The organism is Sphingopyxis bauzanensis, from assembly GCF_002205675.1.
In the GTDB taxonomy this organism is placed as follows: Bacteria; Pseudomonadota; Alphaproteobacteria; order Sphingomonadales; family Sphingomonadaceae; genus Sphingopyxis; species Sphingopyxis bauzanensis.
The window spans coordinates 504,819-562,101 of record NZ_NISK01000003.1 but is presented as its reverse complement, the minus strand read 5'-3'; the positions used below and the strand labels follow the sequence as shown (position 1 = coordinate 562,101).

General features: G+C 61.9%; 50 protein-coding genes and 2 tRNA genes (2 of these 52 only partly in view). 26 read left to right on the top strand and 26 right to left on the bottom strand.

Annotated elements, in window-relative coordinates:
* A protein-coding gene (locus CDQ92_RS14085; RefSeq protein WP_088441981.1) for an alkaline phosphatase D family protein crosses the window boundary here: on the top strand, positions 1-774 show its 3' portion. 792 nt of this gene lie to the left of the window's left edge; only the last 774 of its 1,566 coding nucleotides appear in the window; its start codon lies off the left edge, out of view; it ends in the stop codon at positions 772-774.
* Here CDQ92_RS14085 and CDQ92_RS14080 read toward each other — a convergent pair.
* Complete coding sequence (locus CDQ92_RS14080) at positions 771-1,568, bottom strand: DUF1206 domain-containing protein (protein WP_158213853.1); 798 nt, start codon at positions 1,566-1,568, stop codon at positions 771-773. The genes CDQ92_RS14085 and CDQ92_RS14080 overlap by 4 nt on opposite strands.
* A gap of 64 nt (positions 1,569-1,632) precedes the next feature.
* Complete coding sequence (gene mutL / locus CDQ92_RS14075) at positions 1,633-3,465, bottom strand: DNA mismatch repair endonuclease MutL (RefSeq protein WP_088441979.1); 1,833 nt, start codon at positions 3,463-3,465, stop codon at positions 1,633-1,635.
* Between the two features lie 195 nt (positions 3,466-3,660).
* On the opposite strand from mutL, the gene CDQ92_RS14070 reads away from it, so the two are divergent.
* The 6 genes from CDQ92_RS14070 to CDQ92_RS14045 all read left to right on the top strand — a co-directional run bounded on the left by CDQ92_RS14070 (position 3,661) and on the right by CDQ92_RS14045 (position 9,359).
* Entirely contained in the window at positions 3,661-4,707 is a 1,047-nt protein-coding gene (locus tag CDQ92_RS14070; protein WP_088441978.1) for a rod shape-determining protein, read from the top strand.
* Positions 4,708-4,724: 17 nt separating this feature from the next.
* Positions 4,725-5,630 (top strand): rod shape-determining protein MreC, encoded by a 906-nt coding sequence (gene mreC / locus CDQ92_RS14065; protein WP_088441977.1) that lies wholly within the window; start codon positions 4,725-4,727, stop codon positions 5,628-5,630.
* A complete protein-coding gene (locus tag CDQ92_RS14060; protein ID WP_088441976.1) occupies positions 5,627-6,151 on the top strand; it encodes a rod shape-determining protein MreD in 525 nt (174 codons plus the stop codon). Before mreC ends, CDQ92_RS14060 begins: the two co-directional genes overlap by 4 nt.
* Positions 6,152-6,157: 6 nt before the next feature.
* Positions 6,158-8,068, top strand: a complete 1,911-nt coding sequence (mrdA, locus tag CDQ92_RS14055; protein ID WP_088441975.1) for a penicillin-binding protein 2 — start codon at positions 6,158-6,160, stop codon at positions 8,066-8,068.
* Positions 8,065-9,171, top strand: coding sequence for a rod shape-determining protein RodA (gene rodA / locus CDQ92_RS14050; RefSeq protein WP_088441974.1), 1,107 nt, complete (start codon positions 8,065-8,067; stop codon positions 9,169-9,171). The genes mrdA and rodA overlap by 4 nt, the downstream gene beginning before the upstream one ends.
* A 112-nt stretch (positions 9,172-9,283) precedes the next feature.
* Positions 9,284-9,359, top strand: a tRNA-Lys gene (locus tag CDQ92_RS14045).
* Between the two features lie 221 nt (positions 9,360-9,580).
* Here the strand turns inward: CDQ92_RS14045 and CDQ92_RS14040 are convergent.
* Complete coding sequence (locus tag CDQ92_RS14040) at positions 9,581-9,958, bottom strand: hypothetical protein (RefSeq protein ID WP_188682351.1); 378 nt, start codon at positions 9,956-9,958, stop codon at positions 9,581-9,583.
* A gap of 114 nt (positions 9,959-10,072) precedes the next feature.
* On the opposite strand from CDQ92_RS14040, the gene CDQ92_RS14035 reads away from it, so the two are divergent.
* The 3 genes from CDQ92_RS14035 to CDQ92_RS14025 all read left to right on the top strand — a co-directional run bounded on the left by CDQ92_RS14035 (position 10,073) and on the right by CDQ92_RS14025 (position 10,911).
* Positions 10,073-10,148: transfer RNA gene (locus tag CDQ92_RS14035), tRNA-Thr, on the top strand.
* A gap of 167 nt (positions 10,149-10,315) precedes the next feature.
* Complete coding sequence (locus CDQ92_RS21980) at positions 10,316-10,495, top strand: Arm DNA-binding domain-containing protein (protein ID WP_373289637.1); 180 nt, start codon at positions 10,316-10,318, stop codon at positions 10,493-10,495.
* Between the two features lie 80 nt (positions 10,496-10,575).
* A complete protein-coding gene (locus tag CDQ92_RS14025) occupies positions 10,576-10,911 on the top strand; it encodes a winged helix-turn-helix transcriptional regulator (protein WP_188682349.1) in 336 nt (111 codons plus the stop codon).
* A 78-nt stretch (positions 10,912-10,989) separates the two neighbouring features.
* On the opposite strand, the gene CDQ92_RS14020 is transcribed toward CDQ92_RS14025, so the two are convergent.
* Positions 10,990-11,325 (bottom strand): hypothetical protein, encoded by a 336-nt coding sequence (locus CDQ92_RS14020; RefSeq protein ID WP_088441972.1) that lies wholly within the window; start codon positions 11,323-11,325, stop codon positions 10,990-10,992.
* A 535-nt stretch (positions 11,326-11,860) separates the two neighbouring features.
* Here CDQ92_RS14020 and CDQ92_RS14015 point away from each other — a divergent pair.
* From CDQ92_RS14015 to CDQ92_RS13990, 6 genes are all read left to right on the top strand, one after another.
* The gene (locus CDQ92_RS14015; RefSeq protein ID WP_088441971.1) at positions 11,861-15,217 is read left to right on the top strand and encodes a DEAD/DEAH box helicase; all 3,357 of its coding nucleotides are present in this window, start codon (positions 11,861-11,863) and stop codon (positions 15,215-15,217) included.
* A 715-nt stretch (positions 15,218-15,932) separates the two neighbouring features.
* The gene (locus CDQ92_RS14010) at positions 15,933-16,790 is read left to right on the top strand and encodes an enoyl-CoA hydratase/isomerase family protein (protein ID WP_229667330.1); all 858 of its coding nucleotides are present in this window, start codon (positions 15,933-15,935) and stop codon (positions 16,788-16,790) included.
* Positions 16,787-18,076, top strand: coding sequence for a spinster family MFS transporter (locus CDQ92_RS14005; RefSeq protein WP_158213852.1), 1,290 nt, complete (start codon positions 16,787-16,789; stop codon positions 18,074-18,076). The genes CDQ92_RS14010 and CDQ92_RS14005 overlap by 4 nt, the downstream gene beginning before the upstream one ends.
* Positions 18,077-18,207: 131 nt before the next feature.
* Entirely contained in the window at positions 18,208-19,224 is a 1,017-nt protein-coding gene (locus tag CDQ92_RS14000; protein WP_158213851.1) for a phosphotransferase family protein, read from the top strand.
* Between the two features lie 5 nt (positions 19,225-19,229).
* Positions 19,230-20,537, top strand: coding sequence for an acyl-CoA dehydrogenase family protein (locus tag CDQ92_RS13995; RefSeq protein WP_088441968.1), 1,308 nt, complete (start codon positions 19,230-19,232; stop codon positions 20,535-20,537).
* Positions 20,538-20,589: 52 nt separating this feature from the next.
* Positions 20,590-21,498 carry a LysR substrate-binding domain-containing protein gene (locus CDQ92_RS13990; protein ID WP_088441967.1) on the top strand — a complete coding sequence of 303 codons (909 nt, stop codon included), beginning with the start codon at positions 20,590-20,592 and terminating at the stop codon, positions 21,496-21,498.
* Between the two features lie 6 nt (positions 21,499-21,504).
* Here CDQ92_RS13990 and CDQ92_RS13985 read toward each other — a convergent pair whose 3' ends face one another.
* Positions 21,505-22,434, bottom strand: coding sequence for an SMP-30/gluconolactonase/LRE family protein (locus CDQ92_RS13985; protein WP_088441966.1), 930 nt, complete (start codon positions 22,432-22,434; stop codon positions 21,505-21,507).
* Between the two features lies 1 nt (position 22,435).
* Entirely contained in the window at positions 22,436-24,043 is a 1,608-nt protein-coding gene (locus CDQ92_RS13980) for an AMP-binding protein (RefSeq protein WP_088441965.1), read from the bottom strand.
* Between the two features lie 242 nt (positions 24,044-24,285).
* Here CDQ92_RS13980 and CDQ92_RS13975 point away from each other — a divergent pair, with 242 nt between their 5' ends.
* Both CDQ92_RS13975 and CDQ92_RS13970 read left to right on the top strand, forming a co-directional pair.
* Complete coding sequence (locus CDQ92_RS13975) at positions 24,286-26,625, top strand: TonB-dependent receptor (protein WP_158213850.1); 2,340 nt, start codon at positions 24,286-24,288, stop codon at positions 26,623-26,625.
* Positions 26,622-27,056 (top strand): PaaI family thioesterase, encoded by a 435-nt coding sequence (locus tag CDQ92_RS13970; RefSeq protein ID WP_088441963.1) that lies wholly within the window; start codon positions 26,622-26,624, stop codon positions 27,054-27,056. Before CDQ92_RS13975 ends, CDQ92_RS13970 begins: the two co-directional genes overlap by 4 nt.
* A 63-nt stretch (positions 27,057-27,119) precedes the next feature.
* On the opposite strand, the gene CDQ92_RS13965 is transcribed toward CDQ92_RS13970, so the two are convergent.
* The 9 genes from CDQ92_RS13965 to CDQ92_RS13925 form a co-directional block, all read right to left on the bottom strand.
* Positions 27,120-29,513, bottom strand: coding sequence for a TonB-dependent receptor (locus CDQ92_RS13965; RefSeq protein WP_158213849.1), 2,394 nt, complete (start codon positions 29,511-29,513; stop codon positions 27,120-27,122).
* A 25-nt stretch (positions 29,514-29,538) separates the two neighbouring features.
* Positions 29,539-30,528, bottom strand: coding sequence for a DUF2855 family protein (locus CDQ92_RS13960; protein ID WP_158213848.1), 990 nt, complete (start codon positions 30,526-30,528; stop codon positions 29,539-29,541).
* Positions 30,529-30,762: 234 nt separating this feature from the next.
* The gene (locus tag CDQ92_RS13955; protein WP_088441960.1) at positions 30,763-32,271 is read right to left on the bottom strand and encodes an alkaline phosphatase D family protein; all 1,509 of its coding nucleotides are present in this window, start codon (positions 32,269-32,271) and stop codon (positions 30,763-30,765) included.
* Positions 32,271-34,565 carry a TonB-dependent receptor plug domain-containing protein gene (locus CDQ92_RS13950; protein WP_158213847.1) on the bottom strand — a complete coding sequence of 765 codons (2,295 nt, stop codon included), beginning with the start codon at positions 34,563-34,565 and terminating at the stop codon, positions 32,271-32,273. Before CDQ92_RS13950 ends, CDQ92_RS13955 begins: the two co-directional genes overlap by 1 nt.
* Before the next feature lie 341 nt (positions 34,566-34,906).
* Positions 34,907-35,335, bottom strand: coding sequence for a hypothetical protein (locus tag CDQ92_RS13945; RefSeq protein ID WP_201792063.1), 429 nt, complete (start codon positions 35,333-35,335; stop codon positions 34,907-34,909).
* Positions 35,336-35,597: 262 nt separating this feature from the next.
* Positions 35,598-37,541 (bottom strand): AAA family ATPase, encoded by a 1,944-nt coding sequence (locus CDQ92_RS13940; protein ID WP_088441958.1) that lies wholly within the window; start codon positions 37,539-37,541, stop codon positions 35,598-35,600.
* Positions 37,528-38,049, bottom strand: a complete 522-nt coding sequence (locus CDQ92_RS13935; protein ID WP_088441957.1) for an ABC-three component system middle component 5 — start codon at positions 38,047-38,049, stop codon at positions 37,528-37,530. The genes CDQ92_RS13940 and CDQ92_RS13935 overlap by 14 nt, the downstream gene beginning before the upstream one ends.
* Positions 38,046-38,627 carry an ABC-three component system protein gene (locus CDQ92_RS13930; RefSeq protein ID WP_088441956.1) on the bottom strand — a complete coding sequence of 194 codons (582 nt, stop codon included), beginning with the start codon at positions 38,625-38,627 and terminating at the stop codon, positions 38,046-38,048. The genes CDQ92_RS13935 and CDQ92_RS13930 overlap by 4 nt, the downstream gene beginning before the upstream one ends.
* Positions 38,628-38,982: 355 nt before the next feature.
* Complete coding sequence (locus tag CDQ92_RS13925; protein ID WP_088441955.1) at positions 38,983-41,079, bottom strand: hypothetical protein; 2,097 nt, start codon at positions 41,077-41,079, stop codon at positions 38,983-38,985.
* Positions 41,080-41,271: 192 nt separating this feature from the next.
* On the opposite strand from CDQ92_RS13925, the gene CDQ92_RS13920 reads away from it, so the two are divergent.
* The gene (locus CDQ92_RS13920) at positions 41,272-43,293 is read left to right on the top strand and encodes an ATP-binding protein (protein ID WP_088441954.1); all 2,022 of its coding nucleotides are present in this window, start codon (positions 41,272-41,274) and stop codon (positions 43,291-43,293) included.
* 202 nt (positions 43,294-43,495) lie between these two features.
* On the opposite strand, the gene CDQ92_RS13915 is transcribed toward CDQ92_RS13920, so the two are convergent.
* Both CDQ92_RS13915 and traA read right to left on the bottom strand, forming a co-directional pair.
* Entirely contained in the window at positions 43,496-44,218 is a 723-nt protein-coding gene (locus tag CDQ92_RS13915; RefSeq protein ID WP_088441953.1) for a DUF6118 family protein, read from the bottom strand.
* A gap of 9 nt (positions 44,219-44,227) precedes the next feature.
* Complete coding sequence (gene traA / locus CDQ92_RS13910; RefSeq protein ID WP_088441952.1) at positions 44,228-47,140, bottom strand: Ti-type conjugative transfer relaxase TraA; 2,913 nt, start codon at positions 47,138-47,140, stop codon at positions 44,228-44,230.
* Positions 47,141-47,312: 172 nt separating this feature from the next.
* On the opposite strand from traA, the gene CDQ92_RS13905 reads away from it, so the two are divergent.
* A complete protein-coding gene (locus CDQ92_RS13905; protein WP_088441951.1) occupies positions 47,313-47,636 on the top strand; it encodes a conjugal transfer protein TraD in 324 nt (107 codons plus the stop codon).
* A 16-nt stretch (positions 47,637-47,652) separates the two neighbouring features.
* Complete coding sequence (locus tag CDQ92_RS13900; protein WP_088441950.1) at positions 47,653-47,871, top strand: conjugal transfer protein TraD; 219 nt, start codon at positions 47,653-47,655, stop codon at positions 47,869-47,871.
* Here CDQ92_RS13900 and CDQ92_RS13895 read toward each other — a convergent pair.
* From CDQ92_RS13895 to CDQ92_RS13880, 4 genes are read right to left on the bottom strand one after another with little or no spacing between them, the layout of a single operon-like run.
* On the bottom strand, positions 47,864-48,304 hold the full coding sequence (locus CDQ92_RS13895; protein ID WP_088441949.1) for a Ros/MucR family transcriptional regulator: 441 nt from the start codon (positions 48,302-48,304) through the stop codon (positions 47,864-47,866). The genes CDQ92_RS13900 and CDQ92_RS13895 overlap by 8 nt on opposite strands.
* A 28-nt stretch (positions 48,305-48,332) precedes the next feature.
* On the bottom strand, positions 48,333-49,253 hold the full coding sequence (locus tag CDQ92_RS13890; protein WP_088441948.1) for a nucleotidyltransferase and HEPN domain-containing protein: 921 nt from the start codon (positions 49,251-49,253) through the stop codon (positions 48,333-48,335).
* Between the two features lie 58 nt (positions 49,254-49,311).
* Positions 49,312-49,563, bottom strand: a complete 252-nt coding sequence (locus CDQ92_RS13885) for a sigma factor-like helix-turn-helix DNA-binding protein (RefSeq protein WP_088441947.1) — start codon at positions 49,561-49,563, stop codon at positions 49,312-49,314.
* Positions 49,560-50,453, bottom strand: coding sequence for an ArdC family protein (locus CDQ92_RS13880; RefSeq protein WP_088441946.1), 894 nt, complete (start codon positions 50,451-50,453; stop codon positions 49,560-49,562). Before CDQ92_RS13880 ends, CDQ92_RS13885 begins: the two co-directional genes overlap by 4 nt.
* A 534-nt stretch (positions 50,454-50,987) precedes the next feature.
* Between CDQ92_RS13880 and CDQ92_RS13875 the strand changes: the two genes are divergently transcribed.
* Positions 50,988-51,209, top strand: a complete 222-nt coding sequence (locus CDQ92_RS13875) for a helix-turn-helix transcriptional regulator (RefSeq protein ID WP_088442260.1) — start codon at positions 50,988-50,990, stop codon at positions 51,207-51,209.
* Between the two features lie 55 nt (positions 51,210-51,264).
* On the opposite strand, the gene CDQ92_RS13870 is transcribed toward CDQ92_RS13875, so the two are convergent.
* The 4 genes from CDQ92_RS13870 to CDQ92_RS13855 form a co-directional block, all read right to left on the bottom strand.
* Complete coding sequence (locus tag CDQ92_RS13870; protein WP_088441945.1) at positions 51,265-51,438, bottom strand: DUF736 family protein; 174 nt, start codon at positions 51,436-51,438, stop codon at positions 51,265-51,267.
* Between the two features lie 224 nt (positions 51,439-51,662).
* Positions 51,663-52,670 carry a tyrosine-type recombinase/integrase gene (locus tag CDQ92_RS13865; protein WP_088439143.1) on the bottom strand — a complete coding sequence of 336 codons (1,008 nt, stop codon included), beginning with the start codon at positions 52,668-52,670 and terminating at the stop codon, positions 51,663-51,665.
* The gene (locus CDQ92_RS13860) at positions 52,667-53,590 is read right to left on the bottom strand and encodes a tyrosine-type recombinase/integrase (protein WP_088439145.1); all 924 of its coding nucleotides are present in this window, start codon (positions 53,588-53,590) and stop codon (positions 52,667-52,669) included. Before CDQ92_RS13860 ends, CDQ92_RS13865 begins: the two co-directional genes overlap by 4 nt.
* Entirely contained in the window at positions 53,584-54,813 is a 1,230-nt protein-coding gene (locus CDQ92_RS13855) for a tyrosine-type recombinase/integrase (protein ID WP_088439147.1), read from the bottom strand. The genes CDQ92_RS13860 and CDQ92_RS13855 overlap by 7 nt, the downstream gene beginning before the upstream one ends.
* Positions 54,814-55,104: 291 nt before the next feature.
* Between CDQ92_RS13855 and CDQ92_RS13850 the strand changes: the two genes are divergently transcribed.
* Entirely contained in the window at positions 55,105-55,272 is a 168-nt protein-coding gene (locus CDQ92_RS13850; RefSeq protein ID WP_088442259.1) for a DUF736 family protein, read from the top strand.
* 55 nt (positions 55,273-55,327) lie between these two features.
* On the opposite strand, the gene CDQ92_RS13845 is transcribed toward CDQ92_RS13850, so the two are convergent.
* Entirely contained in the window at positions 55,328-55,549 is a 222-nt protein-coding gene (locus tag CDQ92_RS13845) for a helix-turn-helix transcriptional regulator (protein ID WP_169714567.1), read from the bottom strand.
* 523 nt (positions 55,550-56,072) lie between these two features.
* Between CDQ92_RS13845 and CDQ92_RS13840 the strand changes: the two genes are divergently transcribed.
* The 3 genes from CDQ92_RS13840 to CDQ92_RS13830 form a co-directional block, all read left to right on the top strand.
* Positions 56,073-56,966, top strand: a complete 894-nt coding sequence (locus CDQ92_RS13840; RefSeq protein ID WP_088441943.1) for an ArdC family protein — start codon at positions 56,073-56,075, stop codon at positions 56,964-56,966.
* On the top strand, positions 56,963-57,217 hold the full coding sequence (locus CDQ92_RS13835; RefSeq protein ID WP_088441942.1) for a sigma factor-like helix-turn-helix DNA-binding protein: 255 nt from the start codon (positions 56,963-56,965) through the stop codon (positions 57,215-57,217). The genes CDQ92_RS13840 and CDQ92_RS13835 overlap by 4 nt, the downstream gene beginning before the upstream one ends.
* A gap of 62 nt (positions 57,218-57,279) precedes the next feature.
* On the top strand, positions 57,280-57,283 hold the 5' portion of the coding sequence (locus CDQ92_RS13830; protein WP_088441941.1) for a HEPN domain-containing protein. Its footprint extends 926 nt past the window's final position; 4 of the gene's 930 nt are visible here — the first part of the coding sequence; it begins with the start codon at positions 57,280-57,282; its stop codon lies off the right edge, out of view.

The following is a 57,283-nucleotide window of genomic DNA, read 5'->3' as shown; positions in this document are numbered from 1 at the left end:
CCGGCCGACGTCTTTATGCTCAAAAAACAGGCGGCGCTGCAGGCGTGGTACGAACATATGCCGGTGCGCAAGGCGTTGCTGCCGCGCGGCGGCATGATCGCGATGAACCGCGAGTTCCGCTATGGCGACCTGATGGCAATACAGTTGCTCGACACCCGTCAATATCGCACCGACCAGCCATGCGGCGACGGGTTCAAGCCCGCCTGCTCAGACGTGTTCGCGAAAGACCGGCAGGTGCTGGGCAAGGCGCAGGAAGAATGGCTGGGCCGCAACCTGGCGCGCGGCGGGGCGATGTGGAACACGCTGGCGCAGCAGGTGACGATGATGTCGCTCGACCGTCGCCGTCGCCCCGACGAAACGCAAAAGATCCTGAACATCGACAGCTGGGCGGGCTATGAAGAGCCACGCCAGCGCATATTGTCGCGCTTTGCAGGGCTGAAAAACTGCATCGTTCTGACCGGTGACGAGCATCAGAACTTCTGCGGCGACCTGGTCCAGCGCGACAAGGTGGTCGGAGCCGAATTCGTCGCGACGTCGATCAGCAGTGGCGGCGACGGCAGCGACAAGCGGAGCGGCACCGACGAGTGGCTGGCGCGCAACCCCGAGCTGAAATTCGCCAATGACCAGCGCGGCTATCTGGTGTGCGAGGTCGGCCGCGAGGCGTGGCAGACGCATTTCATGGTCGTCGACAAGGTCACGACGCCGGTGAACAACCTGTCGAAGCGCGCGACCGCGGTGGTCGAGAACGGGGTTGCCGGGATCAAGATGGCTTAGCTCGCAGCGGCCTTGAGCCGCGCGACGACATCCTCATCGCGGATCCGGCGCCACTTGGCTTCAACAAAGCTGTGGACGCCGAACAGGAACAGGCCGGCGGCGACGAGCAGATACAGCTCGGCATGTTCGGTCAGCGCCGACAGCGCATCGCCGAGCCCTTTGACCTCGCCCGCAGAGTCGAACCAGCCGGCACGGATCAGCGACACGCCGATGACCGCGAACACCACCGCGCGCGCGGCGAGACCGACGCGGCCAACGGGGACGACCCACGCGGGCGCATCGGCGGCGACGCCCTGCATGAACTCGGTCGTCCAAGCCTTCATCGCCTGATGCGCTGCGGCGGCGAGAAAACATAGTCCGATAGCGCCGAGCAGCGTGCCGCCCAGCGGCATGTCGAGCAGCATCCCCGCCGCCGCCTGTTCTTGGTCGCCATCGCTACCCGCAGGATGGCCAGATGCAAGCCGGACCGCAGCCCATGCCAGGATGAAATGCGCAATGCCGCTCGCCGCATAGCCGACGCGGATCGCAATGCCCGTGGCATCGTCGCCCTTGCCTTCGCTATCGAGCGCCGCGCCATAGAGGCGATAGGCGCCATAAAGCGCGAGACCGATCGCCAGCAGCACGAGCAGGTAAGTGCCGCCAGACATGTCCTTCACCGCGCGGAACACGCCTTGCGGGCTGGCGTCCGAAGCGTTGGCGCTGGTCAGCGCAAAAAAGGCGAGCAGGCAGTAAACGACACCCCGCGCGCACCAACCAGCACGGGCAAAGGTTTCGAGGCGGCGCAGTCGGTTCATCGGGGTCGCTCCTGTCGGGATGTCGTCAGGCAACGTCCCGGCGCGAGCGCGGTTCCGTGTTGGACTATTTCCGGCCGAACAATCGCTCGACGTCGTCCATCGCCAGTTTGACCCACGTCGGGCGGCCATGGTTGCACTGGCCGCTGTGCGGCGTGACTTCCATCGTGCGAAGCAGCGCGTTCATTTCCGCGACGCTGAGGGTGCGGCCGGCGCGGACCGAGCCGTGGCAGGCCATGGTGGCTGCGACGAGTTCGAGCTTTTCGTTGAGCCCGAGCGCGGCGTCATAGCCCGCCAGATCGTCGGCGATGTCGGTGACGAGTTCGCGGCAGTCGATCGCGCCGAGCATAGCCGGGGTCGCGCGGACCATCACTGCCGCCGGGCCGAAGCGTTCGAGCTCGACCCCGAGCGCGGCGAGCTGCGCCGCGGCGGCTTCAAGCCGGTCACAGGCGGGTTCGTCGAGCTCGACGACTTCGGGGAGCAACAGGCCTTGGCTTGGCACCGCCTGCCCGCTCATGCCGCGGCGGAGTTGCTCGAGCACGAGGCGTTCATGCGCGGCGTGCTGGTCGACGATCACGAGGCCGTCCTCGGCCTCGGCGACGATGTAGGTGCGCGCGATCTGGCCGCGCGCGATACCTAGCGGATGCGCGTCACCCTGCGGTACTGGCGCGGTCGCAGTTTCGGCGCGGCCCATTGGCAGCGTATCATGGGGCAGCGCATCGCGCGGCGGCGCGAATTCGATCACGCGATCGCGGAGCAGTGCTTGGGTGGCGGAAACGCCATCGCCGCCGAACAGATGCGTCGCCGGGGCGTGCGGATAGGGCAGATGCGCGGCGAACAGCGTCGGCGCGGGCGGCGCCAACGGTTCCTGCTGCCACGCCGCGAGTGCGGCCTCCGCGGGGCGCTGGACGCTGCGAAAGCCATGTTCGTCGAGCGCGCGGCGCAGGCCGCCGACGATCATCCCGCGGATCAGCTGCGGGTCGCGAAAGCGCACCTCGGTCTTGGCCGGATGGACGTTGACGTCGACCTCGCCGCCCGGGACGTCGAGGAACAAAGCGACGACGGGATGACGATCGCGCGCGAGCAGGTCGGCGTATGCGCCGCGCAGCGCCCCGACGAGCAGCCGGTCCTTCACCGGACGGCCGTTGACGAACAGATATTGATGGTCGGCGATGCCGCGATTGTAGGTCGGCAGGCTGATCACCCCGCCGATATGGACGTCACCGCGGTCGAGATCGACGCCAATGCTGTTTGCGGCGAGATCGCGCTGGGTCAGCGCCGCGACGCGGCTCAATTGGTCCTGCTCGCCCTGCACATCGAGCACGCGGCGCCCGTCATGTTCGAGCGTAAAGCCGACATCGGAGCGCGCCATCGCGAGCCGCCTCACGACGTCGAGACACGCGGAATATTCGCTGCGCGCGCTGCGCAGGAATTTGCGGCGGGCAGGAACGCACGCGAACAGAGCCTCAACGACGACGCGGGTGCCGTTGGCGAGCGCTGCCGGCCCTTCGGCGACCACCACGCCATTGTCGACGACCAGCCGCCAGCCCTCACCGCCCGCCACCCGGCTTTCGAGCGTCAGCCGCGCGACGCTGGCGATCGACGGGAGCGCTTCGCCCCGAAAGCCCAACGTGGTGACATCCTCGATCGCGTCGTCGGGCAACTTCGACGTGGCATGGCGTTCGAGCGCCAGTGCCATGTCGGCGGGGGTCATCCCGCAGCCGTCATCCTCGACCTCCAGCCGCGAAATCCCGCCTTCGGCGATTCGCACCGCAATGCGCGTCGCCCCGGCGTCGATGGCGTTTTCTACCAGTTCTTTGAGCGCTGCGGCGGGTCTTTCGACCACTTCACCGGCTGCGATCCGATTTACGAGCGTTTCAGGCAGGCGACGTATTGACATGGGGGCTGTCCTAGCGCAGTCGAGCGCAAATCGCGACCCACCCGCACAGCCTTATCATATTGTCCAGCCAGCCTCCATCGGCCGAGCCGGAATCTCTCCCTGATTGGTCCTGTCGCCGGCCGGGCGCGCAGGTGTAACGACGCGGCGGCGTGGCCCTTCCCCAGGACCAGCGCCGATGACAGGGAAGCAGTATCGATGTCATTCTTTTCTCGTTGGTTCAAATTCAACTCCCAAGACATGGCGATCGACCTCGGCACCGCCAACACGGTGGTCTATGTGCGCGGCAAGGGGATCGTGCTGAACGAGCCTTCGGTCGTTGCGGTCGAGACGATCAACGGGATCAAGCGGGTCAAGGCGGTCGGCGACGACGCGAAGCTGATGATGGGCAAGACCCCCGACAGCATCGAGGCGATCCGCCCGCTGCGTGACGGTGTCATCGCCGACATCGACGTCGCCGAACAGATGATCAAGCACTTCATCACCAAGGTCCACGGCGGCAAGCCCAATGCGTTCCGCAGCCCTGAAATCGTGATCTGCGTTCCGTCGGGTTCGACCAGCGTCGAGCGCCGCGCGATCCGCGACGCCGCGTCGAACGCGGGCGCCAGCGAAGTGTGGCTGATCGAAGAACCGATGGCCGCTGCGATCGGCGCCGACATGCCGGTCACCGAACCGATCGGGTCGATGGTCGTCGATATCGGTGGCGGCACTACCGAAGTCGCAGTGCTGTCGCTCCGCGGCCTCGCCTACACCACCTCGGTCCGCGCGGGCGGTGACAAGATGGATGAAGCGATCGTCTCCTATGTCCGCCGCCACCATAATCTGTTGATCGGCGAAGCGACGGCTGAGCGGATCAAGAAGGATTTTGGCATCGCGCGCATCCCCGCCGACGGCGTCGGGCTGACGATCCATATCAAGGGCCGCGACCTCGTCAACGGCGTGCCCAAGGAAATCTCGATCAACCAGGCGCAGATCGCCGAAGCGCTGTCCGAACCGATCGGTACGATCGTCGAAGGCGTCCGCATCGCGCTGGAAAACACCGCCCCCGAACTGGCCGCCGACATCGTCGATCAGGGCATCGTCCTGACAGGCGGCGGCGCGCTGATCGCCGAGCTCGACGAACTGCTCAAGGAAGCAACGGGCCTGCCCGTGACGGTCGCCGACGATCCGCTGACCTGCGTCGCGATCGGCACCGGCCGCGCGATGGAAGACCCCGCCTTCCGCGGCGTACTCCAGCAAGCTTGAGCGAGCGTATCTGAACTATGGTCCGCCCGGTACATCGACGTCCGGGGCAATCCCGAAAGGCCCAATACAGCCTGTTTGCGGCCTATGTCATCGCGGTGACAGGGGCGGTTGCGGGACTGTTGCTGGCGATCCTGTCGGTCGTTGACCCCGTCGGATTTGCGCAACTGCGTCTGGCAAGTCAGGAAATCACCGCGCCGATCGCGCGCGTGTCGCGATCGGTGATTGGCTCGATCTCGGGCATCGACGATAGTGTCGGCGCTTATGTCCGCGCCGGTTCGCAGAACCGGCGGCTGCGCACCGAACTGGCCGACACGCGCCGCGAGTTGGTCGCCACCAGTACGTTGCAGGAAGAGAACCGCCAGCTAAAGGCGCTGCTCAAGCTGCAGGAAACCGACAAGACCGCGCTCGCCAACGGTTACCTGCTCACCTCGACCTCAACCAGCAGCAAGCGCATCGCGCTGCTCAGTATTGGCCGCAACCTGGGAGTCGCCGCCGGCCAGCCGGTGCGCGGCGCGGACGGGCTGATCGGGCGAGTGCTCAGCAGCGGCCCCTCGGTGTCGCAAGTGCTGCTGCTGACCGACGTGGACAATATCGTGCCAGTGCGCCGCGCGCGCGACGGCCTGCCCGCGCTTGCCTATGGCCGCGGCAACGGCGATCTCGACATCCGCACCCTCAATATTGCCAACAACCCGTTCAAGCCCGGCGACATATTGGTCACATCGGGTTCCGGCGGGCTGTATCCGCCGAACATTCCGGTCGCGATCGTCGTGCGGCGGCAGGATGACGGCGCCCTCGCCCGCCCGCTCGCCGATCCAGGCAAGGTCGATGCGGTGTCGGTGCTGCGTCCTTACACGCCCGACAATATCGAGGCGCAGCGCGCGCCGCCCTCCCCACCCGCCCCGGTGCCGGAACCCGCGCCATGAACAAGACCGCCGCGCCGCGCCTCGGCGAGCCGGCATCGCTGTGGCGGATGCGGATCGTGCCGGTGGCGACGGTGATGCTTGCCTCGGCATTGCCGCTGATGCTGCCACTTGTTGCCAACTCGCCGGTGCTGCCGCCGCTCGGCCTACTGTTCTTTTTGTGCTGGCAATTGCTGCGAACCGAAATGTGGCCGGTGTGGATCGGCCTGCCGCTCGGGCTGTGGGACGATCTGTTCAGCGGCCAGCCGATCGGCACCGCGGTCGGGCTGTGGACGCTCGCCAGCATCGCGATCCATTATTCGTCGCAGCGCATCTATTGGCGCGGTTTCCTGCACGATTGGGTTATCGCGGCCTTGCTGATCGCGAGCATCCAGTCGCTTGCAGCGCTGATCGCGCACCCGGGCGCGGCGACCGGCCGCGTCCTTGGCCTGGTCGTACCGCAAATCGTCATTTCCATTCTGCTTGTGCCATTGTTCATGCGCCTGACCGGCAAGTTTGACAATTTCCGACTGAAACGCCGATAGTCCCCCATGGCACGCGGCAAAAGCCCCCCCATTACTGAAGCCTGGCGCGGTTTCACCTTCACCCGCCGCGCGTTAATCGTCGGCGGCGCCCAAGCCGCGGTGGGCGTCGCGCTCGCGGCGCGCATGGCCTATATTTCGGTGGTCGATAACGATCGCTATGTCCTTGAATCTGAAAGCAATCGTGTCAACCTGACGCTTGTGCCGCCGCGCCGCGGGTGGATCGTCGATCGCAACGGCAAGGCGCTGGCCAACAACCGCGTTTCGCTGCGCATCGACATCATCCCCGACCGATTGCACAATCGCGAAATCGTGCTCGGGCAATTGCGTACCCTGTTGCAGCTCGACGGCGACACGATGGAAAGGATTAACCGTGACCTGAAGGCCGCTTCGGGATTCCAGCCCGTCGCGGTCGCCGAGGACATGAGCGAGGCCGAATATGCCTCGATCCTCGTTCGCCTGCCCGAATTGCCCGGGATCGCGCCGCAGCGCGGCTTTGCGCGTAACTACCCGACCGGGGCCGCGGTCGGCCATCTGATCGGCTATGTCGGCGCTCCCAATGCCGAGGAATATCAAAAGGCCAAGGATCCGCTCTACATCACCCCCGGGTACCGGATCGGCAAAGATGGGCTGGAGAAATATTTCCAGCCGATGCTGAAAGGTAAACCCGGTGCGCGACGCGTCGAGGTCACTGCGCGCGGCCGCGTGGTGCGCGACCTTGAAACCCAGCCCGATGTTCAGGGCAAGACCGTCCATCTGACGATCGATGCCGACCTGCAGGAATATGCCGCGCGCCGCATGGGCCGCGAATCGGGCGCCATCATCGTGATCGACTGCCTGAACGGCGACATCCTGTCGTTCATCTCGATGCCGAGTTTTGACCCCAACAGTTTTTCGGACGGGATCAGCAACAACGAATATAGCTGGCTGCGCGCCGATGATCATCAACCGCTGATCAACAAGGCGACACGCGGCCTCTATCCTCCCGGTTCGACGCTGAAACCGATGGCCGCAATCGCCGCGGTCGAGCATGGCGTAGATCCCAGCGAACGGCATACCTGCATCGGCGGTTACCGATTAGGCAATCGCTTCTTTCGCTGCCTTGGTACCCACGGCAGCATCGACATGCCGACCGCGATCATGAAAAGCTGCAACAGCTATTTCTACTGGCTCGCCCATCGGCTGGGCTATGACGCGATGGCGCCGACTGCGAAACTGCTGGGGCTGGGCGAGGAATTTCAGCTCGCAGGGAGCAACCAGCGCTATGGCACGATCCCCGACAGCGCGTGGAAACAGAGCAGGTACGACCAGAAATGGACCGCGTCGGACTCGCTGAACGCGGTGATCGGTCAGGGTTATGTCAGCGTCAATCCGCTGCAACTGGCTGTCATGTCGGCACGCATCGCATCGGGGCGCCGGCTCTACCCGCGCCTCATCAATCGCGCATTCCAGAACGAACCCCTGCCCTTTTCGCCCGAGGCGCTCGCCGTCGCACGCCAGGGCATGGACCTGGTCGTCAACGGCGCCGGCACCGCGGTGCGCAGCCGCTTGCCGCTCGACGGCATCACCATGGGCGGCAAGACCGGCACCGCGCAGGTGCGCGGCCTCGCCTCTGGCTCGCGCGGGCAGAGCGGGGCGTGGAAGTACCGCGACCATGGGCTGTTCGTCTGCTTCGCCCCCGTCGAGAACCCACGCTATGCGGCGTCGGTGGTGATCGAACATGGCATGGGCGGCTCGCGCGCCGCGGCGCCGATCGCGAAGGACATCTTCACCTTTCTCTACGACCGCGAAAAGGCGATGGAGGCGCTTGAGACGTTCGAGGCGGGCTGGGGCGGCACGATCAAGGAGCGGATGGAGCGCGACTATGCCGCCTGGAAGGCGGGCGCGTCGAGCGACCCCAACCCCGAGCTGCCGGAATGATCGTCGTGCCGCCCGCCATCCAGCGCATTCCGTGGAAACTGATCGCACTGCTGACCGCCATCACCGGCTTTGGCATCCTTGTGCTTTATTCGGCGGCGGGTGGCAGTTTCACGCCGTGGGCGATGCAGCAAACCGTGCGCTTTCTCGTCTTCCTGACCGTAGCGATGGCGATCGGGCGCTTTCCGCTCCGGATTTTCGAGGATTTCTCGTACATCGCTTACATCGGCGTGCTGGTGCTGCTGATCGCGGTCGAGCTGCTGGGCTTTGTCGGTGGCGGCAGCCAGCGCTGGCTGAACCTTGGTTTCATGAATTTGCAGCCATCCGAGCTGATGAAGGTCACTATTGTGGTGGCGCTCGCGCGCTTTTACGCGCAACTGCCGCCTGGCAACACGCGCAGCTGGACGGCGCTCTGGCCCGCGCTGATTATGATCGGCCTGCCCGCGGCGCTGGTCATGCTGCAACCCGATCTTGGCACCGCTCTGTCGATCTGTATCGGCGGCGTCGTGGTGATGTTCGTTGCGGGCCTGCCCTTCTGGTGGTTCGGCGGCACCGCGATCGCCGGGGCTGCGGCGCTCCCGATCTTGTTCTCGTTTCTCCACGACTATCAGCAAAAGCGGGTGCTGATCTTCCTCGACCCCGAAAGCGACCCGCTCGGCGCCGGCTATCATATCAGCCAGTCGAAGATCGCGATCGGCTCGGGCGGCGTCGGCGGCAAGGGCTTCCTCAACGGTTCGCAAAGCCATCTCGACTATCTACCCGAAGGACACACCGACTTCATTTTTGCGACGATGGCCGAAGAATGGGGGCTGATCGGCGGGCTGGCGCTGATCTTCGGCTTCTTCCTACTGCTTCGCTGGGGGACGCGCGTCGCCATCCGCGCGCGCACCCGCTTCGGCCAGCTGACCGCCGCGGGCCTTACGATGACGATCTTTTTCTACATCGCGGTCAATCTGATGATGGTGATGGGGCTGGCGCCCGTCGTTGGCATTCCCCTCCCCCTTTTCTCCTACGGCGGCTCGTCGATGCTCACCATCATGACCTGCGTCGGCATCATCCTGGCGATCGAAAACGACAGCAAAACCGGCACGCGCCGCTTTCATTGAGAAAAATCTTCGGCGCAGGCATTGCCATCCCCGTATCGGCATGATAGCGGGCCGCTCGCTTCGCAGCAAAGAGCCTTGCTCGCCGCCGCAAAGCGCGCCGCAAACCGGCAGTGGACGCATAGCTCAGTTGGTAGAGCAGCTGACTCTTAATCAGCGGGTCCTAGGTTCGAGCCCTAGTGCGTCCACCATTTCTTTCAATAACTTGGATTTGGTTTTTTCGCGAGATCGGCCCCCTAGCGGATGGAGCGATACTGCGTCCGGTCCGACGACAGTGCGGGTTATCCCGCATCGCATCGCGGCGGGAGAATTGCGCGAGCCAGTTGCGGATGCCTGAGCGTCTGCAATCATATTGGCAGCGAGGCCGTGCAACCTTCCAGATCGTTGACGCCTCACCTGAGGTGACATGCGCTCAACGAAACTCACGGCCGATCGGATAGAGAAGATAGCATTCGTCATAATAGGGCGCGTAAAACCACGCCAGTCGGGCGTTGCCGTCCGCAGCGCAGGAGGGGTCGGCCGCCAGCCTCGCCTCGAACTCACGGCGCAAATCGAGATCACCGGCAAGCATGCGATCGGCCAGCGGGGCGATCGTATAGCCTTCGATATATTCGGTGCGCTGCAGCATGCCGGGAAAGAAATTCCACGCGAGCAGTGAGTCGGCGCTTTCGGGATCGAGCATCGCGACCGCGAGCAGGCCGAGCGGCTGGTCGGCGGGCACGCGGACCGACCCTGCGGCAAAAGTCTCACGGCGCTGTTCATCGCGATAGCTGGCGGCGCTGAGCGGCACATGTATCCAGACGACGCCACCGACCCCGCGAAATCGCGGCCTCCGGGACGGAATCAAATTCTGCGCGAGGATGCTTGTCTTCGCCCCGGCACGCTGATAGACGCGCGCCTCGTTGCCGCTTTAGCTCAGTTGGTAGAGCACATCATTCGTAATGATGGGGTCACAGGTTCGAGTCCTGTAAGCGGCACCAGCTCCCGTCGCGATAAATAGCGGAAAACCTTGAAAAATTATCTCTCATCTGCTCTACGCAAGGCGTTGATCGCCTGTAGGCGTCCACGCAAATCCGTGGCTGTTTGACCCTCGTTGGGAGCCAATTTTTCGGCGCTTGACCAGTTCGAGTCCGGAATTGAAGTTGCCATGCTTACGGTCATTCAAATCCAGAATCTCCAGCCCCGTGCAAAGCCCGACAAGGTGTCTGATGCCGAGGGGCTGTTTATCCTCGTCCAGCCGAAAGGATCGCTCCTCTGGCGTCTCAAATACCGGATCGATGGCCGGGAGACGAAGCTAGCGCTTGGGAAATACCGCACGTCAGCCTGAAAGCCGCGCGGGAGAAGCGCGACGAGGCCTGAAAGAAGATCGCCGAGGGCATCGATCCAGACAAGCAGCAGCGCGAGGCGATGGAGCTGTTCGCAACACGTACGGCGCTCCAGCAATTGGCGGAAGAGTGGTGGGATCGTCGCAAATACCGCGCTGGATCCGCCTCGCTGTGGGCCCTTGATTTGCTCATCGACTATCCGGTGATCACGCTGAAACGGCTGGCCGACAAATTGAGCGTATCGCGGCCTCAGGCGCTGGCCGCGATCAACCAGTTGGTTGAAGCGGGTGTGTTGATCGAGCGCACTGGCTATCGCCGCAATCGCGTCTTTGCTGCCGAGGCGGTGTTGGCAATCGTCAATCGGCCGTTCGGCGCTGCGCCGGAACCCTTTAGCGAACAACTACCTCGCCGGGTCTAAGCTTCATCGTTCGGACCCGGCGAAACTCTTATATTTTTTACGGTTCTTAACGCGCTGTCGCGGCAGTGGCGTTGGCTGTCATTCGCCCGGCAAGGTGTTGGTCGACGAATAATCTTTGAACTTGTCCGTGAAGTTCGCGTGATAATCGTCAACCTGCATTTCGGCATTGTCGGCGGCGTCCGCAGCAGAATCTCCACCAGCGCGATTGGCCGCGGTGACTGCTGCTTTAAAGGCGTTTTGTTGGATCTCGCACGCGGATTTGACCGACAGCGAGAACTCACCTTCGCCGACCTTCTCTTCCAGCTGCTTTTTCAGGTGATCTCGAAGGCACTTGGTGAAAGCGGCACGGGTGCTGTCTACGTTACCGGCCGGTGCGGGCGCCATAGCGGCTAAAAGAACTGAAGCGATGAGCATCCTGCGACTCCCCAATTGCAGTTATGTTGTAGCGTTGAATCTAGCTCAGCTCTGTCAAAAAGGGGAGCAGCATTTTGCGGGGTCTGATCGATCTTTTTGCTACCTCGCCAAACGATTGCAACTTTCGGTCAGCCTGCGCGATGATGAAGATAAGCCCGCGTGCATAGTTTGCTCCCAGCCAGCCGACAAATCTCGCTTGATGGGTGTCCGGCTTCAGCGTCCGTTCCCCCTTTGGCGCTGGGCCGGGCACCAATCCTCCTATTTTTCCTCCTTGGCGCCGTCGGCTGTTTCCTACATATTTTGCTTGTGCAAAATCGACGGCATGAGCAGTCGTGAACCATCACCGTGAGACGCGCGCAGGCGATCGAATTTTGGATTGGAACTGTCATGGTCGGCGGATCATTTGTCGTCGGATTTGGCAGAGTCCTTGGCCAACTTTTTTAGCCACGCTTATCGTCCAAACCGGCAAGATCCTGGCTACGCGCAACTGTAGGGCAGGCCTTGCGCGACAGCTCGGCCCGGGTAATGACGCCGCATGGGTATCCGGTTGAGCGATCATTTCGATTCATCGACGCTGCGGCGCGCCAACGATTATGTTGATCGCGGGTTGGTCGTTTTGGTCGAGACTCAGCCGCGTGGCGCAGTTGTAAGCCGAGTCTCGAACGGGCGCGGCCAAGTCTACAATCAGCACATCGCCATGCATGGAGATGCGGTCTTTGGCGCTTGTTCCTGCCCGATGGGGCAAAATTGCAAACATGTCGCCGCGGCACTGATTTACCAGGCGAGGGAGCACTGCAAAAATTCTGCCAGCCTTGCCGCGCCAATTCAGGCCTGGCTTTCCCGTGTCAGGCAAAGTGCCACAACTACCGCGTCGGCACCTGACCGGCCCGAACAATATCCGAGCAATATCAAGGACCGTCTGCTTTACATTCTCGATCCGACTGGTGTGCAGCTGCGGGTGGATATCTACAAGGGACGGACGGCGGCGGCAGGAGATACGCTGAACAAGAGCATGCGCCGTTATGATGTTCTCAGTGCCATTCGCGGCAATGCGGTTCCCAATTTCATCCGTCCGGTCGATCTCGAATTGCTTGCGGCGCTGGCGCAGGCGAGAATTTGGGACGCGCGCTATGGCTATGGTTCCGGTTTGGCAGACCTTTTGCACCCCAAAGACGAGCAGGCCATTAGCCTGATTCAACGGCTATGTGAAACAGACCGATTGCTCCATGAAGCGCTTCCAGAGGCGCGTCTCGCCTGGTCTGACACCCGGCCCAATGTCGGGCTGGGCTGGCGTATCGTGATGGACGGCGATCAGCAGCTCGGTTTTGTGGATGGGTCGGGTGCGGCGCTACAATTGCGGGGTCTCGAAGGCGCCACATTCTGGATTGATATCAATGCAGGCCGCATCGGTGCGCTCGCTCAGCCAGTGAAACTGGAGGTGTTGCGGCTGGTCGAAACAGCGCCTCTGGTTTCAGCTGATAACGCAGAGATGTTCCGCGCTGCACTACCTGATCGTATGGCTGGCCTCGCCTTACCGCGCCCGCGCACCATCCGCCATATGACGCGCCCACCGACGACCCGCCATGCTCAGCTGATCCTCGGGGCGGAAACAGCACGGGAGAATTCGTATCGGTGGGGCGGTTCACTGCAACTGCCAACCATCACCATGGGGTTCGTCTACGAGGGACAAGAGGTTTCCGCGCATGGCCCCGATCCGCGCATCGTGCATGATGGTGAGGTGGTCACTCTGCTTCGTGATTATGAATGGGAAGATTCCTGCCTGCTGCGGCTCATGGAAGCCGGTGCGATTCCGGTGGAAGAGCTCGAACTACATTGGCCAAGCGAACGCATGATGGAGTGTGACCTGGTCTTTGCCGATGGCGAGCTGAGCACCAGTCTGATGGAGGTTTCGCGCCTCGATGATGCAATTGGTTTCGCATTCCAGGTGGTACCGGCATTGCGCCGGGAGGGGTGGGATATTGTTGAGGGTCGCAAATGGCCTTTCCGCCTCAGTGAGGAAACAGCCTCGCTGTCGATCGCGACACAGAATGCGCCGGGCGAGGCATTTCAGGGAAATGACTGGTTCTCCCTTGGATTTCAGGCCGAGATCGGCGGCAAAGCCGTAGATGTTGCGCCTTTGATTGCCGCATTTCTGGAACAGTTTCGCCAGGACTGGGACAATGTGCCGGGTGTGGAAGAGCTGGCACAGCACCTGGCCAGCCAGCCGGTTTACCTTGATCGTGGCAAGCAAGGCTATGTCGCGGTGGACCTCAGTCCGCTTGCGCCTCTGCTGCACATGTTCCTTTCGCATCATGTCGAATTGGGTGCGATGCACCCATCGGATGCCGGTCTGGTCCGGCTGGCTGAAGAAGCCCTGGCAGGCAGCGACGTGACCTTTTCCGACAGAGTTGGAATTCTGCCATTGGCGCGAAGCCTCCAGGCTCTCGCGAAGGTCGAAAGTTTCGCACCGCCTGCTGGACTGAAAGCGCAGCTGCGCGACTATCAGGCTTATGGCACTGCTTGGATGGCAACGCTGCTTCAGGCTGGCTTCGGAGGCGTGCTTGCCGATGACATGGGGCTTGGCAAAACGGTACAGACGCTTGCGCTCCTGCAAGCAAGGCGCGAAACCGAAGCGCGAGGCCCCGTCCTGCTGATTGTACCGACCAGTCTGGTACACAGTTGGCGAGGTCAGGCCGCAAAATTCACGCCCGACCTGAGTCTGGTGATCGTGCACGGCAATGACCGTGCCGGTTACCGCGAGGCGGCCTTGCAAGCCGATCTAGTGGTCACAACCTATCCATTGCTTGCGCGTGATCGCGATTGGCTGGCTGCACACGATTGGCCCTTGGTCATTCTCGACGAGGCACAGACCCTCAAGAACCCAGCCTCGCAAATGGCCAAGACCTTGCGTGATATCCCTGCCGGCGGGCGTCTTGCACTTACCGGCACACCCCTCGAAAACTCGCTTCAGGATCTTTGGACACTCATGGATTGGGTCAACCCGGGGCTACTGGGAGATCGCAAGCGCTTTCAGACGCTTTTCCGAACCCCCATTGAAAAGCATGGAGATGCCAGCGCGCAATCCCGCCTCAATCGACGCTTGCGACCGTTCCTGTTGCGCCGAACCAAGGAACAGGTCGCAGCAGAACTGCCACCCAAGACCGAGATACTCGAGCGGGTGGAGCTGCCCAAGCCGCAGCAAGCACTTTACGAAACAGTGCGTTCCATCATGGATGCCCGCGTGCGCGAGGCCATAAGCACGAAGGGACTGGCAGCTTCCCGGATAACAGTTCTCGACGCACTCCTGAAACTGCGGCAGGTCTGCTGCGACCCGGCATTGGTCAAGACCGAGGCCGCACAATCCGTGACCGATAGCGCGAAGCGCGCAAGGCTGCGCGAGCTTGTGGGTGAGCTGGTCGCCGAAGGGCGCCGCGTTCTGGTCTTCTCGCAATTCGTGGAAATGCTGCATCTGATCGAGCGCGACCTGACCGAGGCAGGAATCGCCTACCTGTCGTTGACCGGACAGACCAGGAACCGCGCCTCGGTGCTTGATGCGTTCGCAAATGGAGATGCGCAGGTCTTCCTTCTCAGCCTCAAGGCGGGCGGGGTCGGACTGACGCTGACTGAAGCAGATACCGTGATCCTCTATGATCCCTGGTGGAACCCGGCGGTCGAACGCCAGGCCATGGACCGGGCTCATCGCATTGGCCAGAGCAAGCCGGTCTTTGTACATCGGCTTGTGGCAGCTGGCACAGTGGAGGAAAGAATTCTGGACATGCAGCAGCGCAAGCAGGCCCTTGCAGACGCCCTTTTCGAAGCTGAAAATGATGCGGCCCAAACGCTATTGGACGAGACGACCTTGCAGGATTTGTTCGCGCCTCTCGGTATGTGAACCCCTCCTGAGTTGTCAATAGGCCCTTTAATTGCGGCTAGCTGTCAAGCTCAGGAATGGCGAACCGTCAGGGTCATGGTCCTTTTCGAGGTCAGAGCCTCATGATGGTTTGCCTGTCCGTCGTCAGAACATTCGCCACAACTCGCGGTGTAAATTAGCGGAGTGTGGGCTTCGTCTTGAGGTTGGTGTTAAGCGGCGTGCAAGCGGGACAAATCCCTTGGCAGTTTACCGTCACAAAAACGGCTCTCAAAAGCGGCCGGTTTACGGGACTTTCCGCGCGACGATCCGCTATCTTCCCGTAGCAGTTTCTCGTAGCGAACGCTATCTGGGGACCGTCTTTGCGACGATCCCCCAGCGTTTTCAGTGCTTTGAGTAGCTGGTGCCAGAAGAGGACTCGATTTTTGGCTTTAAGAAATTGATCGAATAAAGAAAATCAGATTTGGTTTTCAATATGACCCACTTCGTGACCCACAAAAAATTTTAATGTAACGGTTCGAGTTCCAAATGCGGCAAGAATGACCAAACTTTACCATATTCCGAACGCTCGACAACACCAATCGGACGAGCTCCCATGGCCGATTCTGGCCGGTTGCAGACCGACCGGTTTTGGGGAGCATACAGGTGAAAGATGACATCGCGGGGTGACGACGGGTCGCTTGCGCCAGACACAATAGGCATTGCGGACTGAGGAGTCGAGAATTCGGGGTCGGCGGATATGCTAGCCGACATGGAATATGGAACAATGCCAAGTGTCTCGCGCACCTATGCCGGGTTTCAGCTGGAGCGATCTGGCGCGCTGGAAATACTGACGCTCGACAGGCCCGACCGGCTGAATGCGATCGATCCAGCGATGGCGCTAGATTTGACCCGATATTTCCGGGAAAAACGTGACGACGATCAAGTGCGCGTGATCGTGATGCGCGGGGCTGGCCGCGCTTTTTGCGCGGGCGTAGACTTGAAGGCTTCGAGCGAAGCTGCCCCCGATCAACGGTTTGGCAATGCGGGCGTTCGCGCTGAACTCTCCATCCAGAGCGCGAACCGCGAATTCATCCTGGAAATGCGCCGATGCCCGCAGCCGATTATCGCCCAGCTTCACGGCGCCGTATGCGGCGCGGGATTTGCGCTGGCGCTGGCCGCCGATATTCGCATCGCCGCCAGCAGCGCCCAAATGAACTGCGCCTTCGTAAACGTCGGACTGGGCGGCTGCGACATCGGCGTCAGCTATTTGTTACCGCGTCTGGTCGGCGTTTCGGTCGCATCCCTGCTCATTCTGACCGGAGAATTCATCGATGCGGAACGCGCTTATGCGCTTGGGCTGTTATCGCGTCTGGTCGAAGACGCGGACGGGCTCGATGAAGCCGGACGAACCATGGCCGACTGCCTGCTAAAGGTGGCGCCGATCGCGCTGCGATTGTCGAAGGAGGCGCTTCGTCACGCGGTCGACGCTACCTCGATCGAGGCAGTGATCGCGATGGAAGATCGGAACCAAGTTCTGTGCGCGCGGACGGAGGATTTTCACGAAGCGATGGCTGCTTTTTTTGATCGCCGTCCGGCCATATGGCGCGACGCATGATCATACCGCGCCACGCTGCCGATCCCCGGCTGGCGCTTGCTATTCTGCTCGCGGTCTATTGCTTCAACTTCATCGACCGGACCATCGTCTCGATACTTCAGGAACCGCTCAAGCAGGAACTGGGGCTGAGCGACACTCAGCTGGGCCTGATTTCCGGCACTGCCTTTGCGCTTTTCTATTCGACCCTCGGAGTGCCGATCGCACGCATCGCCGAGCGGGTCGACCGGCCGCGGATCATCGCTATCGCGCTGGTGACCTGGTCGCTGATGACGATGTTGTGCGGCTTTGCTACCAATTTCCTGCAGCTCTTCCTGTGCCGGGTCGGGGTCGGCATCGGCGAAGCGGGCGGGACACCGCCCGCGCATGCGCTGTTGTCGGAGATTTTTCCGCCCGAACGCCGGGCAACCGCCATCTCCATCTATTCGCTTGGCGTCCCGCTGGGCATATTGTTCGGCGCTGTTGCGGGCGGCGCAATCGGTGAGGCACTAGGCTGGCGCGCCGCGTTCATGCTGGTGGGCGCGCCCGGCCTGATCCTGGCGGTCATCGTGCTTGTCGTCATCAAGGATCCGCGCTCGGTTGCGGCGGCTACCGACCGCGCTGCGGCGATGCCGCCGCCCTCGCTCGGCCAGGCCATCGCCTATCTCGCATCGCGCCGCAGCTTCGTCCATCTGACGGCCGGGATTACCGTCGCTTCGACGGCGGGATATGGCATTCTGGCGTTTACCGCGCCGTTCCTGATGCGGCAGTTCGACATGGGACTCGCTGCCGCCGGATCGGCGACCGGGATCGTCTCGGGGCTTGCGGCAGGCGTCGGCACGCTCCTGGGCGGCGTGCTGGTCGACCGGGCGATGCGGCGCGACCGGCGGTTTGGAGCGTGGATCCCGGCGGCCGGCCTGATGCTGGCAACGCCGCTGTCGATAACGGCGTACATGCAGGGCGAATGGATCGTCGTCGTCCTGCTGCTCACTGTGTCGGGCGTGGCGCAGTTCCTTTATCTCGGCCCGACCTATGCGCTAGTTCAATCGCTCGCCGGAACGCGTATGCGCGCCACCGCAAGCGCGCTCGTCCTGCTTACGGTCAACCTGGTCGGGCTGGGTATCGGACCGCCGTTGACAGGTTGGCTCAGCGACCATTTCGCCTCCATCCAGGCGGACGGTACAGCCGATGCGGCCGCGGCGGGTTTACGCGTGGCGCTGAGCCTGATCGCCACGCTCTACTTATGGGGCGCATGCCACTATTTGCTCGCCGCCCGCCATCTCGCCGCCGATCTCGACCGCTCGGATTAGCGGATCAGCCGTTGCCCGTTACGCAACGCGCGTTGGGAAGTTCGCGATACCGGCGCCAGGCGCATTGCGCTTACGGATCGTCCGGAAGGGAAATCCGGATGGTTCAGCAGGTGGAAAGGTCAGCAAATTCAATGCCGCGCAAACTCGGCACACGGCTGACCGAACTGCTCGAAACCTGCGTCGAGGGGCTGCGCGGACCGCTAACGATCAGGGCATTGACCGGCGGACGCTCGAACCCAACCTTTCGGCTGCACGGGCAGGGCCAGTGCTTCGTGCTTCGCAGCCGTCCCGCCGCGGCTAGCTCACCTTCCGCGCACCGGATCGACCGCGAAGTACGAGTCCTGCAGGCACTCGAAGGATCGGAGGTACCGGTCCCCCGCGTCCTGCTGCACGTCGCCGACGCCTCCTATTTTGGTGCACCTTTCTATGTGATGACGCTGGTGGACGGCGAAGCGATCGAAGACCCCGCGCTGCCGGACCTTCTCATTTCGCTGCGCACGCGGGCCTATCATCAGGCAATTGATATATTGGCAAGCCTGCACAAGCTGTCGCCCGATGCGATCGGGCTGGCCGGCTTTGGCGGGCAAGGCGACTATAATGCGCGGCAGTTGACCCGCTGGTCTGGCCAGATGGCGAGCGACGGCAGCGTGCCGTCCGCGCTGCTCGAATTGGGCAGCGTGCTTTCGCGAACGTTGCCGCACCAGATGCGAACCAGTGTCGTGCATGGCGACTATCGCTTCGGGAATTTGTTGCAATCGGAAGGAGCAATCTCCGCAGTCCTCGACTGGGAGCTTTCGACGCTGGGCGATCCGTTCGCCGACCTTGCCTATTTTCTGTTGCCGTTCGATCTGCCCCGCGACGGCTTGATCCTGCGCGGCCTATCCGAAAAGCACCGGCGGGACAGCGGCGTTCCCGACCGCGAAACCCTCGCAAGCCGCTATTGTCGCGCGACCGGTCAGCCTCTGCCATCCGGCTGGCCTGCCTATCGCGCCTTCGCGCTTTATCGCACGGCAGCCATCGCCCACGGGGTTTTCCACCGCCAGACCGCTGGCGCCCTCACGGCTCATCATGACCGCCAACTCGACGAAATTGCCGAAATCGGATTGGCGGTTCTGGGCAGTACCGTTCCCCTCACTAGCAAAGGATGACATCCATGAACTTCGAATATTCCGACCGTTGCAAAGCGCTGCTGGAAGGGTTGCAATCCTTCATGGAGAAACACGTCTATCCCAACGAGCGCACGATCTATGATCAGGTTTTCGCGCAACCTGATGATTTTCGTCAATGGCAGCCGCTGGAAATATTAGAGGAATTAAAGGTCAAGGCGCGCAGCGCCGGGCTGTGGAACCTGTTCCTGCCGGATAGCGAACTGGGTGCGAACCTAGGCAATCTCGATTACGCGCCGCTGGCCGAGATCATGGGCCGGTCTTATTGGGCGCCCGAAATCTTCAATTGCGATGCGCCCAATACGGGCAATATGGAAGTACTCGTCCGCTATGGGACGCCCGCGCAGCAAGACCGGTGGTTACGTCCGCTGCTCGACGGCACAATCCGATCAGCCTTTGCTATGACCGAGCCAAATGTTGCGTCGTCGGACGCAACGAACATCGGGACGCGCATCCGCCGCGACGGCGACGAATATGTGATCAGCGGCCGCAAATGGTGGACGTCGGGCGCAGGCGATCCGCGCTGCGAGATCATGATCGTAATGGGTCAGAATGATCCCGACAATCCGAACCGGCACGCGCGCCAGTCGATGATCTTGGTGCCCACCAACACCCCCGGCGTCCATATTCGCCGCTATCTGCCGATTTTCGGGATCAGCGACGCGCCGCACGGGCATATGGAAACGATCTTCGACGATGTCCGCGTGCCCGCGGAAAACATGCTGCTCGGCGAAGGCCGCGGGTTCGAGATCGCACAGGGCCGCCTGGGGCCGGGGCGCATCCATCACTGCATGCGCCTGATCGGCGTGGCCGACCGCGCGCTGGAGCGCCTGTGCCGCCGCCTGTCGGAGCGCACGACGTTCGGCGAGGTTATCGCCGACCAGTCGCTGTGGCGCTTCCGTATTGCCGAGGCGCGCTGCCGTATCGAACAGGCGCGTCTGATGACGCTGAAAGCAGCGTGGATGATGGACGTCGCCGGCAACAAGGCGGCGCGCGCCGAGATCGCGATGATCAAGATCATCGTTCCGCGCATGGCAGCGGAAATCGTCGATTTGGCGATCCAGGCATTCGGCGGCGGTGGCTTTGCCGATACCGTGCTGACCATGGCCTATGTCTATGCGCGCACGACGCAGGTCGCCGATGGTCCGGACGAGGTGCATTCGAACCAGCTCGCGCGCCTTGAACTGGCGCGGCACGCCGCCGCCGACCCTGCCGCAACCGCCGGCGAAGGCGATGTCATGGTCGCGCAGGGCCGCGATTATGAGCGGATCGAGAAATGGGCGCTCGGCTGTTGAGGCGCCGGCTTCACGCGGCGATCCCGCTGGTGTAGATGGAAGGTAGGGAGGCTTGAGCAGAACCATCCGACGTCAGGCACCTCCGCTCGAGGCAATCGAAGCCTTCATCCTTGCGACGCGTTCGGCCAGCTTTCGCGACGCGGCGGACCGGCTTGCACTCAGTCCGTCTGCCTTTTCGCGGCGCATTCAGGCGCTGGAGGCCTTTGTGGGCGTCGCCTTGTTCGTCCGCAACAAGGGCACGGTCACGCTGTCGCGGACCGGCGAGCGCTATCTGCGGACGATCGAGCCGGCGATCGATTCGATCCGCCGTGCCACGGTCGATTTGCAGGCGGAGCGCGGCGGCATGGCGCTGCGCGTCGTGGTGCCGCAATCCTTCGCCCTCGGCTGGCTGATCCCCAACCTGACCGATTTCCGGCAGAAGCATCCGGACGTGAACCTTGAACTCAGGATCGGGCGCGACATCGACGATCTGCGCCGCGGCCACGCCGATATCGCTATCTACGTCGGGCCCGGCGATATCGGATTGATGCCCGCGATCCGTCTCGTCCCGATCAACGGCATCTTGGCGTCGGCGCCTGCGCTCGCGTCGGGCGATCCGTTGCCGACCGGCCTGTCGGACCTCGTCCGGATCGACCGTCTGGCGATCTACCGTCCCGAAGGCCTGTGGGAACGCTGGCTCCGCAATATGAAATATGAAGGCCCGCCGCTCGCGCCGCCAACCTATTATGAAGCACAGTTCCTGATGTTCGAGGCGGCTGCGGCGGGGCTGGGTGTCGCGATCGTCGCGCCGATCCTTGCGCATCGCCTGATCGAACAGGGGCGCCTCGTCCAGATCGGCGCTTTCCAGGCGCCGCTTGGCATCGACTATTATCTCGTCTTCGCCGACGAAGCGGTCCAGCGTCGGCCCGACGCCATCAAGTTCCGCAACTGGATGAGCGAGGGGCTCGCGCGATTTGCCTGAGCGGCGTCACCAGCCAGAGCGGTTCAACTGCAGGCCGGGCCGCGGCCAGCGCATCACGGCGATGCGGCCGGTTCCCGACAGGGTGATATAGGCGGTTCGCATATCGTCGCCGCCGAAACATATGTTGGTCGTGAAGAGGTCGGGGGTCGGTACGAAATCGACCAGCTCGCCCCCCGGAGAAATGACCGATATTCCGGGCTCACCAATCGTCCCTACGCAGATATTGCCGCATTCCTCGACTGCCAGGCTGTCGAAAAAGCGAAAGCCGGCGGGGCGGTAGAGGAAGCGGCCACCGTGCCCGAACAGATTGGGATGCGGTGCAATCTCGCCCGGCCCGGCGATGTCGAACGCCCACAGCTGGCAGGTATAGGTTTCCGCCACATAAAGGGTGCGGCCGTCAGGTGACAGGCCGATGCCATTGGGGTTTTCCAGTGGAAAGATCGCCTCGCGAATGAAGCTGCCGTCAGCCTTGGCGTAAAACACCCCGACCCGGTCGCGCTGGCGGTGAAAAGATTTGCCGTGGTCGGTGAACCAGAAACCGCCCTCGTCGTCGAACACGAGATCGTTCGGCCCGCGCAGCGCGACCCCATCGGCTTCGATGTAGAGCGTCGTCACCTCGCCGGTCGCCGGATCGACTCTCTGGATCGACCCGCCCGCATAGGCGGCGGCAGGACCCACCGGGATGTTGATCCCATAGGCATCGACGTCGCCAAATTCGAAACCGCCATTGTTGCAGACATAGATGGCGCCATCGGGGCCGACCGCGGCACCATTGGGGCCGCCCGGAAGCGACGCGACGACGCGACGGCTTCCATCGGCGGCGAGGCGCGTCAGGCATTGGCCGCGAATTTCGACCACAAGAAGACTGCCGTCGGCAAGCGCCACCGGCCCCTCGGGGAAAGCCAGATCGCCAGCGAAATCCTGAAAGCCCGTCATGTCATGCCTCCTTTTTGGCCGATGCATCGCGCAGGTCCTTGCGCGACAATTTGCCGGCAGCGGTTCGCGGCAGCGCGTCATGGAGCTCCAGCCGGGCGGGCAGTTCATGCCGTCCCAGCTTGTCCGACAGAAAAGCGCGCAGCTGCGCCAGGTCCAGCGCCTGCCCCGCCCGCAGCTTGACCGCGGCGACAGCGACCTCGCCGCGATACCTGTCGGCCGCCCCGTAAACGAGCGCCTCGGCCACCGCCGGATGCTCGTAAATCGCTTCCTCCACCATCCGCGGATAGACATTATATCCCGACGAGATGATCAGATCCTTCTTGCGATCGACAAGATGGATTTGGCCGCGCGCATCGACGAAGCCCATGTCGCCGGTCAAAAGGCGCCCCGCAGCAAAAGCCTCCGCGCTCTCATCGGGGCGGTTCCAATAGCCTTGGACGACGTTCGGGCCGCTGATCGCGATCTCGCCCGTCTTGCCCACCGCGGCGGGCAAACGCTCGCCATCGAACGACAATATCTCGACCGAAGCGCCGGGCAGCGGATAGCCGATCGCAGCGGCTTCGTTGATTTCGTCCGATCGGCTGAGCGTGCCCGCACCGCAGGTCTCGGTCATCCCCCAGCCGACAACGAGCGGGCGGCCGATCGACTGCGCCAGCCGCGCTGCCACCTCGCCGGGAAGCGGCGCGCCGCCGGACACGCAATAAACGAGAGAAGATAGATCATATTCGGCGATGTTCGGTGTTTCGAGCAGCGCGGTGAACATGGTCGGCACCCCGAAGAAGAAGGTCGCGCCGCCGCTGTCGATATCGGCCAGCGTCTGCTCGGGATCGAACCGGTCGCGCAGCAGGACCGTTTCGCCATTGGTAACCGCGCGGAGCAGGACGCCTGCCAGCGCATAGATGTGGAACAGCGGCAGCACGCCCATATGGCGTTCGCGGCCCGGCCGCCAGCCCGCGGTTGCCGCAATTGCGGCGTCGAACATCGCAACCGCGCTGACCAGATTGCCGTGCGTGATCATCGCACCCTTCGGCGTGCCCGTCGTCCCGCCGGTATATTGGATGAGCGCGAGGTCATCGGCAGTGACGGCGGCGGCGGGGCAGGCCGAGGGAGCCGCGACCATCGCATCGAGCGACGCCATGCCCGCCGCTGCTACCGCGACGGGGTCCGCGCCCTGCCAATAGGCATCGCTGCCGATCAGCGCGAGGTCGACCACGCTTTCGCCCAGCAGCGCCGCGGCGTTGCTGCGGAAAGGCTCGGCGTCGTGCGTCGCGACGATCCGCGCGCCAGTATCGGCGAGCTTGAAGCGCAGCTCGCGCGCTGCATCGAGGGGGGTCAAATTCACAACCACGGCGCCCAGCCGCATCGCCGCGAAGAAAAGCACCGGGTAATGCGGGGTGTTCGGCAAATAGAGCGCGATCCGGTCGCCTTTTGCCAGGCCATGTTTCGCAAGCGCCGCGGCGACATTCGTCACTGCCGCCGCGATGTCCCCAAAGGACAACACCCGGCCGTCGAATTCGATCATCGTCCGCTCGGCAAAGCGGTGCGCCGCCTCATCGAAGAGCCCGCCGACATTCTGCGCCTTTGCGCCGGAAGCTAATAACTGGGTCATCGCAATTCCTCGTGCCGATCGTTGTCCGGCTCCGCGTAAACGGGAGCCGGACGGCCATAGCGCCGATATCGCGTCGTCTTTGTTGCGGAGGCTGCAACCGGCTTTGCGCCCTGCGCATGGCCCATCGCATTGTGCATGGCGCAATCCCAATCGCAGACCGATCAATAGCCGCGCCGGCCGTTCTCCCGCATCCTGCCAATCGGACGAACCGCCACGAATTCGTCGCAGTGGGGAGAGCGGATATGAAAAGCAGGTTTCTAAGCGGTATTGGTATCGGCGCCGTGCTCGCTACCATTCCGGCTCAAGCAGCAGCGCAGGAAACGGCGACGGTCGCCCCGCCTGCTGCCTCCGGCGACCGTCTCGACGAGATTGTCGTTACGGCGCAAAAACGCGACCAGAATCTTCAGGACGTCGGCGTCTCCATAGCCGCCTTCACCGGCGACCAGCTCAAGGATCTGGGCGTGACCTCGGCCGAGCGCATTTCGGAATCGGTCCCGGGCGTTCAGGTATACAGCTATCTCGGCCGCCAGCCGACGTTCGTCATCCGCGGGGTCGGCGTTCAGGATTTCGCCCCCAATGTCGCGCCCGCGGCGGCGGTCTATCTCGACGAAGTCTATCTCGGATCGAACATCCTGACCGGGTTCCAGATCTTCGATACCGACCGCGTCGAGATATTGAAGGGCCCGCAAGGAACCTTGTTCGGGCGCAATACGACCGGCGGCGCGGTCAGCTATTCGACGCGTCGGCCAACCGATACGCTCGAAGGATATGCGGAGGCCTCCTATGGTAACTACCGCACCCTCACGCTAGACGCAGCGGTCAGCGGGCCGCTGTCCCCGACGCTGAAGGCCCGGCTGGCGGGTCGTTTTGCCAGCCAGGCGCGCGGATATTACACCAACGACTGGACACCCGCCGACAGCGGGCTGCCGCGCAGTCCGCTCTTTTTCAATCCGAAGCGCCGCGCCGGCGAACAGGAAAGCTGGGCTGCACGCGGGCTGCTCGAATATGACGGCGATGGTGCGGTCAAGCTGCTGCTCAACTTCCACGGCGGCGAGACGACGGGCGACGTCCTGCCACTGACCTCGATCGGCTTTACATCGATTGCCGGGGCCGCGCAGCCGTGCGCAGCCACCCCGCTCACCGGCGTTCGCGATCCGCGCTTCTGCGGCGACGCCTTCGGCTACACCGATCTTGACGGCGCCCCCTATCGCGTCCGGGTCGATTTCGTCGGACGGAACCGCGAGCATAATGTCGGCGCCTCGCTGCGCGGCGAATTCGATCTCGGCAGCGTAACACTGACCTCGATCACCTCTTATGACGACGCACGCAAGCGCGCCTTCACCGACACCGACGGCGCGCCGCATCACGAACTGAACCAGCTGCGCGATACCTGGCTCGAACAATATTCGCAGGAACTGCGGCTCGCGTCGGATGGCGGGGGCGGCTTTTACTGGATCGCGGGGCTGTACGGCGCGCGCGAAAAGGTCGATCTGCGCTTCTTCGGCACACTCTCGCCGCTGCTTGGCCTCACCAACTTCACCGATCCGGCGCTCGCGGGGCGCGTTGCCGACCAGCTCGAGCTCAATTTTTCGCAGGATACGTGGAGCGCGGCCGCTTACGGCCATGCCGAGTGGAAGGCGAGCGAGCGACTGATGCTGGTCGCCGGGCTGCGCTATTCGCATGAGGACAAGGATTTCGCGAGCCGGTCGGAGTGGATTTACAGCGACGGGCTCGCCCCATCGCGCGCGCCGGTCAACTTCGGGTCGACGCCGACCGATGCCGCAGTCGTCGACGACAGCGCAACCTACAAGAGCTTCTCCGGCAAGATCGGGCTCAACTACAAGCCGTCGGACGCGGTGCTGCTCTATGGCAGCATCAGTCGCGGGTTCAAAAGCGGCGGTTTCGATGGCGATTTCGCTTTCACGCGCCAGCAGCTCGAACCGTTCGAGGAAGAAACGCTGACCGCTTATGAAATCGGGGTCAAATCGACCCTGCTCGATCGACGCCTGTTCCTGAACGGATCGCTCTATCATTATGATTTCGACAAGCCGCAAGTGCGGGTCGCCCAAGTCGATACCGTCACCGGCCTGCCGTTCAACCAGTTACGCAATCTGGCCAAGGCGCAGGTCACCGGCATGGAGATCGACGCGACCCTGCGACCTGCCCGCGGTTTCGACCTGCGCGCGGGAATGGCATGGATCGACACCCGGATCGACGACCCCGCCCAGCCGGTGTTCGACGGCAACGACCTGCCCCTCGCCGCCAAATTTTCGGCGAACCTGCTGGCCCGCTATCAGTTCGCCGTCGGCAGCGGCTGGGACATGGCGCTGCAGGTCGATGGCAAATATAATGGCGCCTTCTTCCTGAACGCCGAGAACACATCCTATCTGAAGGAACGGCCTTACACGCTGGTCAACGCGCGCGTCAGCCTGCTGTCGGACAGCGGCTGGGATCTGGCGCTGTGGGGGCGCAACCTCACCAAAGAAAGTTTCGCGGTGCAGAGCTTCGCGCTCTTCGGCGCCTATTCGGTCGCCTATAATGCGCCGCGCACCTATGGCGCGACGATCCGGATCGACTGGTGAGCGCGCCCGCCGACCCACCCGCCGGGTTCGAGCGGCATTTTCGCCGCAGCCCGGTGACCGATGCGTGGGAGCCTCTCTATTCCAAACGCGACGGCGATCGCTTTGTCATCGGGCTGCGCGTCGCGGCGGCGCACTGCAATGCGCGCGCGATGCTGCACGGCGGCGTGCTGTCAACGCTGTGCGACAATGCGATGGGGATTGCCTGTGTTCTGGCTGCCGACGACGGCACGAGCCTAGTCACGGTGCATTTGTCGGTCGATTTTCTCGGCGCGGCGCGCGAGGGCCAATGGATCGAGGTTGGCGCCATCGCTACAAAAAACGGCCGGACACTTTCCTTCGCTGCGGCAGAGGCCACCGCCGATAGCCGGATCATCGGCCGCGCTACCGCGGTCTTTCACGTGGGCGATAGCGGACGTCCAAAGACGGCCTGACCAAACAAGCGTCGGGCTTTTCGGAGCCGGCATCCCCTGCGGATGTCGGCTCCTTTTAGACTGCTACCGCAATTTCGTCCGTATTGTCAGGCCATAGGTTCGCGGCTCGCCCTGCGCGCCGACCAGCGTCGCGCCCTGAAAGGTCGCGGGGATCGCGGATCCGATGGTGCGCTGATCCGCCAGGTTGCGCGCCCACAATTCCAGCGCCCAGCGCTCGTCGGGTGTCCCGACGCCGAGGCGGGCGTTGAACAGCGCATAGCCCTTTTGTCCCGATGTCGGGCGCAGCAGGCGTTCGGTCAACACATCGGACTGATAGCGCCCGTCGAGTTGCACAAAGGCGCGCAGACTGCCCCCGGCAACAAGGTCATCCCACCCGACCGAGCCGGTGACGACCCATTTTGGCGCATTTGCGAGTTGCTGCCCCGCAATTGCGACGACATTGGCAGGCGGACCGGGTGGGATACCCCCGTAGCGCGAGCTGGAATAGGTAACGCCCGCCGCTAGTTGCCAGCCCGGCGCCGGCCGGGCGCCAAGTTCCAGCTCAAAGCCCTTTGCCGTAACGCGCGGGATGTTGGTGGTGATCAGCGCCGCGCCAGTGTTGTAGCTGAGCTGATAGTCGGTGAAGCGGGTATAAAAGACTGCCCCATTGACCGTCACGCCGCCGCCCGGCGATCGAAATTTAAGCCCAGCCTCATGGTTGGTCGCGAGTTCGGGATCGAAGGCGAGGTCGTCGGCATCGGGCGATTTCACCGCGATTGGCCGGAACCCGGCGCGATCGAGGACAAAGCCGCCCGCCTTGTAGCCACGGCTGTAGGTCGCATAGCCGTGAAGCGCCTCGCTGAAATCATAGCTGATCGTCGCGATGCCCGACCATTCCTTTTCTACCTTGCGCGCGGTGTAAGACCCGTCATAGCGCGCGTCGAAAAGCTGAAGGCACTGGATTCCCGAAATGGGCGTGGCGCCCGGCGCCGACAGGCCAACTGAGATCAACGCCTGACATCCTGGATTCTGCGTGCCGACAATATCCACCTCGACGTGCTTGGCCTCGCGCGTGAAACGAAGGCCGCCGATCAGGTCGAGCCGGTCGGTGAGGTGCCAGACATTATGCGTGAAAACCGATATGCTGCGCGACGTCTGGCGAAAATCGTCGCGCCCGACCCCCGAACCTTCAGGATAACTCGCCCCGACCGGCAGTCCGGTATAGAAGGATATCGGGTTGGCCTGCCCGGTGGTCGGCCCGAACAGCCGATCGAGGAACGGCTCAAGATCGCGCCCGATCCGGTAGCCGTAGCGACCGAACGCCGTTTCATGGCTGTAGAAGCCCCCGATCATCCAGTCGACCGGCCCCGCGCTGCCGTCGAGGCGGATTTCCTGGGTGAAGGTGTCGAACGCCTGCGCGGCCGCTTTGAACGGAATATAGACTAGGTCCGCCTCGGCATAATCGACCTCTCGCGCCTGATCGTTGCGCCAGTGCCGGTATCCGGTAATCGATGTCAGCCTGGCACCGCCCAGATCCCAGTTCAGTTCGCCCGACAGCCCCCACTGATCGGTTTCCTCGACCGACGCGCGATCCTGCGTCGTCGTGATGGTCAGATCCTGCCGACCGATATGGCTGTCAAACCCCATCGCCTGAAAGATGCCGACATAGACGGGATCGTTGACGATCGGCGAATAAGTGTCGGGGCCGGTTTCGCGGCGGTGGCCATAGTCGGCGATCAGCCGGATTTCGACGTCATCGGCGGGGGTGAGCAAAAGCTGGCCGCGCAGCGTGAGACGGTTGCGGTTACGATAGCGATGGCCGCTGTCGAAGTCGCGCAGGAAGCCGCCGCGTCGTTGATAGGCGGCATCCAGCCGGACGGCCAGCAGGTTCTTCACCAACGCCCCGCCGCCGCCCGCGTTCAGCCGAACCAAGTCATAATTTCCATATGACGCCGCCGCGTCGAAGCTCGGCTCGAACTTCGGCGCGAAGGTGATGACGTTGATGAGGCCCGCCGACGTGTTCTTGCCGAACAGCGTCCCTTGCGGTCCGCGCAACACCTCGATCCGCTCGATCCCCGGAATGTCCGTGAGGCTGAGATTCGAGCGGCTACGGTAGACGCCATCGACAAAGGTTGCGACCGACGATTCAAGCCCGGGATTGATCGCCTCGCTTCCCACGCCGCGCAGGCGGATGACGACGCCGGCCGAATCCGACGTCGTGCTCGTCAAGTTGAGGCTGGGCGCCAGCGTCATCAGCTCACGCGTATCGTTGATCCCCGATTTCTGGAGTTGCTCGGACGAAAAGGCCGAGACGGCGATCGGCACGTCCTGCAGATTCTGCGAACGCTTGGTAGCGGTGACGATGATGTCACCACCATTGTCCGCAGCCTGACCAGGCGATACGTCGTCCTGCGCCGAGGCGAATGGCGCCCAGACCAATGCGGCGAGCGACAGCCCGCAACCGAGTTTCCTCTTCATATTTTCTCTCCCATTTTGCTTCTGATTATAAAGATGCGACAATTGCGGAGGTTGGATCGCCTTTGCCGGACCGGACGCGCGTCCAGGCATCGCGCACGGCATCGGCGCCGCACACGGCTTCGATCGTCAGCCAGCCGCGCGAAGCGTCGATGAAATCGCGCGTGGCATCGGCTAGCGCGATATCGAAGCCCGCCGGACTGAGTTCAGCCACCGCAGCGATGATGGCATCGGGCGCGAAGAAAAATTCTTCGCCGGGTGTATCTACGCTCGTTTCGCCCGCATCCTGCCCATGGGTCATGCCGACCCGGCAAAGATGGACCGGCCGCGAGCGGTCGCGCAGACGGCCGAGCAATGTCGGGTTCCCCGAAAAATCGACGATCGCCGCGCCGGAAAGGTTCGGCAGCGCGTCATAAGTCGCCACCTCATCAAAAATACCGAGACCGATAACCGCCGCCGCATGGCGCTCCGATGTCAGGCCGACAGTCCGGATTCCGGTTCTATTGCGCCGCAGCAGCCAGCCAAGTCCGAGCGCGGTTTTGCTCGAAGTGCTGGTAACGATCACGGTGTCGCTGCTCCATGCGGCAGTCTGCCCGACCAGCCGGTCGAGGAGGAAGGATGTGATGAAAAGCGGGCGGATGACCGATTGCCGATCCTCGGTCCCGGGCGCATGGATCGGGTCCGCCGCGACGCGGAAATAGCTGTTGTAGGCGGGTGGAAGCGACCGTCGATGGACCGAATTATCGACGATCAGCCGCGCATTGATCCGCCCCGGCTCGATCACAGCCTGCGAGGCCATCGGCCATAGGCCATAAAGCCGCTCGCCCTGGGCAACGCCCGCATGATGGGTCTCGACGACGGTCGCAAAGCCCCACGCCGGGACCATGCCCCACGGTTCGGGCATAGGAAAAAGCGACCAGTAGCTAAGACGATCGCCGAGCAGCGCATAGGTCAGATTATTCGCGCTAAGGCTGAAACAATCGATGGCAAGCCGGACCTGTCCGGTCGCAAGTGGCATTTCCGGCCTGTCGCGAATGATCGTCAACGCACCGGGACGATCCCCTCCACGATCGATAACAAGGCTGACGGCTCCGGCGCTTTGCAATGTCTGTCCCCTGCCCGTTGCGTGTCGACGCGGCGCGCGCACAACACGGATTGCACGACAGGCTCGGCGCAGAAGGGGTGCTGATCAAACGGCCAGAATCGAATGGTAATTGCACCGGATGCAACGTCGTACGCGCGGCAGTCCAAGTCAGGCGAAACCCGGCCGCCCCGCCTCGATCGAGCGCCGCTCGAGCGAGAAGCACCGCGCCGCAGGGTCGATCAGCGAGGCGATAGCACGCAGGTCGACATCAATCCGTTCGGGCACGATATCGAGCAGGGCGTAGCCAGCATGCGCATTGTCGTGATAGCGGACATGCGAGTTGCGCGACCGCGCGCCGTCGAACAAGGCGGCCGGCCCGTTGCGCGAGGCCAGACAGCTGGTCACCACTTCGCTCGCCACGATTTTCGAGCGCGGATCGTCGAAATCGGCAATGACATTATTCAGCCAGAAAGAATGAACGTCGCCGCCCAGCACCACGGCATTGCGAACCGTTGGCCGGCCGAGGCTGCCCAGCGCGCGGTGGCGCGCCGCCTCATAACCGTCCCACATGTCCGACCAGCGGGCATCAGGCCCCTGCGGCAGGACAAGGCGCGAGAATAATGTCTGTTGCGCGACGAGACTCCAGATGCCCCGTTCGCGCGCAAGGCCGTCGTCCAGCCACGCCTCCTGCCTGGCACCCAGCATCGTTGCACCGGGATCAACCACCGCGTCACAGTCCCACACCACGTGCCCGCCGCGCTTTTCGTCCGAACAAGCCTGGACACTGCGATACTGACGCGTGTCGAGCATATGTACGGTCGCGAGCTTTCCCCAGCGGAACCGGCGAAAAAGTTGCAGACTGCCGCCCGACCGCCACGCCGAAGGACGCAGCGGCATATGCTCAAAATATGCCTGCCACGCGGCGGTGCGGCGGCGAAGGAAGGCCGCTGGATCGACCGTGACGCCGCCATGCACGCCCGCATAGTCATTCTCGACCTCATGATCATCGAGCGCGACGATGAATGGCATTGCAGCATGGGCCGCGGCCAGGTCGGGGTCGGTGCGGTAGAGCGCGTGGCGCGCGCGATAGTCGTCCAGCGTCAGCGGATCCGGCGTGCCGAACGCGCGGACGTTGGGACCGCTGCCGAAGGATTTTTCATAGATATAGTCGCCGACCTGCAGGACGGCATCGACGTCCTGTTCAACCATGTCGCGATAGGCGCTGAACCAACCGTGCTCCCAATGCTGGCACGACGTCAGCGCCAGGCGCAGTCGCTCAGGGTTCACTGCCACGGTTGCCGCCCGGCCCACACGGCTCACCGCATCGCCGAAATGGAAGCGATAGAAATAGGGGCGTCCGGACGGCAGCCCCCTCACTTCAAGATGCGCAGCGCCGCCGCGACCTACTGGCGCGTCGATACGGCCGGAACGGATGATCGTGCGGAAATTTTCGTTGCTCGCGATTTCATAGCCGAGCCGGACATCTTCGGTCAGCCCGACCGCCCGCGTCCAAAGGACAAAGCCGTCACTCGCCGGTTCGCCGGAGGCAACGCCGAGTGCGAAGGGGTCATGCGTCAGGCGTGGCGCGCGGTTCGCCGGGGCGGCTTGCGCAGCCGCGATGAAGCGGCTGGCGGCCAGCGCCGCCGCCCCGGTGAGAAGCTGGCGTCGCCCGAACATCAGAAGCGTGCTGTTAGTCGGGCATACCAAGTCCGGCCGTTCAAGCCGATCGGGGTTTCCTCGCCCGTGGGAAAGCTACCGCCGGTTGCGGCAATGAAAGATTGCTGATCGTCGATGGTGTCGGGGTCGGCGTCGAGCAGATTCTGCACACCGAAACCCAGACGCACGCCTTGCAATATCTTGTAGCCCGCCGACACGTCGATCGTCTCCTTCCCACCAAATGTCTGGATCGAATTCAGCGGCTGCGACCGATAGGTGCCAAAAGCCGCCACATTGATCCCGGCGTCGAAATTGCCATGCGTCAGGCTGCCCTGAAAAGTGAATTTCGATTTCGGCTGCGCCTCGGTGACGAACAGGATCGATTTGGTGTTCAGCAGAGGTAAGGTCGGCAGAATAGGGTTCGGGCGAAGGGCGTTGAGCTTGCTGTCGAACCAGCCATATCCGGCAGCCAAGGACAGCCGCGTATCCGGTCCCAGATCCCCTTGCCACCGCGCGGTCAGTTCAACGCCGCGTGTCGTCGTGTCGATCGCGTTGGTAAAGAAGCGCACTTGCTGAAAATTGGTAATCCCCGCCGCAGTCAAAATGTTCACGACGGCTGCACCGCCCAATTGCTCGCTGAGGGCAATCCGATCCTTGATCCGGATATGAAAATAGTCGGCGGTGAAAGAGAAGCCCTCGATCGGCCCAACAACAAGGCCCGCTGTGAAGTTCCGCGACCGTTCGGGCTTGAGATCGCTGGCGCCGAGTGCGCGCGCGACAGGATCGCCGACCGGCAACGTCCCGACCGTTACTAGCCGCCCTGCGCTAAGCGCGCCTTGAACCGCACTGAAAAACTGCTGTTGCAGCGACGGCGCCTTGAATCCCGTCCCGACCGTTGCGCGTACCGCGACGCCTTCCATCAGCTCGAGCCGCGAAGTGGCACGCCAGGTGGTCTTGCCGCCAAAGTCGCCATAATGATCGTAGCGGACCGCTCCACCGATTAGCAATGGCTTCACGGGGCGTAGTTCGGCGTCAAGGAAAGCCGCCCAGGCTTTGCGGTTTTCATCGGTCGGGTTGCGGGGGTTGAAGCCGGCGAAACCGTCAGCTCCCGTCCCGATATAGGCGTCGGGTTCGCCGCTGCGGATTTGGTAACTTTCGCGACGATACTGCCCGCCCGCGGCAATATTGCCGCCAGCCAAGACATTGTCGAGTGGCAACGACAGGACAAGGTCGGTGACATATTGGCGGTACGTGACCCCGCCTGAATCGAACGCGGTCGGGCTGGCTGGCCCCAGCGAGACATTGGCCGTGTCGAAGACGCGGAAATCCGCTTTGTTCGACCCAAACCCCTGGCTGAGATCGGCCTTTAATTCGCCAAATTCGCCGCGCAGGCCAGCTGTGACGCCAATATCCCAGATCCGTGGTTCGATGATGGGGAGGAAACCGTTCGGATGGATGGGCGAAAAGCCGGGCACTCGGAAGCCTGCGCCATTGTTGGACGTCTTCCGGGTCAGCGTTCCGAAACCGTAAAGCTCGAGCGTCTCGCCAAATGGCAGTGCAGTATCAATCGCGAGGCTAGCTACGGATGCCTCGGGATCCCCGATGCGGTAGGTAATCCTATCGAAACGCTGATCGACGAACGCCCGGTTGGTCGCTTGCTGGTGTCGCGCCGATGCGCTGATCATCAGGTGCCCGCCGTCACCGATGCCAAAACCCGCGCTGGCGCTGGCAAGACCGGTCTCGCCATCGCCCTCTTCGGTGATGCTGGCAAATAGCTCACCGCTTGCGCCCCGTGCATTTGATTTCAGGATGATGTTGACGACACCAGCGATCGCGTCGGATCCATATTGCGCTGCGGCGCCATCGCGCAAAATTTCGATCCGCTCGATCGCACTTTCAGGGATGGTGTCGAGATCGACCGCCGCCGACCCGCGGCCAATGCTGTTGTTTACGTTCAAAACCGCATTGGCGTGGCGGCGCTTGCCGTTGACGAGCACCAGCGTCTGATCGGGTGACAGGCCGCGGAGCGTTACGGGCTTGGTGTTGGCCGCCGTCGCAGTGGTCGCTGCCCGCGCGAAGTTAACGGATGGCTGTAGAAAGTTCAGCGCGCGGCCGAGGTCGGGAAAGCCCGAATCGGCGATCGCTTCACCGCTCACAACATCGACTGGCGCCGAGGATTCAAGCGCTGCACGCCCCGATGCGCGAGTTCCTGTCACGATGATCTCATCACCGAACCCCTCACTATCTTGCGTCTGCGCGTGCGCCGTGCCGCTGGCAAGAATCGCGAACCCCATCATTGGAACCATATATTTCATCGCCATTGCCCTCCAAATCGCTGCTCGATTTACGAGGAAGTGGCTCGGCACCGTTATTGCCAAGGAAGGTATCGGCATTGCGAGATACGCAACGCTTCCTCACTCAAATTGTCATCCCAGGCGTTTAGCGCCAACCATTTTATGTAGACTCTGCCCGCCAATGGTACCGAATTGTTCATGCGCATGATTCTCAAAATGGCCTAAGATCGGAGCCGGCGATCTCGTCGTGCAATGACAATCACTGGCCGCTAGCGGACCGGCAGCTTTAAAGTCCGAGCCTGAGATAGCAGACCATCTGTAGATCCCGTACCATGCCGACTGCCCCCCAGAGAGGTCGTTGACTATGCAGCTAAATCATTGAACTTTCTTAGAAATGCTTCTTGGAGTGAAGCTTCCTTGGTGAGATTTAAACCATAATCTTCAACATAGCTCTCGATTACAGATTGAAATTTATCGCGATAGATGACCTTCTTTTGGCAATCGACAGGGACAGACCCGTTGACCCAGATAATCCACCCATCTTTTGTTCTGGCTTCGTGCAGCAGAGCACAACGCACGTTGCTGTAATATTCACCCGCGTCTGCCTCTGAAAAAAAGTTACTGAACGGCGCAGTTTGGAAGAGGAATTTGACGAAAAGGTCGCGGCTTGCGCTGTATTCGTAGGGGCCCTGCGGATTTCTGTGCCGATAATTCTTGCCCGCACGTATGGCTGCGAGAAACTCAATCAGCGCGCATTGGATCGATACGATGGTAAAGCCTTCACCCTCCATACCTCCCGTCTCGCGAATTATCCTGATAGGCTTTAGGTAGCGGCTTCGGAGCCGACCTAGAAGAAAGCTGTCAAATGCTTCCGCCCAAAGGTGAGCCTCCCCACCGGGAGTAAGGCGCTCCGCAAATCTCTTCCAATCATCCTGAGTTTTGCCTGGTGCTATTATTTCGGATCTTGGGTGGGAGGGTGAATCGCGATCCAACTCAAATATCCCCTTAGCGAGCAAGTTTGAACGTCGACGCGCCTTGCAAGATTGCCATCTACTACGGATTGGCGCCATCGACCTTGGGCGTAAGAAAGCCAAGCGTGCCTTGCTGCAGGGTCGAATGTTTACCGACGAACAGCTCTGGCCGAATTCCTGACCACGGCATTGCTGTCGCAAGTATCACTTGGTGCTCGACCTGCGCTTGATCTGAAATCTCGATCACTTGTTTCTGGAAGTTATGACTTCTGGCCTGCTCGATACCTTTGTCTTCGGTAATATCGATCATGAGGAAGCGTGGGTGACGGAACTTCTGATCCTGAAGCGCAGCCTCGAGAAAGCCCACCAAAAATGCGGCCTTCAAAACGACCCGCGAGCTGGCCGAAAAATATGTATGGTCATCAACCGTAATTGAGTTCTTGGCGAACGAAAATCGAACGTGCTCTGGATTCTCGAAAGAATCCTGACGCTTCAAGTCGCCACGCAGAATCTTGATTATGTTCTTCTCGATGCGCGCTTTAGCGGTTCGTAAGCGATCGGTTTGGCTCAACTGGAGTGAGCTGATGCGGGTGCCGAGCGACTGGATATCCTGATCCAACTGGGCCTTTTTGGCTGATAGGTCGCCGATCTTGTTGGCCAGCCTAACCTGCGCTTCAACGTCCTCGATCGACTTGTCGATATAGCCAAGACGGCGCTGCAGATCCCGAATTTCCTCGCGCACCTTTGATGTCGGCACTGAGCTGAGGTCCGCGAGTTCCTTGGCTTTCATCCGCCAGATCGCTTGCTGCTCGGCCAGCTGGGCTTGCAAGGATTTGAGCCGACCAGCCCTAATCTCTTGAAGTCGCTCAGACTGTCGGACTTGTATCGAAAGCTCGTTGACGATCCCTACAATCCGATCGCGCGCACGTTCGGTGTCGAGCGGCGTCTTGCAAAGATGGCAGGCCGCAACAGCGTGGTCTTCGTCAAGAACTTCCACATAACACGCCGGACAAGTTCCAAACCGGACAGTTCCCACGACCTCCGCCGCCAATTCGGCATCACGCAATGCTTCCAGCCGAGAATTAAGCGTCTTTATGAAGGAGGCCGAATCCGAGAGCTCAAACTCTACGGAATCCACTTCGGCTTGCTTCTCTCTGAGATTCACCTGTAATTTTTGAACCTGCTTGTAGAGTTCGTTCTGCGCCTGCAGCGTAATTTTTTCCGACGACTGCGCCGAGTAAAATGCCTCTTCAGCAACCGAAAGCTGTGCTGAACGGTCTTCTCGTTCTTTGAACAATGTCTTTCGACGCTGCTCAATCCAATCTAGCGTCATGCTTTCGTCGCCGCCGCCGATTACGCGAAAGATGCTTCGGAGTTCTGCGGACGCCTCTGTATGCTCACGCTCCTTCAGCCGCTTCGTTTGCTGTAGCTCATAAATTTCCGTATCGAACGCACCGCACAACAGATTCCCTACGGCTTCCCGCAGGTTTTCCGGGTCAAAACCCTCAAACCTGAAAAGACTTTCGGTAGGCGACAGTTGATCAGCGTACAAAAGCCGGAGGATCTGATGAATCGTGATGCTGGACGTACCTTCAACAGCCACGTCGGGCATGTCGAGGAGCCGGAAGATCGCCTGTGAAAAACTCTCCTGGTTCTTGGAGCGGGCGTAGGGATATCGCTTCCACGCCTCAATGGGCGCTGAGAGGGATGCGGCATAGCGCCCTCCGAATATCTCCATGGCAGATTGCGACGACACGTCTATCTGTCGCCTCAGCACTGCAGGATTGCCGTTAAATTCAGCTTCGAGCCAGACGTGGTCGCATAAGAGCGCGTGCTCGCTCCAAGACGAGCGATCAAGGTCGCCGCCGAGGCCGAAGAACAGGAAGTTCATGATGGTGGACTTTCCCGAGGAGTTGTCACCCCGGATCACGTTCACACCATGATGGAAAGCTTCGTCGTAGAGTATCGCAGTTCCACGTTTTACGACGAGACGCTTGATGATGAGGCAGGGATCATACCGAATCATAGCGGTATTCCAAAAGGCCGGTTCGATCTTTCAAGCCGTCGCGCCCCCCGAGAGGATAGCGAGATTTGATCTGACACAGGATTTCGATGATATCCGTCATTTGGGTGTTCACCACAGAACAGCGCTCAGCAAACCCCGGCGGTAACATCTCCAGCGTGAACTGTACCTCGCTAGCATCCCATGCCTCCGCCGACAGATACCCACTATGGACGAGGCTTGCTGCCGCGGCCCGCTGGAAGGGTTCCATTCGCGCAAACACGGTGCTGTCCTCGGGCATCTCACCATAGGGTGCGCAATCTTCATATCTCTTGCTGATCTTTCTCCAGCCCATATCGTCCGCGAAAAACTTCATGGCCTGTAATCGGAAGGGAAAGAGTAGATAGAAGTCAAGAATGCGCAAAGTGTCGAATGGCAACTTCGTTCCCATATCACAGGCGAGGTGAAGCCGCAAAAACCTGAAAACGGCATGATACGCATCGAATGCTTCATTATAAGTGAGTTGGGTCATGCCGCAACCACGTTCGTGTGCCATTTAATAAAGCACTGCTCCGCCAGCCAGTAAACCATTCCCTGAACAAGATTATGGTTCACCGACATCAGGTCACCACCGCACTCTTCCACAATTGGATTCACGATGCGGTCCATGACGAGTGCATTTATCTCTTCCGGGCTTTTCGTCGGGATCTGACCATATACAACATGAGTGAACTCGTTTTCTGCTCTTGCCAGGATATGAACAAAAATCTGCTGCGCTGAAGAATAGAGTGACCACCGTTCCAGAAGCTTTGCGAACATCTCCTTCTTCTCTATCGCCTCGTCGTAGTAGCCAGATCGGCCGCTCGCTGCGAGTTTGGCTTCGAGGCCGTCGATTCCGTCGGTTGCGCGGCGCGTGTGATATCGCGCGAGTTCGTCCATCGTCGTTTGGGTATGCTCGCTGCAGTCATACTGCTCCTTCAGCTTGATAAGCAGCTTCTCGACCAGACCCCTCTTGGGCTCCTGGTTGTAGTAGTCTCTGCCGGCAATGTTGCCGCCTGCTACAGCACCTTGTTGGTTCGCAATCGTGCTGTTTTGCTTCGGAATTTCCATGAGAATGTCTTCGTGCCGTCGACTAGCTAGCGCTTGTCACGGCCCACTATGTCTCCACCCGCATGTGCACCCGATTGATCGATCGCAGTGCCGTGACGATCTGCGCGCACATTTTTCGTAAGGTGGAAGGTGAGCAGTGATCCGCCTATCGCGCCAGCAATCAGCCCACTAACAAAGTTCCAAAGATCGAATACCATGTGATTCCCCCCGCAGCACCAATATATTCATAAGTTTGCCTGCCTTTTGTTCTGTGGGCAACCGTTTAGGCTGAGGCACGAGACCGCCGGGCATCCGACATCTGCTTTAGGCGTTTGGCTGCGGACGAAGCGGTTTCGATGCAAAAAGCAACTCGGCTTCACAGTCTTCGTTTAGCCGGGACAACGGACCGAGCTCCGGGTTTTTCGAGATCAACTCCGTCGATGCCTCTGCTCTTAAATGTCTCTACGTCCATATTGGGCACGGCCAGGTGGAGAATGAAGCCGGGCACTTTAATGGATTGATATCCCCATTGGATTGCCGCCTCCAACCGCTTCATGGTTGGATTTTCGCGGAGCAGAATAGGCAGTGCTTCGGAAAAGGCGGCGGCGTCCGCATATAAGGGCTCCCTGATCAACCGCGGCTCGGGATCGCCTCGCCTTAATATGCTTCCGCGAACGAACGACCCGTCGCCAAGCAACAATGACAGATAATTGGAGTCTATGACCGGTACCCCGTCATACTGGAGGCTGGTCCCCGCGCTCTGGTTCACCACCACCAACGGATGGACGGCGATGTCGTCGGAAAGATCAGCGCCAAGGGCCGCAACCTGCGCCGCGCCGTCCGAGCGGAACCAGGCCACCTTGCGCGATGCCTGGGCGCAGGCTCCACGAAGCTTGTCGAGATAATTATGACGGTCGAGCGCCTCGGAGGGACAAAGGAAACTTTTGATCTCACAAAGGATGACATCGTTTCCGACGCGGATGATCATGTCGACTTCTTCGCCGGCATCTCCCGTCCGATCGAGACGGGTCACCTTGCGTTCCAGTCCCCTGAAAATCGGGTTTGCATGAAGGTCGGCAGCGACGCTCGCACGAACATCTGCTTCAAATTGCAGGCCTTGGGTCGTTGTAGACAGACGATCGCCAAGGCCCGCATCCTTAAGCCATAGCGATGCGCGTCGGAGAGGGGATCCGTGAAGAATTGCGCCAGCAACGAGCAGCAGGTCATCGTTGTCGGCAAAGACCAATGGTCTATGCCAGACTCCCTTGTCGAACAAAGGTCCTAGTTCGGCGGGATCGGAGGTGAGACGGGTTACCAATTCGCTCGCCAAATCTGCGGCAATCGAGAGACACTCGGCGAGCGTCTCGACAAGTGCGCTGCGGTCGAGCGCACAAGCAAAGCGCGCTACATCGTGGTACCGATCAAGCTCGACCTTTTTTTCATCGAGCAGAAGAAGTCTGCATGCCTCCAGCAGAATCACGATCGCCTGCTCGAGCAGGCGAACCGTAAGCCCCGATCCGGGAAAAGCCTCGTTGAGGAAGGGCGCAAGATAGCTATTGTCCAGTAATTCTCCCCGAGTCAGAGCATCCACACGCGCACGATCAGTCAGCGGCCCGGTCTGAATAAGGGTCTTGTTGCCCGACCGGCGCGCCTTCACGATCGTTTTTTCGAACGGGGCGGCTTCGGTGGTTCCGACAGTCGCGCGAAAATGCTGATCGAGCGTCGGCCCTTGCATGAGCAGCATCTGGTCCCGCCAATCCCAAGCCCGCCATTTCGCTTGTAACGATGCGTTTTTGGGTACCAGACCGAGTTCATTTTTCGCCCCGCGCCGCCGCAGCTGCCAGGGTTCCCAAAGGATCTCCTGCCAAATATCCCGAAAAAGGCGCTCATAGCTCAAGGCCGCTTCAGCCTTGGCGGCCACGCGGCGATAGTCGGTAAACCCCGGCGACCGATCCGCAGATTGGCCGTTTGCTTGCGCGAACCAATGCGGCAAGGTGTCGATGATCGCTGTGTTCGCGTCGTCGAACGAGAGCGCGGGCGCGGTTGCCGACGGTTTGAACTTGGTTTGCGACAGCGCCATGAAATCGCCGACTTCATTGTCTGCGGCGTCTCTAGTATTGGCCTTTCGAAGCGCGCGCTGAGTCAGCAGAACAGCGCGGTTGGCCGCGGCTACGGCGAGGCGAATGACCGTCGGCCGGGACATCGTTCCGAAGAGGCCAGTGATCAGATCGCGCTGGAGTTGATTTTTGAGCGGGCCGATGAGCAGCGCGCCGATCACTAGGTCGGCGTCGCGCGCGTTCGTATTCTCGTCGAGCGCGGCGGTCCAGGCATCGACATCGAATTTGCGGTTGGTCGGCGCGACGAGCGCGGGCGATGCCCGACCCGTCGCGCGCAGAAATACGCGGCTTTCCACGTCTGCGCGGGTGTAGCCAATATCCTCCGCCGGATTGGAACTCATCAGATCGCGATCCATTTCTCGCGTGTCCCCACGCGCCGCCTTTGAGCAGCTTTAATCAGGCGGCGGCAAGGTGTCACGCAGGGCGGAGGTCTGTCACCGACCCCGACCTTAAAGGACCGCAACCATCTAAGCCGATTGACAGCGAAGGTGTCCACCGATCAGGTCGCTCTATCAGAGGAGGCGGGCTTAACAGGCTCGAGGAAAGCCATGAAATTTGATGTTATCGGTCGCATTAACAACATGCGCCTCCCGGACGGGAAAACCGCGATACTTTATTCGGTTTATGAAGCGGTTAGCAATTCCATCCATGCGATCAACGACCGCTTCACCGAAGCTTTGGCAGCGAACAAAGGCAAAATCTCGGTCGAGATCAAGGCCGATGGCAACGGCGATGTCGAATCCATTGCGATTACAGACAACGGCATAGGCTTCACCGCCGACAATCTGAAGTCTTTCGAGACCAGCGATAGTCGCTTTAAGTATCAGCGCGGGGGCAAAGGCGTCGGTCGCTTCATCTGGATCAAGATGTTCGAGACCATCAAGGTCGACAGTCGGATTGCAAAGGGCGCCGCCGCGCAGCGGATACGCTTCAAATTCGCCCCCGAAAAGCCCAAATCAATTGCGAACAAACTCGTCTCGGATGTGGCGGGTGCCGAAACAGGGACAACGATCACATTATCCAATCTTCGTCCCGAACAACGAGGGCGCCTCCGCGCGGTGTCCTACCTCAAAGATTTAGCGCTGCACTTCTTCCCCCAGTTTATTTCGGGCACCCTGCCCGAGATCGACATCACGTATCGCGGGGAAACGTCTAGCCTCAATGACTTCATTGCCGAGCAGGTCGACGAACCTGTTGAACAGGAAATTGACGTCGACTTCGGCGAAGGCCCGGTGTCGATCCACATCGCTCACCTCTTTGTCGACGCAAGCATATCCGCCGGGCTTCGCAATTCCTACCTGCTGACCGCGCATGGCCGTCTCGTGGGTGATCCCGTTTCAATCGAGCGCAAATATGCGTTGAAGGAATTGCCCGACGGCAAAGCATATGTCGCGGTAGTGCGAAGCGAGTTTCTCGACGAACGGGTCGACCAGGAAAGGCTGGGCTTCAAGCTGACCACGGAGCAACGCGACTTGCTGGAGGCTACAATTCTAGCCGCGACCGAGGAGTTTCTGAGGGACCATATCCGCACGCTGCGAACGCGTCAGAAAAAGACCGTTGAGCAGCTAATCGCGGAGCATCCGCAACTCGCAACGCAGTTCGCCGACCTTGATGAATATGTCACGGGCTTATCGCCGGGAATGGACGACGAGCAAATCGGCCAGAATTTGTTTGTCCTCCTATACCGCGACGAGGTCGACCTCCGAAAGCGCATCGAGAAAATCGATCAGCTGGCATCGCTCGAACCGGAGGTTCGCCAGGAAGCCGAGGCAATTCTTGAAGAGATATCGAACCAGGAAAAGCATCGTTTGGCGGAGCTCGTCGTCAAGCGGCATCAATTGCTCCAGATGGCGAACGTGCTGCTCAAGTATGATGACGACGAGCAAAAGCGCTATCGCTATGAACGGGTCATCCACGAACTGATCTGCCCTATGGGAGAAATTTATCGAAGTGGCGACGGCGCACGTCACAATCTGTGGATGATCGACGACTCTCTGGCTGCCTATGATCTCTTTGCATCTGACAAGACGATCAAATCGCTGTCACAAGAGTCGGAATCGCGAAAGGAGCCCGACCTTATTTTCTTCAACCCTCTCGGGTTCCGGCGCGAGGGAACCGATGACCCGGTCGCGATCATCGAATTTAAAAGACCGGGAGATGAAAAGCCTAGTCAGGACCCTATAGCGCAGGTGCTTGGCTATATCGATGAATTGAGAGGGGCCAAAGTGCGAGACATCGATGGCGGGGTGGTGTCTGACATAGGAGAAAATACCCCCTTCGAATGTGTTATCGTGTGCGAGCTGACCGGAACGGCGCGAAAGCAGTTCGAGCGATCTATCGCTCAGAATCCGACCCCCGATGGCGAGGGCTATTATGGCTGGTCGAGCCGCCACAACGCACGCATTCGGATCATCTCGTTCAAGAAGATGCTACGCGACGCCGAGCTGCGAAATCAGGCGTTCTTCGACCAGTTGAGGCTCGGCAGCCCGTCGGCCGCTGCGCGGAAGCGCGCAGCTAAGCGCCGCGAGAAACTGACCACCGCGTCCGCCAAGACTAATGGAGAAAATTGATGTCCGACGGATTGACGCTCATTAGTGCCGGCACGCTCTGTCGCAAAGTGTTGAGCATCGTCGACGATCAGGTCGGAGTTGGTCCGACGACCGAAACTTGGTGCGTAGCTGCCACTTTAACCTGAGGCGCGCGGGTGGCAGCTTTCAGGCGACGATCGCAGGGCGGGCTACGTCTAGGATCGGGCGCAAAGCAGCCGATTAACTAGATGCTGAGAGGCTGGACCTTGATCGTGCATGTCACGGCTTTCTTCTTCCGCTCAGCCTGCTTTTCGCAATCCGCGACCTTCTTTTCGTTCCCCTTGTAAAGTCTGGAAGCGCGTGCGACCGCCTCCCACCGGCGGGGATCGCCTACCCGCATTAACCGAACACCGGCGCCCCACATGTCACGCTCCAACCGGGTGGCGGCACGCTTCTCCGGCCAATGCCAATGGTCGGGCACGGCCCGATCGACCGCGGACGGGATAGTGCAGCCCGCCATGAACGCCAGGATTGCGGCAACGCCGGCGCTGATTGCGACCCAAAAATTCTGCTGCTCCTGCGTCCGTGCAGAAGCGACGACGAGGCTGATCGATTGCACCGCCTCATCGAGACGCGAACGCGCGTCGCGTAAGGCTTGTAGTTCGGTCTCGCGGGCGCGCGCACCCGCCAACCTCATCTGCTCGCCCATAACCTCTGGCGTGAGCGCCAGCGCAGGGCGTTCGGCCAACCGCTTGATTGCCTCGCTCGCCTTTTTCCAGTTCTGATCGATCTTCGCGAGATCGTCAGTGTAATCCCGCCCCACCACATCGTTCAGACGCAAGCCGAACTGATCGATGGCAGCGGCAAGCGTCGACATGTTGCCCGACATTCTGTCGAAGGCCTGGTCGAGGGCGATATCTTCGGCGGCGACGTCGTCGCCAAGATTTTCTGGGTCACTGTCCTGCATGGCGACAACCTAAAGCCCCATGCCGAGGGAACGCGAGGGGCGGAGATATTCCTGGAGCGCCTGAGACACCGAATGTTTCTCAAGCGATTTCAACCCAAGCTCGTGGGTGCGATTTCGGAGCAGCGACTCGAGTTGCGGGTCGCGGTGCAGGCTCTTTGCCATGTCGTTAAGGTGCGCTCCGACACGCTTGGCGCCAACTTGATCATAGTTCGCTTTGTGCTCCCGGAGCTGCTTCGACCCCGCCTGCCACTCTGCAACGAAGCGGTCAGCCCGGGCCGGTGCGTCGATGCGCAGTTTGGTTTCGGTGCGCATCGCTTCCATAGCACGCTGCGTGCGGCCGCTCGCCGCCTCGGCGGTCAGCGACGGGTCATTGCGGAGCGCCGTGGCAAAATCCTTTGCCCCATCGCTGCGGAGAGCATCGATGTCGCGCGCCGCCGCATCGAGGCTTTTCTGCTGGTGGATGACTGGCGACAGCCCCTTGGAATGCATGGCATCGATCTCGCGTTGCGCGCGGGCATAGCGCTCGACCGCCTTGTCTAGTGCGCTACGATCGGCCGCCGCGCCCAGCCCCCGCGCGCTGACGCGGATATTGCGGGTGCGCTCGGGCCGTTGCTGCGCGGGAGCCGCTTTGCCGAGGGATGCGGTAGAGACGGTAGGTTTGAGCTTCAGGCCTGCGAACATGCTGCGTTTCGGTTCGACCTTGGGCGCGGCCTCTTTGGTGCGATAGTCGCTGGCCATGTCCTTGCCGCGCTCGCGACTGAGCGCACGAACGAGTTTGGACTGATCGCGAAAGTCGTCGCGGCCATAATGGAGATCCACTCCGTCCCGGTGTCGCGACATGGCAACATACGCGCCGTGCCGATCCATCCCCGGCGTCGCCAGCACCTGGACGCGGTCCACCGTCATGCCCTGCGCTTTGTGGATGGTAGCCGCATAGCCATGATCGACATGGGCATAATCCTTCAGGTCGAAGGCGACGCGCCGCCCGTCGTCGAGCATGACGGACATGCCCATCCGGTCGATATTCTGGACCGTGCCGAGCGAACCGTTCTTCACGCCCAGATCGCGCTCGTTGCGGAGGAACATAACGCGGTCGCCTTCGGCGAAGCTGCGGTCACCGCGCTCGACCTTGATCGCGACATCATCGCCAAGCACCCCGCCCGTCCGCAGCCTGCCCCGGACATCGTCATTGAGCTGGCGAACTTCGTCATTGGTGTGGGTAAGAATGATCCGGCTCGCATCGGGATGACGCTGCCGATCGCGATCCCACGCATCTACCAGTTCGGTGCGCGCAGCATCGCGGGAGTCGGCGGCGTGGACATGCCCAGCATCGGCATAACGACCGATCGCCTCGCCGGTCCGGCCCGTAGCCAGCTCGCGCGTCGCATCGCGCTGCCATTCCTGATGCTGGCGGCGGATCGCGCTGATCTCGACAGCGCCGTGGCGTTCGGCGGCGGCGCGGAAAGCCGCGCCCGCCTCGATCGCTTGCAATTGTTCAGGATCGCCTACCAGCACAACCTTGGCGCCCTGCTTCTCCGCCTCGGTGACAACGCGTTCGAGCTGGCGCGTCCCGATCATCCCGGCTTCGTCGATGACCAGGATATGTTTGCTGGTCAGCCGTTCGCGGTCATTGGCCCATTGGTGTTCGAGGCTGGCGAGCGTCCGCGAGCCGATGCCCGAGCCATGCTCTAACCCTTCGGCGGCGATACCCGACAGCGCAGCGCCCTGCACCTGGTAGCCCGCCGCTTCCCACGCCTCGCGCGCCACGCCCAGCATCGCGCTTTTGCCCGTGCCGGCATAGCCAATGACATTGCTGACACCGCGCGCCGATGTGACATGCTCGAGCGCGCCGCGCTGCTCGGTCGATAGGTCGAGACCGCGGCCGCTGGCACGCGCCAAGGCAAGCTCGCGATGACGATCGGCGACGCCGTGATTGCGCCGCGCATCGAGTGTCGCGGTCGCGCGTTCAAGCCGCTTCTCCGTCTCGATCATCGCACGCGACGTAAAGCGATCGTCGCCGCGCCCATCCTTGCCCAGCGCGATCAGATCGGGCGACGCCTTCACGGCGCCCATCACCGCATCGAACTGGATGGTGTCAGCGCTGTGCCGATGCACGAACATCGCGAGGTCGCGATTGGTGAAGGTCGCCTGGCCGTGGGTGATGATGTCGAGCGCGACCGACGGGTTAGCGAGTATCTTTTCGCCGTTCCGCCGCGCGATCTCGAGATGCTCTTCGGCGCGGTCGACTTCGAGCCCCTGCGCCACCATCCGCGACGCGGCAGGGCCGATCTTGTGCTGGGGTTCGAGATCGATCCCCTGCGCTTCCAAGGTGCGATGATCGATGCGCGCCTCGATATCCAGCGACGCCAGCCGCTCGTTGACATGTTCCGCCCAGGCCTCACGCCAATGGGTCAGCAGCTCGGTGCGGTTCCAGTCACGCACCTTGGCGCCGAACTCGGCGGATCCGTCTTCGCCGATCCTGATCTCGCGCATCGTCAGCATGACATGCGCGTGCGGGCGCGCCAGCCCGTCGGCCCCGATGTCCCAATGGACATTGAGGTCGGCGATCATGCGGCGCTCAATGAACTCGTCTCGGACGAAGTCGCGGGCCAGCTCGATGCCCTGCTCCTGAGTCATCTCGCGCGGGATCGCGAACTCAATTTCACGGGCGAGCTGGGCGTCTTTGCGGATCTCCGCCGCCTCAACATCGTTCCACAGCTTTTCGCGGTCGCGCCATTCTTCCGGCGCGCCATCGGCGAGCAGCACTTCGCTGTGGACGACACCCGCCTTGTTCGAGAAATCATGGCTGCGGCCGAGGCGCTCATCGTGAAGGCGATCGGCCGAACGATAGGCCGCCGCCGCGACCGCGCTGCTGCCGACGGCACGGGAAATCACTTTGGCCGAGAAATGGTAGATCGCCATGACGGCGTACCATTTACAGCAAAACGAGCACGTCGGCACGACGTATAAGCGCGCCCTCACACGATTTCATCGCGCTCGGGATCACAAAGTCGCAAGAGATTTCAGCTGCTTGAATGCAGATGAGACTCGGCATAGCTGGATCGTCCGACCCTCACAAACGGAAGGACAGACGATGCGCAAACCCCGTGATTTCGACGCCGAACTCCAGGCGCTCACCAACAAAGCCAAAGCGCTCAAGACGAAGAAGCAAGGACAACTCGGCGAGCTAGTGATTGCCACTGGCGCCGATGCAATGTCGATCGAACAGCTTGCCGGTGCGCTGCTCGACGCGGTCGGTGCCGATGCCGCGCGAAAGGAGGCGTGGCGCAAAAGCGGCGCGGCGTTCTTTTGCGGAGGCGGCGCCCGCGTTAGCCAAGGCACTCGCGGGAACGCGGGCGGCGCATCGGCGAGCGGTTCAGGCGCGGAACCGCCTGCAGGCGAAACGGGCGCGGCATGACACGCGTGCGTGGCAGGTGAAGCGCCGTGAACGAACGCGCCAGCTGATCGAACTCGGCGGCCTCATTGCCAAGGCCGATCTGATCGAGCTGACCGGCGATGATCGGGCGGTCATCCTCGGCTTGCTGGTCGAGGCTGCCGCGACGCTGCGAGGCGAAGGCCGCGAGCAGCAATTATTGCTATGGCGCCGCCGGGGGCGGCGCGCGTTTTTAGCCGCAGATGCTGAGGCTATTTAGCCTTGGCGCTGCCGCGCGCGGCGGGTTTGCGACCGCCGCCGCGGCCCTTGCTGCCGAGGCCGATCTCCTTGGCGAGGACACGCCGACGTTCCGAGTAGTTCGGCGCGACCATCGGATAGTCCTTAGGCAGGTTCCATTTTGCGCGATACTCATCGGGCGTCATGTTGAAGTTCGTCATCAGGTAGCGGCGCATCATGGTGAGCTTTTTGCCGTCTTCGAGGCAGACGATGTAGTCGGGTTTCACCGATGCGCGCACCGATACTGCGGGCTGCTGCGGTTCGGGCGCGGGTTCTGCGCCCGTGGCCAGTCCAGCCAGTGCGTCATGTACCGAGCGAATGAGTAGCGGGATATCCGATATGGCGACGCTATTGTTGGTGACGTGCGCGGCGACAATGTCGGCGGTCAGCGTGACCAGCGTTTCGGCATCATCCATGAGCATTTTCCTTCGGCAACGGGCGAAATTATTTCACCGGTGCCTCTAGCAAGGCAATCCGCTCCGAACAAATGGCGTGCACGGCACGGCCAAGCTCTTCGACGCGCTCTCCGAGCCAGCGAAGCTCTTCTTCGCTGATCCGATAATGTTTTGAATAGCGCGCCTTCACATAGGCTTCTTTGAGCTTCTCGAAGTGCTTGCGATCAGCTTTCAGTTCGCGCGGCCAGGCGTCGACGAGCCGCATGTCGATGCGCTCGGCCTGAGTGCGCAGAAAGCCGAGATTGTGAACGTGCGGCGTGTAAAATGTGCAAACCAATAATACGCAGTGGTAAAGGCGCTCGGTCGCCTGATGAAGATCAAAAGCCGCCTTCTTTAGATCGCCGTCGTTCAGAGCGTGATTATATCCGCGATGGAAGCTCTGCGCGCTCGGCAACCACTCATCAAAATATTCCTGCGCCATGGCGAGCGCCTGCTCGGGCGTCTTGGGCTTCGGCTTGTGCAGTTCCTTATCGTCAAATTCGTAAAGGGCGATCCCGTCCTTCGCGACGTCCATGAAGAAATAGCGCCCGTGCGCGAGGCCGTCGTTCACCTCCTGCATGGTGTGGACGATAAAGTTCACTGGCGTGTGCAGCGTTTTGTCTATCGCCAGCTCGCGGTTGAGCCGGTCCTCGACCTTGAGCCAGTAATCGACCTTGTCCGTGAGCCTTTTGTCGCTGACGATGATGAGCAGGTCGAAGTCCGAACGATAGCCCTTGGCGGTGTGCGGTTCATCGACCCAGCCGCCGCGCGCATAGCTGCCGTAGAGGATGATCTTGTCGATCCGGCCCTTCTTCTTCCAGTTCATCGTCGCCAACGCGACGCTGTCGGCAAATTCTTCGAAGATGATCTGCTTCACGCGCTCAAGCTCGCGCTGCTTGTTGGCCGGGAGATGATCGAGGTCGGTGCGCATTGTCTTCACCCTGTAATTGGATGCGCCGGATGGCAAGCGCCATCCGGCGCGAACATGGTCACCACAGCCGGAAACGCCACCACCATGGATCTTTTTCGTCCATGGCTCCCATCATGATACGAAGGCTCGCCGCGAAATGGGCTTCGACATCGGCGACGCTGATGCCGAACCGAGCAGCGATTTGCGAATAGCTCATCTCGTCGACCCGGATCGCGAGGAAGACCTTGCGGTCCATGCCGTGCATCCGGTCCACGACGCGCTCGGCGCGCCACAGGCGCAGCCGCTCTTCGCGCGACATGCGGGCGCTCATTGCTCGCCTCCCACGAAAGCGAGTAGAAAATCACTCGCCCTGCTGGCTTGGCTGGCGGCGCGGAAGATTGCCTTGTCATCGTCGCGAAGAACCGACAGCCACGAAGCGATATAGTCCGAATGCCGGACGGTCGGCCCGATACCGAGCGATGCGCAGGTGAACGCCGCCGCCATCTCCGCGACCAGCTCCTCCTTGGCGTAGGATTCCGAACCAAACCCGCCCTTCTGGTCGCGGTCCAATCGGCTGGTGTGACCGGTCCAATGGCCTAGCTCGTGAAGAGCGGTTCGATACCAATTGATCGGTTCATGAAATGCCGCCTGCGGCGGCACCTGCACAAAGTCATGGCTCGGGCTGTAAAAGGCCTCGCCGCCGCCGATATTAACCCGAGCACCGCTGGCTGCAATCAACGCGTCGGCCTCAGCAATCGCAAGTACCGGATCGGGGCTGACCATCGGCACGATATAATCGTCGGGCAAGCCCTCGCACTGGTCGATATTGAAGACGACAAAGCGCTTCAGAAATGCCACCTGCCGCACCTCGCGGTCTTCGCCGCGCGCAGCCTCGGCTTCGGCCTTCGGCGTGAAGCGGTCGGCATAGCAGATGACCGCGCCTTTTTCGCCGCGCCGGACGTTTCCGCCCGCCGCCACGGCCTGCCGGTAGGTCAGCCAGCGCTGCGAGCCATAGCTCTTGGCGACGACCTCGGCCCACAGGATCAGCACATTGATTCCCGAATAGCGCCGCGCGGTTCCGGCGTTTTGCGGCATGGTGCAACCGCACGCTGCACTATCCCACGGCTGCACCCAAGGCAGCCGTCCGTCTTCCAACTCGGCGATAATCCGGTTCGTGACCTCCGAGTAGAGGCTCGCCCGTTCGATCCTTTCTGCACGCATATCCCTTCTCCTTCCAGCCACTGCACCCGGCCCGGAAGGGGGCGGGGTGGGCGGCAGGAAGGAGCCGGCAGACCCGCATCATCGGGCGGGCTGCATCCGCAGGACCGAAATGCAATGGAGGACCCGCGGCACGCGGGTTGCGGCCCGACCGGGCGGGGCTAGAGGCGAGTGACGCCCACCCTGCCCCCAACCTGCCGGGACAGACAACGCCGCCGCGAAGCGGCGACCGCGTGCGCGCCAGCGGCGCCCCTCCAGGAACGAATCGGACGATGTCCGTGCCCTCTGCGGCGCGTCCTTGGCAGCGCGACTGTCCCAGACAGTCTCAATCGCAAGTGGAACGAAATTATTTGCCGCAAAATGCAGATTTAGTCTCACACGCTACACTTGGACAGACTTGCCAAGAGTTGGACAGAGTACGACAGACTATGACTACACAAATTATACGCACCATTTCATGATGTTGACTAAATCAAAAAACTTCCCATTCTCATTTTTCGGGGCATCATTTCGAACCAGTAAATGAAGGAATTGTTCATGGCGTTTCAATCTCCCCTCCGCCTCATGCGGCTCAATGAAGTCCTCGATCTAACCGGGCTCAGCCGCGCGACTCTCTACCGCAAGATCGCCGCCGGGACCTTCCCGACGCAGCATAAGCTCGCCGAACGATGCTGTGGCTGGCGCGCCGGCGAGGTCGAAAAGTGGCTGCGTAACCCGCACGCGTTCACGATCGCCGATCTCAAGCGCGAAGCGGCGTAGGGTCAAGCATGTCAAAGCCCCGCGCCGCCGAAGCGGCGCGGGGCGGAAGCCCGCCTCAGTCGGCGGGGTTCCAGATCAGCGCGTAGCCGTCTTCACCGTCCTGGCCGGCTGCGCGGCCGAGATTGGCATAGATGCGGCGCGGCCCGAACTCGGGGGCCGCGAGGGTCAGCGACACATAGGGCTTGCCCGATGCTTCGCCGGTGCGGACCCAGCCGGCACCGATCTCCACGTTATGCGGAGCACCGCATAACGTCGATTATGCGTAGCGCGTGATTATGCGGAGTGGGGTGATGGAAGTGGCGGTTATCTGGCGCTTTTTCTGTGTTCCTGCTCCACATAATAACGGCGGCGGTGCCGCAGCCCCTCGCCGGGTAGCGGGCGCCGCGGGCTAAGGTCACCGCGACCAGATCAGCGCATGCTCGCCATTTTCACCTTCGAAGACCCATCGGCACCTCAAGTCGGCTCGGCATGTGGGTCCGCCATCAGTGATGCGATCAGCGCGTCAGGCGCATTGAACCGACCGCGTCGAAGTGCCGGCGGGAGCACCGCCTCGACCGCCTCGAGCTTCTCGGTCGGGTCCATCCGCAGATACACTTCGGTGGTCCGGATGTCGGCATGACCGAGCCACAACGCGACCTTGCGGATGTCGCGCGTGGCCTGGAGCATGATAACCGCACAGCTGTGCCGCAACAGGTGCGGCGTCAGCGTGCGTCCCGCCAGGGTCGGGCAGGTTCGCGCCGCGGTCACGGCATGCTTTGCCAGGATGTATTCGAACCCGGCCCGTGTCATCGCGTCGTCCCGCGCATTGACGAACAGTTCCGGCACGGGTGCCGGGCCGCGAACTGTGAGCCAGGCACGAACGTCTCGCGCCGTCTCCTTCCAGAGCGGAAGACTTCGCTCGCGACGGCCCTTGCCCATTACCAAGATATTGGGCGTAGGCTGCAATGTGACGTTTTTCAGGCGCAGACCGACCAGCTCGGATACGCGCAGGCCGGCTGCGAAGCAGACGTGCAGCATGGCTCGATCGCGGATTCCCGAGCGCGTGCGGAGGTCGGGAGCATCGAGCACCGCCTGCACCTCCGGCATCGTCAGATGGCGGATCAACTTCTGGTCGTACCGTTTGCCCGGGATCGCATTGATCTGTGCGACCTGCTCGAGCGCACGGGGATATTTGAGTTCAACGTAGCGCATGAACGCCTTGATTGCGGCGAGCCGGACGTTGCGGGTGGCGGGGCTGTTACCGCGCTCGCGCTCTATATAGCCGAGGAACGCGAGCACCATGTCGGCGTCGATCTCTTCGAGCGTGAGCTGTGATGGCCGCGTTCGCAGTCGATGGGCCGCGAACGCGAACAGCAGCTTGAAGCTGTGCGCATAGGTGTCGCAGCTGTGGGGACTGAGGCCGCGCTGGCGCGGCATATGTTCGCGCAGAAAGCCGGTGATGAGCGGGGCGATCGGCGTCATGCACACCTCCCCAGGGTGAGCATTTCGGCCGCAGCCGCGATGTCGCCCATCAACTCGGGCACCGCTTCCAGATACCAGTAGGTGTGCCGGATGTGGCCGTGTCCGAGGTAGGTCGAGAGCGCGACGAAGTCACGCGCCACCTCTTCCCGTCCGGCAGCGCATTGCTCCAGCACACGCGTCGCGAACGTATGGCGAAGATCGTGCATGCGCGGTCGACGCGGTCGATCGACCGCGACCCCGGCCGTCCGCAAGACGGTATGGAACGCGGCGCGGGCCGTCCCCCAAGGTAGGGGCCGGCCACATTCTGTCAGGAACAGGTGGCCTTCGAGAACGCCGTAATAGCGTTCGCGGACCCTCAGATAGGCTTCGAGCCTTGCCAGGACGCTCGGATGGAGCGGGACGAGCCGGTTCTTGTTGAACTTGGTCGCGCGGATATGCAGCACCCCGTCCGCGAGCACGTCTTCGAGCCGCAGCTTGAGCGCCTCGGATATTCGCAGTCCGGTCGCAGCGAGCAGGCCGAACAGCATCTCGAAGGTGAGGGGTTTGAGCGGATTGAGCCGGGTCGCACGCAGCTCGCGTGCGGACATGAGCATCCGCTCCACCTCGCCCTGCGAGAAGATATAGGGCGCCGGCCTCGATCGCGACCGATAGAACAGACGGTGCTGCGGCACCTCGTGCCCAGCGTCTTCGGCACGGAGGAAGCGGGCGAACACGGCCAGCTCCTGGAGCCTTCGATAATAACTGTCCTGGGTCGAGGACTTCGCCGCCGCCCATGCCAACGCGGTGTCGCTGCGCACATGGACGTCACCGACGCTCGCTGCATATTCTGCGAACGACGCCAGGTGATCGGCGGTTTTGCAGAGCTTGAAGCCGAGCGAACGGCGCAGCTCGATATAGCGATACGCGTCGTCGATCAGCATGCCGACCTCCCCGGCCAGGGCTGCGCGATGGCCGATAGAAGCGCGATGTCGACCTTGGCGTAATGCGCGGTCATCGCCCTGGCGCGGTGACGCAGAACGGTTCCCACGTCGCCAAGGCTGACCCCATGGCGCAGCATCGCGGTCGCTGCCGAATGGCGCAGGATATGGGCGCCTTTGTGCGGACAGTCGATACCGGCGCGCCGGTACGCGGCCGTTGCAAGGCATTTGACGGCGATGCGGTTGATGGGTCTGAGCGGCGCGATCTCCGTCAGGAACAACGCGCGCGTCGGCATCGCTGGCCGCGCACGCTCTATATAAGCGATGATCGCGTCGCCGACCTCCTGGCTGAGCGGGAGCAGTTCTTCGCGCCGACTTTTCCCGAGCAGACGGATGCTGCCTTGGCGCCAGTCGATGTCATCGAACGTCAGCCGGGCGACCTCGCTCGCGCGCAGTCCGAGCCGCACGAGCAGGAGGATAATCGCGCGATCGCGCAGGCGCCGCTCCCCCTCGCACGCGGCGAGGATCCGGACGATATCGGCGTCGGGCAGGAACCGCGGGATCGATGTCAGCTGCCAGGTCGCGGCTCTGGGCATGGCATGATCAAGCCCCGGTTGGCATCGCCCGGTCGCGATCAGGAAGCGCAGGAACGCGCGGACCCCGACCCCGATGCCGTTCAGACGGGCGCCGGATACAGTGCCCGCGCGCCCCAGCATGAAGCGGCGGATCGCGGCGGCATCATAGACAGCAGGGTCATCGCCGAGCTGGGCGATGAACGGCAGGATCGCGCCACGATAGGTACCGAGCGTCGTCTCCGCGAGGCCATGTTGCTCGCGCGCCCAGCGCGCAAACTCGATCATGAGAGCCGGATCGGACCGCTCGGGCAGACGCGGCAGGGCACCGCAGCCCTCCAGATATGCGATGAACAGCTTGGCGGTTTCCACGGCATCCTTGTTGACATCGCCACGGAACCGGGGCCGGTATCCGGCCCTGATCATAGCGAACGATGCCGCATGCGCCTCGCGGATTGTGTCCAGCGCATAGCTGTTCTCGCGCGCCCACTGCGTCCAGCTTGCAAGCAGCCGTACCCTCTCGATGATAGTGAGCGGCGTATAACGTCGCTCGCGGAGCCATTCCGCAAAGTCGTCCGCATGATCCGCCGCCATTCCGGCCTTCAACCGTTCCCCGACAACGCTCTTCGTTGGCTGATCGACACCTCTTGGCATACCGCCTCCTCTTTTTGGTGGAGGCGGGACTATGACCCGACGTGCCTGGTATTCGGAACGCCGCAACTATTCGGACATCCGTTATCGTTACACGAGCATGCGCTGCTCTGGTCGCGGTGACCTTAGCCCGCGGCGCCCGCTACCCGGCGAGGGGCTGCGGCACCGCCGCCGTTATTATGTGGAGCAGGAACACAGAAAAAGCGCCAGATAACCGCCACTTCCATCACCCCACTCCGCATAATCACGCGCTACGCATAATCGACGTTATGCGGAGCACCGCATAACGTCGAGATCGGTGCCGGCTGGGTCCGCATCGGCGAAGCATCAGGCAAGCCCTATGTATCGCTGACGCTCGCCGCCCCCGAGTTCGGGCCGCGCCGCATCTACGCCAACCTCGGCCGCGCCGCGGGCCAGGACGGTGAGGACGGCTACGCCCTGATCTGGAACCCCGCCGATTGAAGCGGGCGTTCACCCCCGCGCCGCTTCGGCGGCGCGGGGGTTTGCTGTGCGTTGATCAGGCCGCTTGGCGATCGAGATCGGCGACGGTGAAGGTGACGGGATTGTTGAGCCAGATATCGACTTCATGGGCCTTCCATCCGCAACAGCGCTCGGCGAGCTTATGCTGGTGCGGAAAGGTCCCGGCCTGGATCTTGCGATAGAGGGTGGCCCGGCTGAGGCCGGTGATGTCGAGAACTTCCTTGAGGCGCATGAAGCGGTTGGGGGATGGAAACGCCATGGCAAACTCCTTCATCTGGTGGGCCAAAATGATGCCCTGATCGCCAGATTGGGAAGATGGTTGTCGCCGTCAACCGACTGATAATCGGAGAGTTTCCGCCAGCCCCGCCGATTCTACGCCAACGTTTTCTGGTGCACGCCAGCGGACGACAAAATGATTTGCAGATTTGTCGTTTTGTGTCTCACGCGCCGCAGATGAGACCGTCTGAGACGGTCGTCTCCGATTTGCCGCGCCGCAGGCGGCGCGAGTTCGTCCGATGCGATTGTCGAGTCGGCGCCTCGGGGGCGCATGCGGGCGCCGCTGCGCGGCGGCGTCGTTGCTCCCGGCATGGCAGGGACGCAGGGGGGCGTCACTCGCCTTAGCCCCGCCCGGGCTGGCCGCAACCCGCGTGCCGCGGGTTCTCCACTTCGTTGCGATCCTGCGGATGCAGCCCGCCCGATGATGCGGGTCTGCCGGCTCCTTCCTGCCGCCCCCCTGTGCCCCTCCCGGGCCGGGCCGCGGTGGTTTGGAAGGAGAAGGGAAAGTGAAACAGCAGAAAACCGAACGGCAGAGCCTCTACAGCGAGGTCACGAGCCGCATCATAGCCGAGCTTGAAGAAGGGCGGCTGCCTTGGGTGCAGCCTTGGGACGCTGCGCTGTGCAGATGCACGATGCCGCAGAACGCCGGAACCGCGCGGCGCTATTCGGGTATCAATGTGCTGATCCTGTGGGCCGAGGTCGTCCGTCGCGGCTACGCGTCACAGCGTTGGCTGACCTACCGGCAGGCCGAAGCCGCAGGCGGCAACGTCCGGCGCGGTGAGAAGGGCACAGTCATTTGTTACGCCGATCGCTTCACGCCAAAGGCCGAGGCCGAGGCGGCGCGCGGCGAAGATCGTGCGGCGCGGCAGGTTGCATTCCTGAAGCGCTTTGTCGTTTTCAACATCGACCAGTGCGAGGGGCTGCCCGAAGAATATATCGCGCCGATGGTCAGCCCTGATCCGGTGCTCGCCATTGCCGAGGCCGATACGCTGATTGCGGCGAGCGGCGCGCGGGTGAACATTGGCGGCGGTGAGGCCTTTTACAGCCCGAGCCATGACTTCATTCAGGTGCCGCCGCAGGCGGTGTTTTACGAGCCGATCAACTGGTATCGGACGTTGATTCACGAGGCTGGCCATTGGGTTGGGCACAGCAGCAGGCTCGACCGCGATCAAACGGGAAAATTCGGATCGGAGGCCTACGCCAAGGAAGAACTGGTCGCCGAAATGGCAGCGGCGTTCACCTGCGCTTCGCTCGGCATCGCGCCGACCGTGCGTCATTCGGACTATATCGCATCGTGGCTTTCGGTCCTGCAGAATGACGAGAAGGCAATCTTCCGCGCCGCCAGTCAGGCGAGCAAGGCGAGTGATTATCTGCTCGCCTTCGCGGGAGACGAGCAATGAGGCGCCGCGATCTTTCCACCGTCGCGAGCGCCGACCTCGAGCGCCGGTTGCGGATCGCGCTCGGCAAGATGACCGCGCGGCAGGGCGATATCTTCTTGTCGATCCGCTTCGATCAAACGCCATATGAGGAACTCGCGGCGCGGCACGGAATCACGACCAATCAGGTCATGACCGACTTTGCCCGCGCGCTGTGCAAATGGTCGCGCTGCCTTCATGCGCGCTTCCCCTCGCTGGTCTGGCCATGGCTTTAATTTGCGTTCGACCGGATGGCGCTTGCCATCCGGTCGAACGCCTTTCTAAGGTTGAACCCAACATGC

Excerpts from the sequence above, each read along its gene's own strand:
- CDQ92_RS14005 (WP_158213852.1), top strand. The coding sequence starts at position 16,787 with ATGATCATACCGCGCCACGCTGCCGATCCCCGGCTGGCGCTTGCTATT.
- CDQ92_RS21980 (WP_373289637.1), top strand. The coding sequence starts at position 10,316 with ATGCTTACGGTCATTCAAATCCAGAATCTCCAGCCCCGTGCAAAGCCC.
- CDQ92_RS13975 (WP_158213850.1), top strand. The coding sequence starts at position 24,286 with ATGAAAAGCAGGTTTCTAAGCGGTATTGGTATCGGCGCCGTGCTCGCT.
- CDQ92_RS14080 (WP_158213853.1), bottom strand. The coding sequence starts at position 1,568 with ATGAACCGACTGCGCCGCCTCGAAACCTTTGCCCGTGCTGGTTGGTGC.
- CDQ92_RS13980 (WP_088441965.1), bottom strand. The coding sequence starts at position 24,043 with ATGACCCAGTTATTAGCTTCCGGCGCAAAGGCGCAGAATGTCGGCGGG.
- CDQ92_RS13890 (WP_088441948.1), bottom strand. The coding sequence starts at position 49,253 with ATGCGCACCGACCTCGATCATCTCCCGGCCAACAAGCAGCGCGAGCTT.
- CDQ92_RS13985 (WP_088441966.1), bottom strand. The coding sequence starts at position 22,434 with ATGACGGGCTTTCAGGATTTCGCTGGCGATCTGGCTTTCCCCGAGGGG.
- CDQ92_RS14015 (WP_088441971.1), top strand. The coding sequence starts at position 11,861 with ATGGGTATCCGGTTGAGCGATCATTTCGATTCATCGACGCTGCGGCGC.
- CDQ92_RS13880 (WP_088441946.1), bottom strand. The coding sequence starts at position 50,453 with ATGCGTGCAGAAAGGATCGAACGGGCGAGCCTCTACTCGGAGGTCACG.
- CDQ92_RS14010 (WP_229667330.1), top strand. The coding sequence starts at position 15,933 with ATGCTAGCCGACATGGAATATGGAACAATGCCAAGTGTCTCGCGCACC.
- traA (WP_088441952.1), bottom strand. The coding sequence starts at position 47,140 with ATGGCGATCTACCATTTCTCGGCCAAAGTGATTTCCCGTGCCGTCGGC.
- CDQ92_RS13945 (WP_201792063.1), bottom strand. The coding sequence starts at position 35,335 with ATGGAGGGTGAAGGCTTTACCATCGTATCGATCCAATGCGCGCTGATT.
- CDQ92_RS13865 (WP_088439143.1), bottom strand. The coding sequence starts at position 52,670 with ATGACGCCGATCGCCCCGCTCATCACCGGCTTTCTGCGCGAACATATG.
- CDQ92_RS13960 (WP_158213848.1), bottom strand. The coding sequence starts at position 30,528 with ATGCCACTTGCGACCGGACAGGTCCGGCTTGCCATCGATTGTTTCAGC.
- CDQ92_RS13925 (WP_088441955.1), bottom strand. The coding sequence starts at position 41,079 with ATGGATCGCGATCTGATGAGTTCCAATCCGGCGGAGGATATTGGCTAC.
- CDQ92_RS14060 (WP_088441976.1), top strand. The coding sequence starts at position 5,627 with ATGAACAAGACCGCCGCGCCGCGCCTCGGCGAGCCGGCATCGCTGTGG.
- CDQ92_RS13950 (WP_158213847.1), bottom strand. The coding sequence starts at position 34,565 with ATGAAATATATGGTTCCAATGATGGGGTTCGCGATTCTTGCCAGCGGC.
- CDQ92_RS13885 (WP_088441947.1), bottom strand. The coding sequence starts at position 49,563 with ATGAGCGCCCGCATGTCGCGCGAAGAGCGGCTGCGCCTGTGGCGCGCC.
- CDQ92_RS13955 (WP_088441960.1), bottom strand. The coding sequence starts at position 32,271 with ATGTTCGGGCGACGCCAGCTTCTCACCGGGGCGGCGGCGCTGGCCGCC.
- CDQ92_RS14025 (WP_188682349.1), top strand. The coding sequence starts at position 10,576 with ATGGAGCTGTTCGCAACACGTACGGCGCTCCAGCAATTGGCGGAAGAG.
- CDQ92_RS13860 (WP_088439145.1), bottom strand. The coding sequence starts at position 53,590 with ATGCTGATCGACGACGCGTATCGCTATATCGAGCTGCGCCGTTCGCTC.
- CDQ92_RS13965 (WP_158213849.1), bottom strand. The coding sequence starts at position 29,513 with ATGAAGAGGAAACTCGGTTGCGGGCTGTCGCTCGCCGCATTGGTCTGG.
- CDQ92_RS13855 (WP_088439147.1), bottom strand. The coding sequence starts at position 54,813 with ATGCCAAGAGGTGTCGATCAGCCAACGAAGAGCGTTGTCGGGGAACGG.
- CDQ92_RS14070 (WP_088441978.1), top strand. The coding sequence starts at position 3,661 with ATGTCATTCTTTTCTCGTTGGTTCAAATTCAACTCCCAAGACATGGCG.
- mrdA (WP_088441975.1), top strand. The coding sequence starts at position 6,158 with ATGGCACGCGGCAAAAGCCCCCCCATTACTGAAGCCTGGCGCGGTTTC.
- mutL (WP_088441979.1), bottom strand. The coding sequence starts at position 3,465 with ATGTCAATACGTCGCCTGCCTGAAACGCTCGTAAATCGGATCGCAGCC.
- CDQ92_RS13875 (WP_088442260.1), top strand. The coding sequence starts at position 50,988 with ATGGCGTTTCAATCTCCCCTCCGCCTCATGCGGCTCAATGAAGTCCTC.
- CDQ92_RS13835 (WP_088441942.1), top strand. The coding sequence starts at position 56,963 with ATGAGGCGCCGCGATCTTTCCACCGTCGCGAGCGCCGACCTCGAGCGC.
- CDQ92_RS14000 (WP_158213851.1), top strand. The coding sequence starts at position 18,208 with ATGCCGCGCAAACTCGGCACACGGCTGACCGAACTGCTCGAAACCTGC.
- CDQ92_RS13895 (WP_088441949.1), bottom strand. The coding sequence starts at position 48,304 with ATGGATGATGCCGAAACGCTGGTCACGCTGACCGCCGACATTGTCGCC.
- CDQ92_RS13995 (WP_088441968.1), top strand. The coding sequence starts at position 19,230 with ATGAACTTCGAATATTCCGACCGTTGCAAAGCGCTGCTGGAAGGGTTG.
- CDQ92_RS13845 (WP_169714567.1), bottom strand. The coding sequence starts at position 55,549 with ATGGCGTTTCCATCCCCCAACCGCTTCATGCGCCTCAAGGAAGTTCTC.
- CDQ92_RS13920 (WP_088441954.1), top strand. The coding sequence starts at position 41,272 with ATGAAATTTGATGTTATCGGTCGCATTAACAACATGCGCCTCCCGGAC.
- CDQ92_RS14020 (WP_088441972.1), bottom strand. The coding sequence starts at position 11,325 with ATGCTCATCGCTTCAGTTCTTTTAGCCGCTATGGCGCCCGCACCGGCC.
- CDQ92_RS13905 (WP_088441951.1), top strand. The coding sequence starts at position 47,313 with ATGCGCAAACCCCGTGATTTCGACGCCGAACTCCAGGCGCTCACCAAC.
- CDQ92_RS13940 (WP_088441958.1), bottom strand. The coding sequence starts at position 37,541 with ATGATTCGGTATGATCCCTGCCTCATCATCAAGCGTCTCGTCGTAAAA.
- CDQ92_RS13915 (WP_088441953.1), bottom strand. The coding sequence starts at position 44,218 with ATGCAGGACAGTGACCCAGAAAATCTTGGCGACGACGTCGCCGCCGAA.
- mreC (WP_088441977.1), top strand. The coding sequence starts at position 4,725 with ATGGTCCGCCCGGTACATCGACGTCCGGGGCAATCCCGAAAGGCCCAA.
- rodA (WP_088441974.1), top strand. The coding sequence starts at position 8,065 with ATGATCGTCGTGCCGCCCGCCATCCAGCGCATTCCGTGGAAACTGATC.
- CDQ92_RS13930 (WP_088441956.1), bottom strand. The coding sequence starts at position 38,627 with ATGGAAATTCCGAAGCAAAACAGCACGATTGCGAACCAACAAGGTGCT.
- CDQ92_RS13935 (WP_088441957.1), bottom strand. The coding sequence starts at position 38,049 with ATGACCCAACTCACTTATAATGAAGCATTCGATGCGTATCATGCCGTT.